Origin of the sequence: Exiguobacterium artemiae, assembly GCF_033342815.1 — a bacterium.
GTDB lineage: Bacteria > Bacillota > Bacilli > Exiguobacteriales > Exiguobacteriaceae > Exiguobacterium_A > Exiguobacterium_A artemiae_A.
The window spans coordinates 108,201-162,363 of sequence record NZ_JAWPEN010000005.1 but is presented as its reverse complement, the minus strand read 5'-3'; the positions used below and the strand labels follow the sequence as shown (position 1 = coordinate 162,363).

The 54,163-nt window shown below is 50.0% G+C and carries 56 protein-coding genes and 1 riboswitch (1 of these 57 running past the window's edge); of the genes, 27 read left to right on the top strand and 29 right to left on the bottom strand.

Annotation, left to right across the window (positions count from 1 at the left end; genetic code table 11):
* Positions 1–126: 126 nt before the first annotated feature.
* Complete coding sequence (locus tag R7V76_RS07540) at positions 127–1,590, bottom strand: potassium/proton antiporter (protein WP_318091865.1); 1,464 nt, start codon at positions 1,588–1,590, stop codon at positions 127–129.
* 162 nt (positions 1,591–1,752) lie between these two features.
* Here R7V76_RS07540 and R7V76_RS07535 point away from each other — a divergent pair, with 162 nt between their 5' ends.
* From R7V76_RS07535 to R7V76_RS07495, 9 genes are all read left to right on the top strand, one after another.
* Positions 1,753–2,625 (top strand): SDR family NAD(P)-dependent oxidoreductase, encoded by an 873-nt coding sequence (locus R7V76_RS07535; protein ID WP_318091863.1) that lies wholly within the window; start codon positions 1,753–1,755, stop codon positions 2,623–2,625.
* Between the two features lie 233 nt (positions 2,626–2,858).
* Positions 2,859–3,344 carry a GNAT family N-acetyltransferase gene (locus R7V76_RS07530; RefSeq protein ID WP_318091861.1) on the top strand — a complete coding sequence of 162 codons (486 nt, stop codon included), beginning with the start codon at positions 2,859–2,861 and terminating at the stop codon, positions 3,342–3,344.
* A gap of 73 nt (positions 3,345–3,417) precedes the next feature.
* The gene (locus R7V76_RS07525; protein WP_318091860.1) at positions 3,418–4,467 is read left to right on the top strand and encodes an oxidoreductase; all 1,050 of its coding nucleotides are present in this window, start codon (positions 3,418–3,420) and stop codon (positions 4,465–4,467) included.
* Between the two features lie 174 nt (positions 4,468–4,641).
* Positions 4,642–5,721 (top strand): C39 family peptidase, encoded by a 1,080-nt coding sequence (locus tag R7V76_RS07520; protein WP_318091858.1) that lies wholly within the window; start codon positions 4,642–4,644, stop codon positions 5,719–5,721.
* Positions 5,722–5,866: 145 nt separating this feature from the next.
* Positions 5,867–7,531, top strand: a complete 1,665-nt coding sequence (locus tag R7V76_RS07515; protein WP_318091856.1) for a DUF2339 domain-containing protein — start codon at positions 5,867–5,869, stop codon at positions 7,529–7,531.
* Between the two features lie 130 nt (positions 7,532–7,661).
* A complete protein-coding gene (efeO, locus tag R7V76_RS07510; RefSeq protein ID WP_318091855.1) occupies positions 7,662–8,492 on the top strand; it encodes an iron uptake system protein EfeO in 831 nt (276 codons plus the stop codon).
* 4 nt (positions 8,493–8,496) lie between these two features.
* Complete coding sequence (efeB, locus tag R7V76_RS07505) at positions 8,497–9,738, top strand: iron uptake transporter deferrochelatase/peroxidase subunit (protein ID WP_318091854.1); 1,242 nt, start codon at positions 8,497–8,499, stop codon at positions 9,736–9,738.
* Positions 9,722–11,404 (top strand): FTR1 family iron permease, encoded by a 1,683-nt coding sequence (locus R7V76_RS07500; RefSeq protein WP_318091870.1) that lies wholly within the window; start codon positions 9,722–9,724, stop codon positions 11,402–11,404. The genes efeB and R7V76_RS07500 overlap by 17 nt, the downstream gene beginning before the upstream one ends.
* Positions 11,405–11,498: 94 nt before the next feature.
* Positions 11,499–11,960, top strand: a complete 462-nt coding sequence (locus R7V76_RS07495; protein ID WP_114595719.1) for a general stress protein — start codon at positions 11,499–11,501, stop codon at positions 11,958–11,960.
* A gap of 125 nt (positions 11,961–12,085) precedes the next feature.
* On the opposite strand, the gene R7V76_RS07490 is transcribed toward R7V76_RS07495, so the two are convergent.
* A complete protein-coding gene (locus tag R7V76_RS07490) occupies positions 12,086–12,415 on the bottom strand; it encodes a YolD-like family protein (RefSeq protein ID WP_318091852.1) in 330 nt (109 codons plus the stop codon).
* A 186-nt stretch (positions 12,416–12,601) separates the two neighbouring features.
* On the opposite strand from R7V76_RS07490, the gene R7V76_RS07485 reads away from it, so the two are divergent.
* Entirely contained in the window at positions 12,602–13,270 is a 669-nt protein-coding gene (locus R7V76_RS07485) for a hypothetical protein (protein WP_318091851.1), read from the top strand.
* Here R7V76_RS07485 and R7V76_RS07480 read toward each other — a convergent pair.
* Complete coding sequence (locus R7V76_RS07480) at positions 13,256–14,104, bottom strand: alpha/beta fold hydrolase (RefSeq protein WP_318091849.1); 849 nt, start codon at positions 14,102–14,104, stop codon at positions 13,256–13,258. The two genes, R7V76_RS07485 and R7V76_RS07480, sit on opposite strands and share 15 nt — an antisense overlap.
* Before the next feature lie 112 nt (positions 14,105–14,216).
* On the opposite strand from R7V76_RS07480, the gene R7V76_RS07475 reads away from it, so the two are divergent.
* Positions 14,217–15,242 carry a helix-turn-helix transcriptional regulator gene (locus tag R7V76_RS07475; protein WP_318091848.1) on the top strand — a complete coding sequence of 342 codons (1,026 nt, stop codon included), beginning with the start codon at positions 14,217–14,219 and terminating at the stop codon, positions 15,240–15,242.
* 142 nt (positions 15,243–15,384) lie between these two features.
* Positions 15,385–15,711, top strand: a complete 327-nt coding sequence (locus tag R7V76_RS07470; protein ID WP_318091847.1) for a hypothetical protein — start codon at positions 15,385–15,387, stop codon at positions 15,709–15,711.
* Between the two features lie 390 nt (positions 15,712–16,101).
* On the opposite strand, the gene R7V76_RS07465 is transcribed toward R7V76_RS07470, so the two are convergent.
* The gene (locus R7V76_RS07465; RefSeq protein ID WP_318091846.1) at positions 16,102–16,824 is read right to left on the bottom strand and encodes an SDR family oxidoreductase; all 723 of its coding nucleotides are present in this window, start codon (positions 16,822–16,824) and stop codon (positions 16,102–16,104) included.
* 111 nt (positions 16,825–16,935) lie between these two features.
* Here R7V76_RS07465 and R7V76_RS07460 point away from each other — a divergent pair, with 111 nt between their 5' ends.
* Positions 16,936–17,286: a winged helix-turn-helix transcriptional regulator gene (locus R7V76_RS07460; RefSeq protein WP_318091845.1), complete on the top strand. Its 351-nt coding sequence runs from the start codon at positions 16,936–16,938 to the stop codon at positions 17,284–17,286.
* 13 nt (positions 17,287–17,299) lie between these two features.
* Here R7V76_RS07460 and R7V76_RS07455 read toward each other — a convergent pair whose 3' ends face one another.
* The 12 genes from R7V76_RS07455 to R7V76_RS07400 all read right to left on the bottom strand — a co-directional run bounded on the left by R7V76_RS07455 (position 17,300) and on the right by R7V76_RS07400 (position 29,533).
* Entirely contained in the window at positions 17,300–18,277 is a 978-nt protein-coding gene (locus R7V76_RS07455) for a hypothetical protein (protein WP_318091844.1), read from the bottom strand.
* A complete protein-coding gene (locus tag R7V76_RS07450; RefSeq protein WP_012370474.1) occupies positions 18,274–19,320 on the bottom strand; it encodes a DUF58 domain-containing protein in 1,047 nt (348 codons plus the stop codon). Before R7V76_RS07450 ends, R7V76_RS07455 begins: the two co-directional genes overlap by 4 nt.
* A 1-nt stretch (position 19,321) precedes the next feature.
* Positions 19,322–20,230: an AAA family ATPase gene (locus tag R7V76_RS07445; protein WP_290826579.1), complete on the bottom strand. Its 909-nt coding sequence runs from the start codon at positions 20,228–20,230 to the stop codon at positions 19,322–19,324.
* A gap of 159 nt (positions 20,231–20,389) precedes the next feature.
* Entirely contained in the window at positions 20,390–20,605 is a 216-nt protein-coding gene (locus tag R7V76_RS07440; protein WP_318091842.1) for a DUF3006 domain-containing protein, read from the bottom strand.
* A gap of 15 nt (positions 20,606–20,620) precedes the next feature.
* Positions 20,621–21,493 (bottom strand): ComEC/Rec2 family competence protein, encoded by an 873-nt coding sequence (locus tag R7V76_RS07435; protein ID WP_318091841.1) that lies wholly within the window; start codon positions 21,491–21,493, stop codon positions 20,621–20,623.
* A gap of 2 nt (positions 21,494–21,495) precedes the next feature.
* On the bottom strand, positions 21,496–22,047 hold the full coding sequence (locus R7V76_RS07430) for a histidine phosphatase family protein (protein WP_318091840.1): 552 nt from the start codon (positions 22,045–22,047) through the stop codon (positions 21,496–21,498).
* Between the two features lie 75 nt (positions 22,048–22,122).
* Positions 22,123–22,917: a DUF3307 domain-containing protein gene (locus tag R7V76_RS07425; RefSeq protein WP_318091839.1), complete on the bottom strand. Its 795-nt coding sequence runs from the start codon at positions 22,915–22,917 to the stop codon at positions 22,123–22,125.
* Positions 22,914–23,561 carry a hypothetical protein gene (locus tag R7V76_RS07420; RefSeq protein WP_318091838.1) on the bottom strand — a complete coding sequence of 216 codons (648 nt, stop codon included), beginning with the start codon at positions 23,559–23,561 and terminating at the stop codon, positions 22,914–22,916. Before R7V76_RS07420 ends, R7V76_RS07425 begins: the two co-directional genes overlap by 4 nt.
* Before the next feature lie 234 nt (positions 23,562–23,795).
* Entirely contained in the window at positions 23,796–24,266 is a 471-nt protein-coding gene (locus R7V76_RS07415) for an NUDIX domain-containing protein (protein ID WP_233494529.1), read from the bottom strand.
* 330 nt (positions 24,267–24,596) lie between these two features.
* On the bottom strand, positions 24,597–27,002 hold the full coding sequence (gene parC, locus R7V76_RS07410; RefSeq protein ID WP_318091837.1) for a DNA topoisomerase IV subunit A: 2,406 nt from the start codon (positions 27,000–27,002) through the stop codon (positions 24,597–24,599).
* Position 27,003: 1 nt separating this feature from the next.
* Positions 27,004–28,965 carry a DNA topoisomerase IV subunit B gene (gene parE, locus R7V76_RS07405; RefSeq protein WP_318091835.1) on the bottom strand — a complete coding sequence of 654 codons (1,962 nt, stop codon included), beginning with the start codon at positions 28,963–28,965 and terminating at the stop codon, positions 27,004–27,006.
* A gap of 166 nt (positions 28,966–29,131) precedes the next feature.
* Complete coding sequence (locus R7V76_RS07400) at positions 29,132–29,533, bottom strand: CoA-binding protein (protein ID WP_290826600.1); 402 nt, start codon at positions 29,531–29,533, stop codon at positions 29,132–29,134.
* Positions 29,534–29,956: 423 nt separating this feature from the next.
* Here R7V76_RS07400 and R7V76_RS07395 point away from each other — a divergent pair, with 423 nt between their 5' ends.
* The 8 genes from R7V76_RS07395 to R7V76_RS07360 all read left to right on the top strand — a co-directional run bounded on the left by R7V76_RS07395 (position 29,957) and on the right by R7V76_RS07360 (position 39,917).
* Positions 29,957–30,997: a tyrosine-type recombinase/integrase gene (locus tag R7V76_RS07395; protein WP_318091834.1), complete on the top strand. Its 1,041-nt coding sequence runs from the start codon at positions 29,957–29,959 to the stop codon at positions 30,995–30,997.
* Positions 30,998–31,038: 41 nt separating this feature from the next.
* The gene (locus tag R7V76_RS07390; protein WP_318091833.1) at positions 31,039–33,675 is read left to right on the top strand and encodes a DEAD/DEAH box helicase; all 2,637 of its coding nucleotides are present in this window, start codon (positions 31,039–31,041) and stop codon (positions 33,673–33,675) included.
* Between the two features lie 344 nt (positions 33,676–34,019).
* Positions 34,020–34,697: a 50S ribosomal protein L25/general stress protein Ctc gene (locus R7V76_RS07385; protein ID WP_318091832.1), complete on the top strand. Its 678-nt coding sequence runs from the start codon at positions 34,020–34,022 to the stop codon at positions 34,695–34,697.
* A gap of 91 nt (positions 34,698–34,788) precedes the next feature.
* Positions 34,789–34,887, top strand: a riboswitch (TPP riboswitch).
* A 105-nt stretch (positions 34,888–34,992) separates the two neighbouring features.
* Entirely contained in the window at positions 34,993–35,568 is a 576-nt protein-coding gene (locus R7V76_RS07380) for an ECF transporter S component (protein WP_318091831.1), read from the top strand.
* The gene (locus R7V76_RS07375; RefSeq protein ID WP_318091829.1) at positions 35,568–37,139 is read left to right on the top strand and encodes an ABC transporter ATP-binding protein; all 1,572 of its coding nucleotides are present in this window, start codon (positions 35,568–35,570) and stop codon (positions 37,137–37,139) included. Before R7V76_RS07380 ends, R7V76_RS07375 begins: the two co-directional genes overlap by 1 nt.
* Positions 37,094–37,819, top strand: coding sequence for an energy-coupling factor transporter transmembrane component T family protein (locus R7V76_RS07370; protein ID WP_318091828.1), 726 nt, complete (start codon positions 37,094–37,096; stop codon positions 37,817–37,819). Before R7V76_RS07375 ends, R7V76_RS07370 begins: the two co-directional genes overlap by 46 nt.
* Positions 37,820–37,906: 87 nt before the next feature.
* Positions 37,907–38,938, top strand: coding sequence for an FAD-dependent oxidoreductase (locus R7V76_RS07365; RefSeq protein WP_318091869.1), 1,032 nt, complete (start codon positions 37,907–37,909; stop codon positions 38,936–38,938).
* Positions 38,939–38,975: 37 nt separating this feature from the next.
* Positions 38,976–39,917: a hypothetical protein gene (locus tag R7V76_RS07360; RefSeq protein WP_318091826.1), complete on the top strand. Its 942-nt coding sequence runs from the start codon at positions 38,976–38,978 to the stop codon at positions 39,915–39,917.
* Between the two features lie 111 nt (positions 39,918–40,028).
* Here the strand turns inward: R7V76_RS07360 and R7V76_RS07355 are convergent, their stop codons facing one another.
* Positions 40,029–40,847 carry an alpha/beta fold hydrolase gene (locus tag R7V76_RS07355; RefSeq protein WP_318091825.1) on the bottom strand — a complete coding sequence of 273 codons (819 nt, stop codon included), beginning with the start codon at positions 40,845–40,847 and terminating at the stop codon, positions 40,029–40,031.
* A 228-nt stretch (positions 40,848–41,075) separates the two neighbouring features.
* Here R7V76_RS07355 and R7V76_RS07350 point away from each other — a divergent pair, with 228 nt between their 5' ends.
* The 5 genes from R7V76_RS07350 (at position 41,076) to tnpB (ending at position 45,861) form a co-directional block, all read left to right on the top strand.
* Positions 41,076–41,549 (top strand): GNAT family N-acetyltransferase, encoded by a 474-nt coding sequence (locus R7V76_RS07350; RefSeq protein WP_318091824.1) that lies wholly within the window; start codon positions 41,076–41,078, stop codon positions 41,547–41,549.
* A gap of 288 nt (positions 41,550–41,837) precedes the next feature.
* A complete protein-coding gene (locus R7V76_RS07345) occupies positions 41,838–42,998 on the top strand; it encodes a hypothetical protein (protein ID WP_318091823.1) in 1,161 nt (386 codons plus the stop codon).
* 2 nt (positions 42,999–43,000) lie between these two features.
* Positions 43,001–44,221, top strand: coding sequence for a hypothetical protein (locus R7V76_RS07340; RefSeq protein ID WP_318091822.1), 1,221 nt, complete (start codon positions 43,001–43,003; stop codon positions 44,219–44,221).
* A gap of 144 nt (positions 44,222–44,365) precedes the next feature.
* On the top strand, positions 44,366–44,764 hold the full coding sequence (gene tnpA / locus R7V76_RS07335; RefSeq protein WP_318091821.1) for an IS200/IS605 family transposase: 399 nt from the start codon (positions 44,366–44,368) through the stop codon (positions 44,762–44,764).
* 5 nt (positions 44,765–44,769) lie between these two features.
* Positions 44,770–45,861, top strand: a complete 1,092-nt coding sequence (gene tnpB, locus R7V76_RS07330) for an IS200/IS605 family element RNA-guided endonuclease TnpB (RefSeq protein WP_318091819.1) — start codon at positions 44,770–44,772, stop codon at positions 45,859–45,861.
* A gap of 117 nt (positions 45,862–45,978) precedes the next feature.
* Here the strand turns inward: tnpB and R7V76_RS07325 are convergent, their stop codons facing one another.
* The 6 genes from R7V76_RS07325 to R7V76_RS07300 form a co-directional block, all read right to left on the bottom strand.
* Positions 45,979–46,209 carry a hypothetical protein gene (locus R7V76_RS07325; protein ID WP_318091818.1) on the bottom strand — a complete coding sequence of 77 codons (231 nt, stop codon included), beginning with the start codon at positions 46,207–46,209 and terminating at the stop codon, positions 45,979–45,981.
* A gap of 111 nt (positions 46,210–46,320) precedes the next feature.
* Positions 46,321–46,644: an antibiotic biosynthesis monooxygenase gene (locus R7V76_RS07320; protein WP_318091817.1), complete on the bottom strand. Its 324-nt coding sequence runs from the start codon at positions 46,642–46,644 to the stop codon at positions 46,321–46,323.
* Positions 46,645–46,716: 72 nt separating this feature from the next.
* The gene (locus R7V76_RS07315; protein WP_318091816.1) at positions 46,717–47,325 is read right to left on the bottom strand and encodes a hypothetical protein; all 609 of its coding nucleotides are present in this window, start codon (positions 47,323–47,325) and stop codon (positions 46,717–46,719) included.
* 66 nt (positions 47,326–47,391) lie between these two features.
* Positions 47,392–48,105, bottom strand: a complete 714-nt coding sequence (locus R7V76_RS07310) for a nucleotidyltransferase domain-containing protein (RefSeq protein ID WP_318091815.1) — start codon at positions 48,103–48,105, stop codon at positions 47,392–47,394.
* Positions 48,098–48,580 carry a hypothetical protein gene (locus R7V76_RS07305; protein WP_012370446.1) on the bottom strand — a complete coding sequence of 161 codons (483 nt, stop codon included), beginning with the start codon at positions 48,578–48,580 and terminating at the stop codon, positions 48,098–48,100. The genes R7V76_RS07310 and R7V76_RS07305 overlap by 8 nt, the downstream gene beginning before the upstream one ends.
* Positions 48,581–48,730: 150 nt before the next feature.
* On the bottom strand, positions 48,731–49,135 hold the full coding sequence (locus tag R7V76_RS07300; protein WP_012370445.1) for a hypothetical protein: 405 nt from the start codon (positions 49,133–49,135) through the stop codon (positions 48,731–48,733).
* Positions 49,136–49,278: 143 nt separating this feature from the next.
* Between R7V76_RS07300 and R7V76_RS07295 the strand changes: the two genes are divergently transcribed.
* A complete protein-coding gene (locus tag R7V76_RS07295; protein WP_282356737.1) occupies positions 49,279–49,662 on the top strand; it encodes a hypothetical protein in 384 nt (127 codons plus the stop codon).
* Here R7V76_RS07295 and R7V76_RS07290 read toward each other — a convergent pair.
* From R7V76_RS07290 to amaP, 6 genes are all read right to left on the bottom strand, one after another.
* Complete coding sequence (locus tag R7V76_RS07290; RefSeq protein ID WP_318091813.1) at positions 49,659–50,996, bottom strand: MATE family efflux transporter; 1,338 nt, start codon at positions 50,994–50,996, stop codon at positions 49,659–49,661. The genes R7V76_RS07295 and R7V76_RS07290 overlap by 4 nt on opposite strands.
* Positions 50,997–51,155: 159 nt before the next feature.
* Positions 51,156–52,064 (bottom strand): methyl-accepting chemotaxis protein, encoded by a 909-nt coding sequence (locus R7V76_RS07285; protein ID WP_318091812.1) that lies wholly within the window; start codon positions 52,062–52,064, stop codon positions 51,156–51,158.
* Between the two features lie 176 nt (positions 52,065–52,240).
* Positions 52,241–52,999: an SDR family oxidoreductase gene (locus R7V76_RS07280; RefSeq protein WP_318091811.1), complete on the bottom strand. Its 759-nt coding sequence runs from the start codon at positions 52,997–52,999 to the stop codon at positions 52,241–52,243.
* 158 nt (positions 53,000–53,157) lie between these two features.
* Positions 53,158–53,601 carry an Asp23/Gls24 family envelope stress response protein gene (locus tag R7V76_RS07275; RefSeq protein WP_318091810.1) on the bottom strand — a complete coding sequence of 148 codons (444 nt, stop codon included), beginning with the start codon at positions 53,599–53,601 and terminating at the stop codon, positions 53,158–53,160.
* Positions 53,602–53,648: 47 nt separating this feature from the next.
* Positions 53,649–53,855 (bottom strand): DUF2273 domain-containing protein, encoded by a 207-nt coding sequence (locus R7V76_RS07270; protein WP_114595755.1) that lies wholly within the window; start codon positions 53,853–53,855, stop codon positions 53,649–53,651.
* Between the two features lie 15 nt (positions 53,856–53,870).
* Positions 53,871–54,163, bottom strand: the 3' portion of a protein-coding gene (gene amaP / locus R7V76_RS07265; protein WP_012370438.1) for an alkaline shock response membrane anchor protein AmaP. 250 nt of this gene lie beyond the right edge of the window; the window shows 293 of its 543 coding nt (coding positions 251–543); its start codon lies off the right edge, out of view; it ends in the stop codon at positions 53,871–53,873.

Genomic DNA, 54,163 nt, shown 5'->3' with positions numbered 1-54,163 from the left:
CCAAAGTATTGCCCGAGGGGCAATTTGATAAGAGGTGACGAAAAAATAAGGGATTGCGCATCGTGACGATGGCAATCCCTTATTTTCTTTACAAGTCAGCTAGTTATGTCCCAGCCTCTTTTTATTTTAGATTCCAAGCGACGCAATCAATTTCCGAATCCGTTCTTCCGATTGTTTCGGCGTCAGGATCAACAGTTGATCGCCTCCGATTAACCGGGTTTGTCCCCTCGGTGTGATGATGGCATTCTGCCGGATGACGGCGACGACCAGCAAATCCTGCGGCATCTCAATCTCTTGGAGCGTTTTCCCATCGATGCGGCAATAGGACGGGACGCTGACTTCGACGATTTCGGCATTCGGATTCGCGACCGTCATGAACTGGATCAACGGTTCGATGTCGATGGCCGGTTTCGCATCGAGCTTCATCAGCTTGACGACCCACGGCAAGGCGGTCCCCTGCAGGAGCGCCGATGTCATGACGGCGAAAAAAACGATGTTAAATAACGGATAAGCGTCCGGTAAGCCACTCGACAAAGGGTAGGTCGCAAGGATGATCGGGACGGCGCCGCGTAAGCCGGCGGCCGTGATGACACTCTGTTCGCGGAAATTATAACGAAAAGGCAACAGGGATAAATAGACGGCGAGCGGACGGGCAACGAGAATCAACGTCAAGACGATGACGCCGGAGACAAACAGCGTATGCGGGTCGAACAGTTGCCTCGGAAAAACGAGCAGTCCGAGCATGATGAACATACCGACTTCCGCCAAGTGAGACAGGCTGCCGCTGAACCGGACGAGAATATCCCGGTAAATCAAATCATGATTGCTGAGCCATATTCCGGTCACGTAAACGGCTAAAAAGCCACTCGCATGAAGGCTTGTCGCGACGCCGTAGGAAAGGAGTGCACCGCTGATCAAAAGTGTCGGGTAGAGGGCCGACGACTGCAACTGGATCCGGTTCATCAAGACCGTCAACAACCAGCCGACGAACAGACCGATCACGAGACCAAGGCCCATCTCGTAAAATAACAGCAGGATACCGTGTAAGGCGGAAAAGGCTGCCGGATCCAAAGCGAATTCCGTGAACAGGATTGTCAGGAAGACGGCCATCGGGTCATTTGTTCCGGACTCCGCTTCGAGCGTATGCTTCACTTTTTGATCGATCGGACGACCGTTCAGCAGGGAAAAGACGGCGGCTGCATCGGTCGAACCGATCAAGGCCCCGATCAGTAAGGCAATCGGCCAACTGAAATCAAGCAGGTAATGGGCGACGCCGGCAATCAGTCCGGTCGTGACGAGGACACCGACGGTTGCGAGGGATAACGCTGCCGGCAGTACAGTTTTGAAATCCCGCCATTTCGTATTCAAGCCGCCGTCAAACAAGATGATGACGAGTGCGATCGTACCGAACAGACGGGCTTGTTCGAAGTCAGCAAAATCAATCAAGCCGGAGACATCCGTTCCGGCGAGGATACCGACAAACACAAATAAAATCAGGGTCGGGACGTTCAGACGGACAGAAAATTTCGTCGTGACGATGGCAAGCAACAAGAGAACACCGGCCAGCAACAGGACGGTTCCTTCGTTCATAGGCGATCCCTTCCTTCAGTGAAAGACGTCTTTTCTTTAGTATACGTCATTCATTGCGGTTGCTTCCGAAAATAGTTTGCCGGAAGATGTGTATAAATCCGTAAAAAAAGGAAAACACGTATCATAATGGATGATTGATTGAAGAAAGAGGAGGCATCTTATATGAACATCTGTGTAGTCACAGGAGCAAACTCCGGTATGGGGATGGTAACGATTCAAGAATTGCTGGAACGCGGAGACCGTGTCATCGCAACCGTCCGTTCGCAAAAAAAAGCGACACTGCTGATTCAACTTTTACGGGAACATGCCGTTTCCGATGCGAATCTGGAAGTGGAAATCGTTCAACTCGATCAGCTTGATTCCGTACGGCGTTTTGCAGATGTGCTGTTTGACCGGGTCGGTCGAATCGATCGCCTGATTTTAAATGCCGGTATCATGGTTCCGCCGTATCATGTGACGAAAGATGGATTTGAATCCCAGTTCCAAGTCAATTACCTCAGTCACTTTTATTTGATTGAACGGTTGCTGCCGTTAATCGAGCAGGGACATGATCCCCGCGTCATCTCGATTTCCTCCTTGGCGGGAGAAGGCGGGATGATCCGGACCGATCTCGAGCTCGAGGCGATTGCACATGTCCAAAAAGAGCAGTATAACCCGATGAAGTCATATCGGGAATCAAAGCTTCTGCAAATGGTTCATATGCGGGAATTAGCGGAACAATACGGCTCGCGGGCGACGTTTGTCAGTGTTCACCCGGGAATCGTCAACACAGACCTGTTTTACCGGGGGAAATACGGAAAAGTGCTGAAAACTGTTCTGAAGCCGATTGCCCAGGTCGGCTATTGGACCGGAAAGCTGTATACCCCGGAATACGGGGCGAAAACCGCCCTGTATCTGGCGACGACCGACGATCTGATTGACAACGGCGGGTATTACGCGGATTCAGCGCCGCGACTCAGTAATCCCGTCGTAGAAGATGAGGGATACCGTCAACAAGCCCGCGCATTGTCCAAACGTTGGGTCGGATTGGTCTAAACGGCTTTAAAAAAGGTCTACCGACTCGTGGGAAGTCGGTAGACCTGTGTTGTGCAGACTGGGGGTCTGATCACTCCCTGACTATACAGTATCGAGATATAGAATCTGAAACTATGAAAAAAATTACAAATTCATGCGTTTTTGTGATTTTTGCAGGACTTTGTGCAAAACAGTTTTCTTCTGGGTTCACTTTCGTTAGGATGAAGGAGAATTTTTTTTACAGGAGGAACACTATGATACGACTAGCTACTGAACAGGACGTCAAACAGATTGCGACCTTGTTGCGCGAAAAAGCCGAATTGTTTCAAGCACGCGGGAGCCGGCAGTGGTCCGCTTATCTGAAGGAAGATTTACAGCAACTGGTCGCAAACGATCTGGCGGCCGGGCGGCTGTATGTCTTTGAACAGGGGGCGGAACTGCTCGGTTCGATTGCGCTGTTGCCGTCGCTCGCCTGGGATCAGACGTTGTGGCCGGATACGGAAGGGCTCTACATCCACCGGATTGTCGTCAGCGAGACGGCAAAAGGACTTGGTGTCGGCAAACAACTGTTACGGCATGTCATTGCGGTCACGACGGCAGAGCAGGAACGGTTGCGTCTCGACTGTCTCGCGACAAATGACTTCTTGAACCGTTATTATGCGTCCTTTGGTTTTGAGCCTCAAGGTATTCGTGACGGTTTTGCGACATATGAGTATAAGGAAACACCGGTTCTGAAATAACGGGGCATTTAGATAGGACAAGTTCCGCCTGCTTTGGTATGGTTAGAAAAAGAATGTTTCGAGGAGTGATCGGATGCGACTTCAGATTGGTTTTATCGGCTTTGGAAAAAGTACGACCCGGTATCATCTGCCCTACGTCATGATTGAGGACCATTTTGATATCACCTGGATTTATAATCGAAAAGCAAAACCGGAATTAGAGGCAAGCTATGCGTCCCAATTGCCGCATGTCCGCTTTACAACGGATTTGGATACGATGCTGAACGATCCGGAGCTTCAGGTCGTTGTCATCAACACCCCGCCGGCAACGCATTTCGCCTACGCCCTGCAAGCCTTGCAGCATGGAAAACATGTGTTGGTCGAAAAACCGTTTACTGTGACGGAAAACGAGACGCACCGGTTGTTCGAGGAAGCAAATCGGCAAGGCGTCAAGCTGCTGGCGTATCAAAACCGGCGTTTTGACAGTGATTTTCAAGTCGTCGAACAAGTCATCCGTTCGGGCAAGCTCGGACGACTCGTCGAAGTGGTCTCACACTTCGACCTTTACCGGCCTGACGCAGCTCCGGCCATTCCGCGTCCGGAAAATGGCGCCTTATATGGTCTCGGTGTCCACACGATTGATCAAATCGTCGCCCTGTTCGGGAAACCGGACCGGGTCGGCTACGATATCCGGACGGTCCGCTTAGCCGGCAATCCGGATGACACATTTGCCCTCGATTTCTATTATCCGGACTTAAAAGTCAGTGTCCGGACCAGTCATATCGCGTTAGCGGGTGCTCCGCGCTGGATGCTTCACGGCACAAACGGAACGTTCATCAAACAGCATATCGACCGGCAGGAACTCGATCTCAAAGCAAACTACTTCCCGGGAGAGGAAGGCTTCGGTGAAGACTCCGAAGATGATTTCGGCCGGTTGTTGTACCATGACGATCACGGTCATCTTCAGGATGTCCGGATTCCAAGCCCGGTCGGAGACTACGGCAAATTATACCGTGCCTTTTATGAAAGTATCGTTCACGGGACACCGTTGCCGGTTTTGGAAGAAGACACAAAACTGGTCGCTCACCTGATGGAGCAAGGTTTCTCGAAGCCGTCCCCCTTCATTTTAGACCTCCGAAATTAAAATTTTTTAGATATCAATATAATTACATCTCAGCAATCTGCCTATGCAGCGCTGAGATTTTTTGTTATAAAGGAAAAGATATCACAATTTTTCAGAATTTTCTTATGGAATATTGATTAAAATTTCAAAAAGATGGGAAAAATTGTGTATACTACAAACACAAGGGGGTTTATCATGAAAAAAATCATTACGTCCATCATTCTGGCAGGTGTTTTGTTCGGTGTGTTCAGTCCATCGCTCATTGCAGAAGCAGCCACGAAGCTGACGGTCACGACAGATGTGTTACGCGTTCGTGAAAAACCATCGACAACAAGTAAGATCTTAGGGAACATCACTAAAGGAGCCGTCTATACTTCAAACGGGACGTCCGGCAGTTGGTATAAAATCACGTACAAATCAAAACCGGGCTACATACACAAAGATTATGTCCGCACCTCTACGACATCGAAGTATACGTCGACCGGTGCGCGTTATACGACGGTCGGGACATTAAACGTCAGAACCGCGCCAAGTACGACGGCGAAAACCGTCACACAACTGAACAAAGGCGTAAAGGTCGCGTCTTACGGAACATCCGGCAGCTGGACACGTATTTTATACAACGGCAGCTACCGTTACGTGTCGACGCAGTATTTGACGAAAACGGCACCAAGCAGTTCGTCGAAACAATTGAGCGTGCCGTATTACAACCAGTATACGCTCGGTTATCCGTCAGGCTGTGAATTCGTCTCCTTGAAAATGGCACTCGAATACAAGAAAAAAGCGGTTTCCGCGTCTTCTTTATATAACCAGATGCCAAAAAGTATGACAAATGCGACCTACAAAAACGGTAAGTATTACTGGGCCGATCCGGAAAAAATGTTTACCGGAAATCCGGCAGGAACACTTGATTATTATAAAAACTGGGGTATTTATCCGAAAGGCATCCTGCCGCTCGCGAAAAAATACCGCAGCGGTGCGGCTGATATCTCGAAACAAGGGGTCAGCAAAATTGAAAGTGAAATCCGTAAAGGAAACCCGGTCATCGTCTGGGCGACCGTTGATTTCAAAAATCCGTACGGCTACTTCTCTTGGATCAAGCCGGACGGTAAAACGTTTACCGGTTACCGCAACTACCACGTCATGCTCGTGACAGGTGTCTCAAGCAGTGCGTTTACGGTATCCGATCCCTACCGTGGAAAATATACGGTCAGCCGTTCACAATTTACGTCTGTTTACAACACGACAGGACAGTACGCGTTATCTGTCCGTTAATCGATTGACCGGTGAAGCGGTTGGCTTCACCGGTTTTTTTATGCGGTCGACCAATGATGCTTTTTAAAGAAATGGGAATCGATTTAAAAATCGTGTAAAATAATGACAACCTCTGTAAGTTCTTCTTGAAAGGAGTGGTGAAGAAATGGATGACAAACGACTGGAACAGCTGGAACAGGAAATCGTCCGCTTAAAGGCTCGTGTCGATCAATTGGAAGACCAATCGGCAAAAGAATTGCCGCCGGAACCGGTCTCTTCCGTGACGCGCCCAGCCGTCCGACCGGCGTTCGTCAAAAAAACCCGGACACCCGTCGTGAAAAAAGCCCGAACGCGGGAGGAATGGGAAAACGTCCTGGCGACGGTCTGGTTACCGCGGATCGGAGCAATTTTTGCAGCAATCGGTGCGATTTTTCTGTTTTCCTATGCGTCACTTGCCGGACTGATCAGCCCGGCGGTCCGAATCGGAAGTGGTGTCGTCATCGGTCTGCTCGTCATGGCGCTCGGAGAGTTTCAGTATGAGAAGAAACGACGTGAGCTTGGCGTCGGGCTTGTCGCGACCGGAACGATCGTCTCCTTGTCGGCGTTATTTGCCGGTATGGCCTTATATCAATTTTATCCCCCGCTGTTGGCCTTTTTCTTAGAGATCGTCGTACTCGCGATCGCATATGGATTAATGTTGTGGATGCGTTCGACGGCATTGCTGGTGCTGGTTTCGATTACCGGCTTTTTATTGCCGTTTCTCCAGTTATCCGATGAGCCGAACGTCTTCCTCTTTTTACTGTACGAAGTGTTGTTATTTACTGCCTTGTTATTTGCTGTCCTTCGTCTGAAAGCAGTCAAGGCGTACCCGGTTGCTGCTGGCGTCTTTTTCCTGGCGCTTGTTTTCGGCAGTCTCACTGTCAATTTCGAGACACGTCCTCTGATTGATGAAGTGACGTTACTCGTTGCCTCTGTCATGGCTTATCTCGGTCTCGCCTATATCGGGACGAGACTGCCGCTCACGTATAACTATCCGAGCTGGATAGCGGGCGGGTTGGTCCTGTTCAGTCTGTCCGTGATCGATTGGCCGTTTGGTTACGGACTCGCGGTTCTGTTTGCACTACTCGCTTACGTCGTCGCGAATCAAACGAAGGACGCGTGGCAAAATGGGGTCGGTCATGTCGCCGTCCTGTTTGCGATCTCGCAGATACCGGTCGATCCGCTGAGCTTTGGTGATCAGTTCCGTTCAATTCTCTACGCTTTCGTAATTGCTGGTCTATGGTTCGTCAAACGTCAGCAAGTACCGCACCAACGGTTTTTCGGGATTGTCGTGTATGTGATGTTCGTGTTGTATACGATCGGAACATATGAAACGTACCGCTTCAACGATCAGTCGTATGCCGTCTCCGTGTTCGGTCTGACACTTGCAACGACAGCGTTCATCGTTCTGCTCGTTCGGACGCATGGGGAAGCAGTGTGGCGGAAATATTGGCAGCTTGTGCTGTTTTTCGCTGCTGCTGGTGTGTTTGTCACCTATACGCTGATCGTAATGGAACTGCCGTTTTACGCGGCGCTTGATCAAACAGATCGCAGTACGACGTTATCTGTTGCCTACATCCTGTTATCGTTTGTCCTCGTGGCAATCGGCCGGATTCGCGGGACAGCGGCCTGGCGCCTGTCCGGTCTGCTGTTGTTGTCGGTCAGTGCCGTCAAACTGTTGCTGTTTGACTTGTCATTCCTATCGTTGATTCAAAAAGCGTTTGTCTTTATCGGCTTCGGCATCGTGGCCTTTATCATTTCGCGGACGTATTTCAAGAAACGTGAATCCTGAATCAGACATCCTCTCTCCAGACAATGCCGTCTGCAAGGGAGGATTTTTTTTATTGAAATATATTGATAACGATTATCATTATCGACTATACTGATTGATGAACTTACTTAACGATCAGGGGGAACCATCCATGCGACATACAAAAACATTGGCTATCGGACTTTTATCGATGACGGCTTTACTGGCAGCCTGTAATGAACAAACCGCGACGACGAAACCGGCGACACCCAAGCCGGACCCGTTCAAACAGGTCGTGGCCGATTACCGGACCTATGCGATTGCAGAACTGGAGCAGTTTACGAAACAGACGGAAGCGTTCACGACAGCGGTCAAAGAGGGTGACTTGGCAGAGGCGAAAGCGCTCTACGCACCAACGCGGATGCATTATGAGCGGGCGGAACCGATTGCCGAAGTATTCGGGGATCTCGATCCCAAAATCGACGCCCGTGAAGGGGATGTCAAGGAATCGGAATGGGGTGGCTATCACCGGATCGAACAAGGACTGTTTGAAAAAGGGACAACCAAAGGATACGAAGGATACGCCGATCAATTGATGCAGGATGTTCATCTGCTCCGGGCAAAAGTCGAAACCGTCGACGTGACCCCGGAACTGCTTGTCACCGGGGCGACTGATTTATTGAACGAAGTTTCAACGTCGAAAGTCACAGGGGAAGAAGACCGTTATTCCCATACGGACTTGTATGACTTTGCAGCCAATGTTCAAGGGGCAGAAAAAATTTATCAACTGTTGAACCCGGCGCTTCAAAAACAGGATGCCGCTTTGTCGAAAGAGATTGCCGCCCGCTTTGCTGATGTCAACGGATTATTGGAAGCCAAAAAGAAAGAGGACGGATATGTGCTCTATACTGCGTTATCCAAAGCGGACGTCAAACAATTGAGTCAAGCCATCAACGAGCTGGCCGAGCCGCTCTCGAAGATGGGAATCGTACTGGAGGGCTGAATCGATGACACGGACTACTTTAGAAGCGGGCGTCACACGGCGTGACGTCCTGAAAGTTGCCGGACTGACCGGACTCGGAGCTGCTCTTTACGCGAGCGGGCTCGAACGGTGGTTACCGCGTGCTTTGACCGCCGAAGCGACGGATCAGGTTCCGTTTTACGGCAAGTATCAGGCGGGGATCCTGACACCGCCCCAAAATCATGTCCAGGTCGTCGCCTTTGATGTTCAGACGACACGACGCGATGAATTGATTGACCTGTTAAAACGCTGGACACGGGCATGCGCCCGGTTGACGGCTGGCTTGCCGCTCGGTGACTCGGACAGTCTGTACGTCCCGCCGGAAGATACTGGGGAGGCGGAAGGGCTGTCAGCGAGCCATCTGACGTTTACGTTTGGTTGCGGACACGGTCTGTTTGTGGACGACCGGTTCGGAATCGGTCATAAGCGTCCGGATCTGCTCCGTGAGTTGCCAGCTTTTGATCTTGATCAGCTCGACCCGAAATGGGCGGGCGGGGATCTTGTCGTCCAGATTTGTGCCGACGATCAACAGGTCGTGTTTCATGCGTTGCGGAACTTGACCCGGATTGGTCGGGGCGTCGTCAAAATCCGCTGGACTCAGACCGGTTTCCAACGGTCAAAAGCAGCGGATGCCACAGGAGGGACACCACGGAATCTGTTTGGATTCAAGGACGGAACCGGAAATCCGGATGTATCGCAGCCGTCTATTCGGAATAAACACCTTTTTTATCAGTGGCAGGACGGCTCACCATGGATGACAAATGGCAGTTTTCTTATCGTCCGCCGAATTCAGATGCATCTTGAAGTCTGGGACCGGACGATTTTGAAAGAACAGGAGCGCACCTTCGGCCGGGACCGGGCATCCGGTGCACCACTCGGTTCAAAAGACGAATTTGCATCCGTGACGCCAAGTAAACGCACGGCACGCGGAGAAGCATCACTTCCGAAAGATTCGCATACGGCAGTCGCACACGGATCAGGTAAAGAACAGTTGTTACGCGGCTCCTACTCCTATCAGGCGGGCATCAATGAAACGACCGGGGCACTCGATGCCGGCTTGTTGTTTTTATCATACCAGCGGTCACCGAAACAGTTCATCACGATTCAGCGGCGTTTAGCGGCGTCCGACCGTTTAAATGAATACATTACCCATCGCGGCAGTGCTGTTTTCGCCTGTTTTGGCGGGATTCAAAAAGGAGGCTACATCGGTGATGCGCTCTTTGCTTAACGTGTTCCTGGCATTGTTCCTCTTCACGGCAATAGGCAGTCCGGTTGCCCATGCGGATTCCGAGACAGATGCGCTGTACGTCTCGATTGGTCAAGCGTTGTCAGCAGTCAATAATAACGATCGGAGTACGCTCGAGACGACTTTGACCGCACTTGAAAAACAGATTGACCGCCTGCCGGCTTCTGCCGAACAAAAGGTCATTCAACAACGGTTGACAGAAGTTCAGAAACAAACCACCCTCCCGGAGGTCAGACAACGTTTGACGGAACTGTCGACGGCCGTCCGGACGCTGGAGGAAACAGGTCAGCCGAAAACAGATCCTGTGGCCAAAAAACGGTTAACAGAGTTGTTCGGCTGGACGAAACAGCTCCGGCAGGCTACGACGATGTCTGAACGTCAGCAGTTGCAATCTGACTTACTGCAGGCGTGGACGGACCGCGAAACCGTCGTCCGGGAGACAAGCATCGGCCATTACGGTCAAGTCGAGATGGGACTGTCCGCCATCCGGATCGCTTTGGCGCGGGAAACGATTGATCGGTCGGAGCTGAATGCAGCACTCGATCAGTTTGACGCAAGCATCCGATCTTTCCTGCAAGGTGATACCGTTCAAGCGGCGGAACAGACGGGATTGTCCGAACTGACAGCCTTGCTGAAACAAGCCGATCAGCAACTCGCTGCCGGCAATGTCCCGGCGGCGCAGAAGACGCTGACGACGTTCATTGAACGTTGGCCGAGCGGGGAAGGGGAGGTCCGGACCCGAAGCAGTTCTTTATATACGACGATTGAATCGGAAGTGCCGGTGCTGTTGTCGCGTTTAGACGAGTCGACGGTTGACTCCACCCGGACCGATTTGGCACCGATCATCACGTCACTTCAGGTCTTGGCACAGAAAACGACATATTCTTTTGTTGATGCGATGCTCGTCATGTTACGGGAAGGGCTCGAAGCATTGCTGATCATCAGTGCGCTGGTCGCTTTCACCCGAAAAGCCAAGATGACCGGAGAACGAATGATTTGGAGCGGCGCACTGTTCGGATTACTCGCGAGCGGAGCGCTGGCGCTCGTGATTCAACAGTTCTTTTCGACGGCACTCGCTGCTGTCGGTCGGGAGCAGATTGAAGGATGGACCGGACTGGTCGCGGTATTGATGATGCTGCTCGTCGGTTCCTGGTTACATTCGAAAACGGCGGTTGCTTCACGGCAAACCGGTCTGGCAATGAATCTTGCGGGACGGTCATTGTTTGCGGTCAGCTTTTTGACGATTTTCCGGGAAGGGGCTGAGACACTGCTGTTTTATGTCGGGATGGCTCCGGCGATGACGACGACTGCTTTGGCCGGGGGAATTATTTTAGCGATCGGACTGATCGGTATCTGTTCACTCGCGGTCATTTATTTCGGAGTGCGTCTGCCGATCAGCCGGCTCTTTTTAGCGGCGACCGGATTGATTTATCTTATGGCCTTTAAAATCTTAGGCGCCAGCCTGCATGCGTTACAGCTGACGGGCATCGTGCCGATGCATGCCGTCTCCTACCTGCCAAGCGTTTCCTGGATCGGTTTTTATCCGACGTACGAAACGATGCTACCGCAAATCTTGTTAGGTCTGGTGGTCGGGCTGACGTTAGTATTAAAACGGCGCCCGGCGGTGCGGTTGCGAAAAGCCGGTTGATACGTTTTGGCGATTCATGTTTTATTCATTATGTTTCGGGAATAACTTTATATCGAGAGTAGAAAGTCGGCTCGCATGAAGGAGAGGAAACAAGATGATTGAAACTAGAATCGTACGGAACATGACAGCCGTCGACGCAGAAGTGACGAGCTTGAAGTCAAGCGGTTATTCGAATAAACAAATTTACATCTTTGCGAAGGATGAAGAGTTGGCAGAACGAATTGCCAACGACACGCAGACGTTAGCGTATCGTGTAACCAAAAAATCATTTTTTGAGACATTGATGTCGACCGTCCGCAGCAACCGGAAAGACCGGATTGCCCAGTTGTCGGAGCTCGGCATGACGAAGGATGTAGCTGAAGATTTGGAAGAGGAAGTCCGTCACGGCCGAATCGTCATCGTGGGTTCAAAATCCGATCTGCTGAATCCGGCGTTTGCCGCCTCTTATGTCGAAGACGAGACAACAGAGTACGGAGCAGGTGTACCGAAGCTCGAAGAGGAAGAAACAACGACAACCTTACCGGCTGACCAAAACGTCAAGCTGGATAAAAAATAAAGGCTGTCCATGAATACAGGAACTGACAATCCGGTCAGTTTTTCAATAAACAAGGGGAACGGATTTGAATCCGTTCCCCTTGTTGGCATGTACATGTATAGGAAGATTTTCGGATGACTAGACTTTTATGTGATGGATTCACGAACATCCATTACCGCTTCATAAGGAAGATGACGCCGTAAGCCGGTCGAGGTCTTGATTTCAATGAGAGCGCGGGCATGAAAAAGAGCCGTAACCGATCCGGTCAACTCGGCTTCGTTTCCCTGATCCAGGTAACGGACCGTCACCGGACGCCCGTTTCGGATAGCGTCTTCCAACAGTTGAGGAAAAACCGTTTTGATTTGTGGCGTCGTTCGGGCAGGATGTGCTTTGTACAAGTGTTCCAATTGCAGGATATGATTACGTGTCGTGCGTTGTCTCCACTTTCGCTGCGTGCGCTTTTTGGACTGTAACACGTTGTTCCACCTCCGATTGAATCGTTTAAACCACTGCATCAAAATATTCCCGATTTATTTGGGAGATAAACCCGCTTCAGGAAGAACAAGTCATCCGGTACCGGCAGACAAACAGCGGTTGGTTTTGAATGTCTGATTTGCGGAAAAAGACTAGAAGTATGCCACGAACAGAGGAGGAACTGTCTGATGGAACGAAGTACATTGATTGCTCTTGAAAAACACTTATATGCCGTTCAGCTCGAACTGGACGGACTTGCCCGTCTCATCACGAAACAGTTGATGCAACTCAGTCAAGTCGCCGGATCTGTCGAACACTTCCGGCGGATGAGTTTTGATTTATATCAAAAACGGGAGACGCTTGACCGTATCCCACCCCAGGTCCTATATGAAACAGCGTTGGATTACGAAGACTTTCTCGATGAAGAGTTTGACGACATTCCGGCATCCTGGGCATTACGTCATGATGAAGCGGAAGCGCTCGATCAGTTATGGTGGTTTGAATTTTTCCGGATTCAGGCGGACGTGGAAGACTGGTTGAGTCTCTACCTCATCCGGCGCATCCGGGAGGATATCCGGTACGTCCCGCCGGTCATCGAAAAAAATGCATATGCGCTGTCGGATGATGCGCGGCAAGTTTTTTGGCGTCTGTTGCAACGTTCCGTCGCCAAACCGTCGTCGAAGATCAAGGCGAACCAACTGTCCTGCCGAATGGGCATAGCGGAGATTGCCCGGTATGCGCGCTTTAATCTGGAACGGACCCGCTTGGCGATCGAAGAACTGACGGCGCGGGGAATCATCTCCATTGAGGAAGAAAACGAAAAGCTGAACCTCCGTGTCCGTCTACAAGTGATTTAAGGCAATAAAGCGTTCAATCATTCGCTCGTCACGACGTGCAGACGGACCGATCCAAATCAGATGTCCGGGGCTCGCCGACTCGATGAACTGGGCATGCGCAATGGCACGCCGGGCGTAAAGTGCATGTTCGAATGGGACAGCCCGGTCCGCTTTGGAATGAACAATCAGTACCGGACAGCAGATGGTCTGCAGGAGCGGACGATCGATCTGCTGCGTCAAGTCAAACAACACCCCCCGGCCCGGTCCGTTCTGCAGTCCGACTTGATACAACAATTGCTGGTCAGCTCCATTTAATTGACGGCGGATTTCGTCCCGCTGCAACAGACTCGTCATTTCAACCATCCGAACGGACGCTTCCTGTGGAAACTTAACCAATTTATCTTTCACGTAATGCCACAATAACCATTGCACGAGTTGCAACGGACGCTGAAGGAGCGGTTGGATAAGCCAGTCCTGATAAGGAAGCGAAATCTGGTGTGTCATCGCACAGGCCAGTACGAGCGAACTGACAGCCGGATTACCGCTCGCCAAAGCAATCGCGGTCGGTCCGCCGGCAGAAATGCCGTATACGGTGTACTGTTCGATGTGACGAGAAGCCAGCCATCTCCGGTAAAAAGCCGCCAACTCGCCGGGTGACGAGGCGACATGCAACGGTGTTTTTCCATATCCAGGACGAGATGGGACGATGACCCTGTATCCGGCTTCAATTAATCGTTCGACGTGATAGACTTCCCGGTAATCGGATTGTGTCCCGTGAATCAGTAAAATGACAGGACCGGTTCCGCTGTCCCGGTAATCAAATCGGTAATCTTCCCAATCGGCAATGTGTTGCATCCAAATTCTCCTATCTCTTAAATATTTCCATATTATTGTTATTCTTCATTTCTTTTTGAGGTATAATCCAAGTATAATCAAACATCTTATGGATAGGAAATGAGGATGCCCCGTGCCAAATGAAAAATTATCCAATCGGGATCGGTTATTAGCCGTTCGAGACATTTTTGAGCAGTATTCAGATGAAGAACAGACGTTAACATTAGAAGAATTGAGTACCGAACTGTCGAAAAGAGGACTGATTGAAAAGCTGTCCCGCAAGTCCTTAAAAGAGGACATTGCTGCTTTGGCTAAATCAGGATTCGACATTCATGCGGAAGAAACCAAAAACGGTCTTGCGATTCCGTATCATCTGGTCAGCCGTCCGTTCGAATACCATCATTTACGATTACTCGTGGATGCGATTGCCAGCGCCAAGTTCATCTCTGAAAGTGAAACGGAGGTTCTGGTCCGTAATATTCATACTTTAACGAGTAAACGTCTGGCAAAAACGTTGACGCCGGTCATACATACCGTCAAGAAACCGAAAGGCGTCATCCCGTTTTCGATTGATACCATCCAAAAAGCGATCATTGAACAGGACATCATCAGTTTTCAATATCAGGGCAAATTTAACGAACGGACCCGAAAGTTCGAGTTACGTCGCGACGGGGATTATTATCTCGTCACGCCGGCTCATTTAATCGTCGATAACGGGAACTACTACTTGATCGGACGAGATGAACGGGTCGAAGAGATCCGGACTTACCGCGTGGATCGAATCGTTAATTGCAGTGTCTTTGAGCCGGCGCAGACACCGGTCGAGGTCGAAGCAACTTATTTGAGCAGTATGTTCAATATGTACGGTGGCGAACAGGAACAGTTGACGTTAAAGTTCCATGAAAGCGTCATGCCGACCGTCGTCGACCGGTTCGGGACGGACATTCGTTGCCGGCGTCTCGAAGGGGACTGGTTTGAGGTCAAGGTCGGAGCGCTGTTTTCCCAAGGCTTCATGATGTGGCTGATTCAGTTTGCGGAGCAAGCGGAGATTTTGGAGCCAGCTTTTTGCCGGGAGGCCTTTAAGAATAAAGTGTTGGAGCTTGCCAAGGTGTATCAAGCAGGTATTCCGGTCAGTCCACAGATGAATGAAAGTGTCTAAAACGGACAGAGAAGATCTTTTGCTGAAGCGAGCAGAAGATCTTTTTTTGTCGTTTTTTGTCGTATATTCATATTTGAATATTTTTAAGGACTTTTTCCGATTACCATTAAGGATATCTTATTTTTGTTACAGGAGGGGCATCATGCAACATATGGAAAAACCACGGATGGGAAGCGTTATTGCGGGCGTGTCATACCTCTTTTTCATCTGTTTATCCTACACGTCTTGGTATTTATTATCGATTTTCGCCTTTAATCTACTCTTCAGCACAGAGCTTTTAATGTCCATGGATCTTGTGGTCTTCGGCTTTAGTCCTTTATTTGCGTTAGGAATCACGATGTTTTCACTGAAAGTGCTGAAGCGGCATGCTCAGCCGAAATTCGCACCCTACATATTGTTAGTCTATACTGTCTCGACCAGTGTCTTGATCTATTATTCCGTCATCTACTCGATGTTGCCGCGGATCTGACGAAGCTTGCATGGTCCCGTCTTTTGGAATATGCTACGTGTAGAGTACCAGCATGTCTTGGAGGAGGGGATACGATGAATACACAGTATATCCTGGACTGGATGCCACTCGTGCTTCCGGTTGCTGCCATCGTCTTTATTGTCATCATCGCGCGTAAAGCATCGAAGATCGATGCAGATAAATAAACAATTCTTCTTCAGAGTTGTTTCAGGCAGAAGAAAAGGTGCATCCTCTCTTACCCGAGAAGGAGGGCACTTTTTTATTTGCTTCAACGCCTCTTACCGGGTCAGTAGCGCATCGCTACAGGAGTTTTCTTGATTCCTGGCACGTCATACACAAGACCCGAACATCTGAAAAGAGGTCATCTTCTCAGACGTTCGGGTCTTGTGTTTAATCGAGTTGTTTCGTCGGGGCCAGGACGATTTCTCGGATGTTGACATGCTGTGGTTGCTCAAAAGCGAACAGGACCGTATCGGCGACGACTTGCGGATCCAAACCGCCGTCGATCGACTCTTTCCAGTCGTTGTATCCATCTTTGATCGTTTCATTCGTTGTGTGTCCAAGCAATTCCGTCTCGACGACACCAGGAGCGATCGTCATGACACGGACACCATGCGATGCAACTTCGCCACGCACGTTTTCACTCATAGCATGAACGGCAAACTTCGTTCCGACATACGCTGCGTGATTCGCAAACGTCTTTTTACCGGCAATCGAGCTGATATTGATGATGGTTCCGGTCTTTCGTTCGATCATCGAGGGGAGTACCGCCTGCATGCCATGTAAGACACCGAGTGCATTGACGTCAAACATCTCTTCCCATTCCGTTGGTCCTTGCATCTCGATTTGACCGAGTAACATCCGACCGGCATTGTTGATGATTGCTTCGACCGGTCCGAAGCGTTCGGTAGCATCGTGTAAGGCGGCGTCCAGTGCTTGGCGGTCCGTTGCTGCGACTTGTCGGATCAAGACATCGTCCGAAGCGAGATTCGCAAGACGGTCGATCCGTCGTCCGAGCAACAAAACGCGGTATCCTTTTTGGATGAAGGTTTGGGCAATCGCATGCCCGATTCCTGATGTGGCACCAGTGATGGCAATGAATCCTGTTTTCATAATATCGTCTCCTTATTTGATATGATAGATAAAAGGTAACAGAGGAGGCCCATTCCGAAAAGTACGCACTTTTTGGTCAGTGAGTTACCTTTTGGTAAGGGAGGGGACCGTATGACGTATTTAAATGAGTTCGATGCGACGATGCGTCAGATTCAAGGGAAGTGGAAAGTGATGATCTTATATGAATTGCATGAAGAAGGTATGGTTCGCTTCAATAAGCTCGAACGATACATCCAAGATGTATCGCCGAAGACGCTGACACAGCAATTGAAGCAACTCGAGCAGGACGGTTTGATCACACGGACCGTTTATCCGGAAGTCCCGCCACGCGTCGAATATGCTCTAAGTGATAAAGGAATATCACTGATTCCAATCCTCGATGCGATTTGTGACTGGGGTCTTTCGACAACGCCGCGCAATCAATTGATGCGTACTCTATGCGACGAAGCCCCTGCTCCATGAGCAAGGGCTTTTGTCAGCGTTCGATTTGTTCGCGGACATATTTCCGGAACAGTTGAAGATCGTACGCCGGCTCGCTACGGCTGAATTCAATGCCGTCGAGAAGCCGTGCGTGGGTAGCAGCTTCCGGAAATTCAATCCGTGTCAGCCATTCGACGGTCGTCTCGTCATGGCGTCGCGGAAAAGCCTGTTCGAGTTGCGAGGCGATTTTCAGAAGCGGATGCTGGCTGTGTTTTTTGACAGGCACTGCCTGCTTCGGCACCGTCATCCGGACGACCGGTTCAGCTTCCGTTACGACGACCCGGCGTTTACGAATCAGGTAGAACGTGAGGCCGACGGCGAGAAGCGCCAGCACCACTCCTGTCAGGTTCAGATAAAACAGTGTGTCGGAACTCAGGGTAGCCGCTTTTAGACTTTCTTGCGGGGCGATGTCTGATAAACCGGATGTACTGTCAGCTTTTGTTTTTTGATCGATCTGTTCCGCGAGCGGTAATGTCCAGGTGAAGAGGGAGCCGAACGCTTCAAGAGCCGGACGTGTCAGGTTCGCAACAGAACCGAACAGCGCTTCTTTCAGCAGTCGGATCAAGGTGACGAGGACCAGACTGGCTCCTAGAAATAATGAAACACCTGCGACAATCCGACGCCATTCAATCAGATGCTGTCTGAGGAACGGGATTCCCCAGACGAGACCGAGCAGAAGATACGCACCGAGCGGCGGATTGAATCCGGGTAACAGTAAACACAGTCCGGTCAGAACCGTCGCACTGACGGCAAATTTATACGGGTGATCCACGGTCTCGAGCCATGCGCTGAGGGCAATCGCAAGCAACAGCAGGATACTGATCAGCGGAGAAATCAACAGAAAAGCAACAGCTGCCGCCAGTTGAACGCCGATCCGGATTTGGCGCGCCGGAATGACGGCGAGCACCGGGAAAATCAGAATGATGAGCGGGGCTTGCAACAAGCTGATGACGAGAATCCACCAGGTGATCATGCGCTCACCCCCTTATGGCGGTGTCCGAGATGAATTTCGGCTGTCGTCGACGGGACGGTCCGTTGAAGCCGTTTCGTGAAGTAACGGCGTTCGAGCGGTAAATCATATTCGGAAATTCGGGCGAGACATTCCATCGTCCGCAAGAATTGTTCCTTCCCTTTCCCGGAAGGTACGTGATACCACTGTCCGTCCCGATTGACCATTGAAATCCAGAGGCTGTATGAGGCGCCTTGTTTTTCCAGTTCGCGGATAATCGTTGCCGCCCGGGAGAGTAGTTTTTCAAAATCGCCGCGTAAAGCCAAACCGTCCGCCGACAGTCCGTCAATGATGACGGCATAGTCATGATTACGCATCCGGTCATACTGATAGGAATACAGTTCCCCCGTCTTGGCATAAGCAGACCAGTAGATCGTTTTCGCATCGCCCGCGTAAGGGACGACCGAATGAAAGCTCGAGCGGTCAGTAAACGGACTCGACCGGTCAATCGTCTCACCGGGAATTTGGCGTTCGTTCCATTCGACGGAGGCCGGTGCGAAATCAGGGAAGACATGACCAAGCTGTTGAATCGGTAACGTCAAGTACAGCGTCATCAGATGAAACGGATCGGAAATCATGATATCAAACGACTGGATCCGAATCGTTCCCCGTTTGGCTGCCGTGACATCGATTTGAAACGGCACATGGGCCTGACGCGGCACATAGACATGTTGCCGCCAAAACTGACTGCTGGCGTCCTCAATCCGGACCTGTTCCCCGAGAAGACCGGACACGGTCACCTTTCCAAGGGCAAACCGTGTCGGATTATGAATTTCAAACGGGATGGCGAGTGGATCGTCCCGGAACGCCCGGACCGTTTCGACGAGCCGGACGCTCAGACGTTCTCCGAGGTATTCGAGGTACTTCGGCAAGAGATACCCGTACAACGTGTACGCGACGAGCAGTGTCGCAATCAGGATCGAGCCATATAATGTACAAATACCGGCTGCAACGGCAATCCAAAATAAAATCATCGGATGAAAGGACTTCGGTGTAATCAATTGCATATTACACCTCGGTCGGAACAGTCAACGACTCCAAAATCTGCTGGACCAAGCGACCATTCGTCATCTTTAATGTCGCTTCAAGTGTCAGAACAAGCCGGTGGGCAAGCAACGGATTTGCCAGCTGCTTGATATCTTCCGGTGTCACGTATGTCCGGTCATGCATCCAGGCCCGTGCTCTTGCCGCCTGTAGGAGCGCCAAGGTAGCGCGGGGGCTTGGACCGATCTCAACGTCCCGGTGCGCCCGTAACGCATCACAGACGTCGAGCAGGTAATCTTCGACGGCATCTTCAATCGTGACCGCCTGGACTTCCTGTTTCCAGGTATTCAGTTGCTCAAGCGGTACCTGGAATGGACTCGGTTGTAAGTGAGCTCCCTGTAACAAGGCTTTTTCGACCTGTCGATCGAGCGGAGCAAACGACAGTTTGAACAAAAAGCGGTCGAGTTGCGCATGGGGGAGAGGGAACGTTCCCTGACCGTCAAACGGATTTTGGGTCGCGATGACTAGAAAATGTTGCGGTAACGTATAAGAGGTATCTCCGATCGTCACCTGGGCTTCGCCCATCGCTTCGAGCAGGGCTGACTGTGTCCGCGGCGTCGTCCGGTTGATTTCGTCGACAAGAACGATGTTGGCGAACAGCGGACCAAACCGTTGTTCGAATGAACCGGTCAACGGATTAAACAATTCCATCCCAAGCAGATCGGTCGGTAAGGTATCCGCGGTGCATTGAACGCGGGAAAACTTGGCATCCAGTGTATTGGCCAGTGATTTGGCCAGTGTCGTCTTACCGGTACCCGGCCGGTCTTCAAGCAGAACGTGACCTTCCGACAACAGGCCGATCAGAAGATGATCTATGACATGTTCTTGTCCAAGGACCGCTTGCTTTAAGTTTGTTCGTAATTGTTGGAACATGGATAAATCCCCCTTTTTGTTTCGTATTCCTAAAGTTTACGAAAATTCAGAAAAAACTGCTAGTGATTTAAGTCGATTTTTTAGATTTGCTGTTTATTATTGGAAAATCGACTGCGAATACAAAAACCCTTGACCACTGACAGGCCAAGGAACGGAGTTTTAGTCTTCAAACAGTTCATTCATCAAATCATCAATTTCCTGCCGACGGTTCTGTGTTTCCTCCCGGAGAATCCGGATCGAACGACCGCGCCATTCGAGCCAGTCACCGATCGTTGCGGTATGGGGCAGACGCGAGCGGGGGACTTGCACCGTTTCACGGTTTTCCGTCTCACAAATCGCCTGGTCTCCGTCAAATTCCGTGACGGTCATTTTCATCGTGTATCCTCTCCTTTACTCGGGACGTAAGTCGGTCCGGCTTTTGACCTGAATCGTCTGACCGTCTGACGTGTACTGAACGGTGCCCATCCGGTCCGTCCGGTCGACCTGGATGCTTTCCGCCGCAAGCGCATTCATGACGGTCGGCCGCGGATGACCGTACGCATTACCTTCGCCGGCTGAAATCAAGGCACGGGAAGGGTGGACTGCTTGTAAAAAAGGAATCGAGGACGAGGTATCCGCACCGTGATGCCCGACTTTTAACACATCAGCCTTTAAATCCACTCCGGATTCGAGCAAGTCCTGTTCCGTCCGAATCGGAGCATCTCCCATGAAGAGAAAGGTATGATCGCCATGAACGAGTTGCAGGACCGTACTCCAGCTGTTTAAATCACGGGTGCCGTCGCGAAGTGGGGCGAGTAAGTTCAGTTTCACTTCGTCACTCGGAATCGAAACACCGGCTTTGGCGGTTTTAATGGTGATTCCTTGCCGTTTGACGGCGAGCAGGAAGTCCCGGTAGGTTTCTGTCGTGTGGTTGACGCGTGGCGCGTAGACTTGATCGACAGGCAGGGCATCGAGAATCGTATCGAGCCCACCGATATGGTCTGCGTCCGGATGTGTTGCGATGACGGCTGTCAGGCGGGTGATCCCCAGTTCCTTCAGGTAGCGGACGACATCGTCTCCTTTGCCGTTATTCCCGCCGTCGATCAAAATCGTTTCGTTTTTCGTCTGAATCAAGGTACTGTCGCCTTGACCGACGTCAAAGCCGTAGACGTGAATGACGGTAGACGATTCCGGACGATCACCAGGTAACAGTTCGTCGTCTCGTGTCATAAAAAAGATGACAATCAGACAGAGCGCAAGCAGCAGAACGGAACCCCATTTCATACCTAGCCCTCCCGTTTCTCAAACAGGTACAACATGCCGTTGCGCGGATGACCGAAGCGGGGACCGACATAACCGCGCTTTTTTAAGGCGGACCGCATCAGAATCATCATCCCGCCGTGTCCGACGAGCAAAACCCGTTCGTGTTCTTGTTGTTCAAACGTCAATTGGTTCAAGAGAACCGTAATCCGCTCGTTGGCATCTTTGATTTCCGCTTGAATTCGTTTGCTGAATGGCGCGACAAGCCTTCCAATCAGTGCCCAGGCGAGGAACGGGAGACGGATCCGCGAGCGGATCGTCGGGAACGGGACTTCCCGTAACAGGTCCGTCACGATGATGTCTTTCCCGTAGACGCTTTCCGCCGTCTGGACGGCTCGTGGCATACTGCTGGCATAACAAATCGTCCAGTCGATGTTGCCGAGTTCAACCGGTTGGACATCGATGGTTGAGACGTCATACCGTTCAATCCAGGCTTCGATGTCGGCTGCACTGATCCAGCCTTTGGTCGGGTAACCTTCCGTTACCCGGTGGTGTCTGACTAATCCAATCTGTTTCATATTTTCGCGACGGTCGCTTGTATCAAGAAACCGTCCACCTCTCTTTCTATCTCTCAATCTATCGTCTTGTTGTCGTTAAAGGGCAAGACGGATCGCCATCCCGCACAGCAAGGCAGCAAGAATGCTCAGTAAACTGCCGATGATATAGTATTCCGCAAATCGGCGGTCATCAAACTGTTTAAACCGGGCCAACGCTTTTAAGGCGATGATGAATCCGATGGCTCCTGTTGCGTTTACCGCTACGAGGCAAACAATAATGGCGCGTTCGACGAGTCCGATGTAGCGGCCGACACCGTTGATTTCCGTTGTATAACTCCGGGCGGAATCTTCGACTTCATGCGTGACGGACCGCTTCAGTCCGTCCAGTTGTTCTTTCCGCGTCACTTTCCGCTCAAAATGCGATTCAATCAGGCGGGGAGCAAAGGGTGCAAGTAGCGGGGCAATCCCGCGTCCGATTAATTCCGTCGCAATCAAACCCCAGACGCTGACCCATAAGATTTGGTCCAGCAGCGGAAACGTTGTCGGCCAGTCGACTAGTGTCAAATAGACGACAATCCCTGTCAGAATCGTAAGATGGAGTAGTTGATCAATCCAAAATGCGAGTGCCGGATGTAAAAGACGTTTGAAGGGCGAGCCGTCCAGTAAGGCATGTGTCCCAATGATGACACCGCCGATGATCCAGGCAGTCGCGCCACTCAAATCACCCCACTTATAAAAGATGCCGAGGACAACAGCTGTCCCGATGCTATGTACCGTCATATGCTCGAGTAATACTCGGAGTTGCCGCTGTTTTAATTTCGCCATCCGTTGGCTTTGGAACGGAAAATCCGCCAACAGATGGACGAGGAGCAGACTTAAGAGTAAAGTCATCCGATCGCCTCCCAGACCTGCAACTGGTTTAAAGCGTCGACGAATGCTTTTTCCAAGCGTTTACGTTGTTTACGTTGGGAGCGGGCAACAAGTTTCGCAACATTCATGCGCGCATCTTTTTCATGAAATCCCATCTGTAAGCCTATTTCTTCGTACGTGGCCTCCGGATGCTGATCCATCAGCCGGTGTAATTCAATTTGGCGGTCCGTTTTGCCGAAGTACGCCGGGTATAACATCTCGATATAACCGTTCAGCAGGGCGGTCGGCAAATAGGGCGGCCCGGCAAAAGCAATCCGGTTGGCCGTCTGTTTGGCGGCGTCCTGGGCTTCAAAAGCGAAAATAACGGCACTGCCGTTGGCTTCATCGGCATGCGTCGTCGATAACGTCTCATATTGGCCGAATCCGATGCCGATATAACCGTCTAACGGTTGGTTCAGCAACATCAGCATGAGCGGATAACTGACGGCATACTCGTTAAATACACCAAGCAGACTGTCACCGGACTTGATTTGAAAAGGTACGAGCGCTGCTGGAAATGCCTCGTTCAACTGATCCGCCAATTGGTGCAGATCGGTTAACAATCGTTCTTTACTCGAATAGCTCCGAGAATTTTGAATATCAAAGGAAACCGCAACAGCTTGCATAAAAAATCCTCCTTGTTACCGAATATACGGTTACTTATCACTTGTTACCGGTTAAAAGGTAACATTAGACGTGTTACTGTATTTAGAGTAACAGGGAAGTGGAGAAAAACAAAGACCAACCAAATAATTTTTATTTTTTTAAGTTAACATAACATATATTATCAATAGTTAATAAATAGCGTCTCATAATTAAGGTAAACTCAAGATAGTGAGACAAAACAAAAAAACACGGTGTTAACCGTGTTTCCGACAATCGTAATGATGTGTGCGTTCCAAACGACTCATCAAGCGGTCGAGGAAAATATGATGCCGGCGTTCAAGTTGCGTGATTCGTTCAAGCGGTAACCAAGCGAAATGGAAAAAATCACCGCAATCCTGACCGTCACCAGCAACACAATGCGTCCATCGGTTTTCCTGACATTCGATATGCGCATGGTAGAAATACGTGTAATGCACCCGCATGCGTTCCGGATAACGCATTTCTTCTTCACCTACGTACTGAACGGTCGCCAGTGATAAACCGCTTTCCTCGAGCGTTTCGCGAACCGCTGCTTCTTTGGCGATTTCAGCATCTTCGATCGTCCCTGCAGGAATTTGCCAATCACTGTCTGGAGCTGATTGCGGATGAAAAACAAGCAGTTCCCATCCCTCTGGTTGTTCCCGTGTGATATAGATAGCTACTTTTTCGCGTCTTCTGAATTTCATCGTCATCACCTCTCCAGTTGGCAGATGGCACAAAAGCAGCCGAGGAACATGTCCGTAGCTGCTTGATGAAACGAATCCTATAAGCTAAAGCTCCGAACTGCCCGCTCCACAACTTTCGTGGTAATCTTGCCTGACCATTTTCTTTTATTGTAGCGGTTATTGCCGGTCGTTTCAATTTGTAAACGGATGATTTGGCGATAATTCGAAGAAAAGTCTGAAAAAGCGTTCAAAACAAGCGTCCTAAAGCTAGAAACGAACAGGAAGGAGCGACGAAACACCATCTAACCTAAAAAAAGACACCCCTCTATCAAAATGAGGGGCATCTGACCATCAAACGGTATACCAATCAAGAAGCGGACCAAATTTTTCTTCGTCATAAGCAAACGAACCGTTCGATAATCGATCGAGGAAGGACAACGATGGGACTTGAATCGTCTTTTCCTGCTCTTTTCCGATCAAAATGAGTTCTTTTGCTTGGGTGACGTCAATTAAAGCAGCCACTTGATGCGGTTTTGATTTTAAATCACGTAACAGTTGCGTACCGCGTAAGGCACGATTCGAGACTTGGAACTGATCCGCAAGGCGCATCTTCTTCAAGGCACCGCGTTGTGTCAACAGGACGATATTTGGTGCTTGTTTAAAGCCGATTGTTCCTGCGACTACATCCTGATCACGCAGATTGATCGCTTTGACGCCCGCTGCCCGGACACCGACGACCGGCACGTCGTCTTCCGTAAACCACAGCCCAAAACCGTGCTGGGTCGTCAAGAACAATTGCTCTTGTCCGGTCGAAACCTTGGCATACAAGACTTCATCATCCGCCCGTAAACGGACGCCTTGAAGTGGTTTTGACTTCCGCTGGGCATTGTAGTCGCTCAATTTCGATCGTTTAACCATCCCTTGGCGAGTCACGAACAGACAGTGCGACGTCTCGTCAAACGTCCGGACGAGATCGACCGATAAAATCCGGTCGCCCGGCTCGAGCGGGACGAGATTGGCGACGTGTTGTCCGCCGTCTTTCCATTTCGTATCCGGTAACTGGTGGACCGGAATCAAAAGATAGTTCCCCTGGACGGTCCAAACGATCAGATGATCCGTCGTCATCGCCTGTCCTTGATACAACAGACGATCCTGCTCCTTCATTTCCGGTAAATCGTTGGTTGCGCCGAACGAACGCATCGAAGAACGTTTGATATAGCCGTTTTTCGAGACGAAGACCATTGTTTCTTCGACGGCAATCATCACTTCCGTCTTCAGTTTCAACTCTTCGACTTCCGCTTCGACCGTCGAACGCCGCTTGTCCGCGACTTGCTCTTTCAGAACGGTTAATTCTTTGATGATCAACCGGTTCCGTGTTTTTTCGTCATTCAGGATTTTTTTGAGACGGGCAATTTCTTTTTCAAGTTTTGCCGCTTCGTCCTGTAACTCGACAATATCGGTATTCGTCAACCGGTACAGCTGAAGCATGACGACGGCTTCCGCTTGGCGGTCTGTGAAACTGAATCGTTCAACCAGCTTGTCTTTCGCTTCCGATTTGTTGGAGGCCGACCGGATTAACGCAAGTGTCTCATCCAAGACCGAAATCGCCGTCATCAAGGCCGAAACGACCTCTTGGCGACGTTTCGCCTGCTCGAGATCAAACGACGTCCGGCGGATGACAACATCCTTGACGTGGCTGAGGTATGCATCAAGCAAGGCAAGAACGCCCATCTGACGCGGTGTCCGCTCGTGAATCGCGACCATGTTGTAGTTATAAGCGACTTGCAGATCGGTTTGCTTCAGGTAAAAGTGAAGTACCCCTTCCGCATCCGCTTCTTTTTTCAGCTCGATGACGACACGAAGACCATCGCGGTCCGTCTCGTCGCGGACTTCCGCTACCCCTTCGACTTTGCGGTCCAGACGGAGTTCTTCCATCCGTTTGACGAGGTTGGCCTTATTGACTTCATACGGGAGTTCCGTAATCAGAATCTGTTGGCGTCCTCCGCGTAACGTTTCAATCGTTGCCCGCGAACGGATGATGACTTTCCCGCGTCCGGTTTCAAACGCTTTTTTGATGCCGTCGAGACCTTGGACGACACCGCCGGTCGGGAAATCGGGACCTTGCATATGCGTCAGTAAATCGTCGACGTTATGAACCGTTCCTGAGATTCGGCCAATCGCGGCATCCAGCACTTCACCGGCATGATGTGGCGGGATTTCCGTTGCATAACCGGCAGAAATTCCCGTTGAACCGTTCATCAGCAGGTTTGGTAAGAGAGACGGCAAGACAAGCGGCTCTTCCGTCGTATCATCAAAGTTCAATGTGTAATCAACAGTCTGTTTATTAATGCCTTCGAGAATCAGGCTCGACACTTTCGATAAACGGGCTTCCGTATACCGCATCGCAGCCGCACTGTCGCCGTCAATCGAACCATTGTTTCCTTGCATGTCGACTAACGGATACCGGAGTTTCCATTCCTGGCTGAGACGGACCATTGCTTCATAAACCGACGAGTCGCCGTGTGGGTGATAGTTACCGATGACGACGCCGACGGTCTTGGCCGACTTCCGGTAAGCGCGGTCAAACAAGTTGCCTTCCGTATGCATCGCATACAAAATACGGCGTTGAACGGGCTTTAAGCCGTCGCGTGCGTCCGGTAAGGCCCGGTCCTGGATGATATATTTCGAATAACGACCGAACCGGTCCCCGACGACTTGCTCAAGGGACAGGTTCAAAATGTTTTGCAGGTTAGACATATCAGTTCACACTCTCTTTCGTCACGTGTTCATTTTCAATGATCGAGAGGTCTTCTGTCAGTCCAAACGCAACATTGTCTTCGATCCAGCTCCGGCGGTGGCCGACGTTATCGCCCATCAGCACGGAAACTCGTTTCTCAGCGACAGCGGCATCATCGATCGTGACACGGATCAACGTCCGGGTATCAGGGTCCATCGTTGTTTCCCATAATTGCGGAGCGTTCATCTCCCCAAGTCCTTTATACCGCTGGATCATATAGCCTTTACCGAACTTTTTCGTTGTTTTCGCCAGGGTTTCTTCGTCCCAGACGTATTCAAATTTCTCTGACTTGCCCTTCCCTTTCGAGACGCGATAGAGCGGCGGCAAGGCGACAAAGACTTTCCCGGCATCAATCAACGGGCGCATGTAGCGGAAGAAGAACGTCAACAGCAAGACCTGGATATGCGCGCCATCAGTATCGGCATCGGTCATGATGATGACCTTGTCGAAGTTGCAGTCGGACAGGTCAAAGTCTGCTCCGACGCCACTGCCGATCGCGTGGATGATCATATTGATCTCTTCGTTTTTCATGATGTCGGCGAGTTTTGCTTTTTCCGTGTTCAGGACTTTCCCGCGTAACGGTAAAATCGCCTGGAACGTCCGGTTACGGCCTTGTTTGGCTGATCCGCCGGCTGAATCTCCCTCGACGAGGAATAATTCATTTTTCTCGGCGTTTTTCGATGCGGCCGGTGTCAGTTTACCGTTCAGGATACTCGACCGTTTCTTTTTCTTGCCGTTGCGGGCTTCTTCGCGGGCTTTACGGGCCGCTTCCCGTGCCTGGGCAGCACGAATCGCTTTTTTGATCAGAAGGGTCGCCGTTTGCGGGTTCTCCTCAAGATACGTCGACAGGCGGCGTGTAATGACCGCGTCACAGCTCGTCCGGGCTTCCGGAGAACCGAGTTTTGATTTCGTTTGTCCTTCAAATTGCAGGAATTCTTCCGGAATCCGGATCGAGACGATCATCGTCAACCCTTCGCGGATGTCGTTGCCGTCCAAATTCTTGTCTTTTTCTTTGAGTAACGTATTTTTGCGGGCATATTCATTCATCACACGTGTCATTGCGGTTTTCGCGCCGACTTCGTGTGTTCCGCCGTCCCGTGTCCGGACGTTATTAACGAATGACAGGACGTTTTCCGAATAGGCATCCGTGAACTGGAAGGCGATATCCACCTCGATGTCGTTTTCCGTTCCTTCGAAGGCAACCGTCGGGTGTAATGTATCTTTATCGTCGTTCAAATAACCGACGAATTCACTGACGCCGTCTTCATATTGGAAGACATCCGCTTTTTCCGACCGTTCATCGGTCAGGGTGATTTTCAGTCCTTTCAACAGGAAGGCCGATTCACGCAGGCGTTCCGCCAACGTATCGTAGTTGTATGTCAAGGTGCTGAAGATTTTTCCGTCCGGCTTGAAATAGACGCTTGTTCCTTTTTGGCGCGTCGTTCCCGTTTCAAGCAACGTCGTTTTCGGAATTCCCCCGTCTTCAAACGTTTGTTCAAATTGTTTGCCATCCCGGTAAATCGTGACTTTCAGCTGTGTCGAGAGCGCGTTAACGACGGATGCTCCGACGCCATGCAGTCCACCGGAGGTCTTGTAACCGCCTTGACCAAATTTCCCGCCGGCATGAAGGACTGTGAAGATGACTTCGGCCGTTGGTTTTCCGGAAGCGTGCATCCCGGTCGGCATCCCGCGCCCATGGTCACGGACGGTAATCGCATTATCTTTATGGATGATGACATCGATCTGTTCCCCGAATCCGGCAAGTGCCTCATCAATCGCGTTATCAACGATCTCGTACACCAAATGGTGGAGTCCGCGATGATCGGTCGAGCCGATATACATACCCGGGCGCTTCCGGACTGCTTCGAGTCCTTCAAGCACCTGTATGGCATCATCATTATAATTGTTTAAATCTGTCGCCATGTTTTTCACCTCAAATAGAAAAACGTCGAATATTCCAAACGTTCGTTCGTTTTTCTAGTAGTCTGTATCTAATTGTAGGCATCTTCTTGCTATCTGACAAGGATAATCTAGAAAACAAGAAAAAAAGACACCGGCGTTCAACGCGTGGTGTCTAGTCAAAACTTACTCATAGATACTGATGTTCAATCTTGATGCAACGATTTTCGATGTACGGAATTCCGGCGCCGAGGGCTAAACTTTCCGCTTCAACACTCGATAATCCGAGCTGATTCCAAATCATACCGACGTCACCGTGCGCGACAGCATCCTTGGCAACGTCCGCTAAAAACTCCGACCGACGGAACACGTCGACGATATCGATGTGCCCCGGGATACTGGCGACACTTGGATAGACTTTCTGCCCGTTCCATTCATTTAACGTCGGATTGACCGGAATAACTTCGTAACCATGTTGGACGAGGTAATCGGCAATCCAGTTCGCAGTTTTTCCGGAATCGCTTGATACTCCGACAACAGCGATTCGTTTTGCGTCTTTTAACAACTGGCGTGCTTGTTGATCTGAAATCATGTATACGTCCCCCTTGTGTAAAATGCAAGATAGTCTTAATCTATATACCCCATTCGATTTGGATTAAGCATTTTAACCGGTGGAAGAACCGATTGGGCGGTTGAACTCAAAAACGGTCTGTACGAAAACGAGACGACCAACTACCCATCGGAACGATTTTCGATGCAACTGAGAGCGAAATGATTTTCTGCGAAAAATAATCGTTTTAAAAGTTTACATAATACTATTATCGTACTTTATCATAGTTATAACGATGAAAAGCTGATTTGCAACGAGTCGAATGGTTACCTATCTTCGTTGTTTTCGATGCAACTGAGCGCTCCCTGTCTGACAATTTAACGTTGCGTGAAATAGTTATTTCACGCAAACTAGTGTACCAACTACCAACGTTTGGTATACTCATGACAGAGAGGGGATAGAATGATGAGTTTATTTAAAAACCTGGGAAAAACCGTGAAAACGGCCCCCCTTCCCGCCCATACGATCGATCTTCCGGGATATGTCCGGATGCCGGATTTTATCCGGTCTTACATCGATCATCTGGCGTCGAAAAATTTCTCGAAGGCGACGATGCGGCGGTATGTGTATGATTTTGATTCATTTTTCCAGTTTGTCGCGGAAGCGTCGGGGGAAGCGATTGAAGCGCGCGATATCACGCAGGAAGCGTTTCTTGAAATTGATGGGTCCGGGATTGCCGCTTATGCGGAATACTTAGCCTTAACAAAGCAAAATGCCCCGAGTGTCATCAACCGGAAACTGTCGGCACTGCAGTCGTTATTCCGGCATTTGATCGATATCGGGGTCCTGTCGGAAAATCCGGTCGCAAAAATCAATCGTCCGAAACAGGCGAAACGGGATCCGATTTACTTAACGAAACGGGAATGGGATGAGTTGATGCAACTGTTGCCGTCAAATATCGAGATGAACGCCCGGGAAGCGGCCCATTATGAACGGGATCGTGTCCGGGATATCACGTTGTTCCAGGTGCTCGGTTACAGTGGCATGCGGCTCAGCGAAATGACGCAATTGACCTGGAGTGCCATTGATTTCCATGAAGGGACGATTCGTGTCATCGGAAAAGGCAACAAGGAACGGGTCATCCCGCTCGCGAAGCCGGTCCGGGTCGCCCTGCGAAAATTTGCGGCGCATTACAGTTTGACGATGCGGGGACCGGAACCGATTTTTCAAAAGCAAGGCAAAGCGCTCAGTCCCCGGGCTGTTCAACATATCTTAAAACGCCACGTTGACCGGTTGCGCCCCGTGCTGCCGTTTTTGGAACGGAAACAGATCACACCCCATAAATTACGGCACACGTTTGCGACGCGCCTCGCGACAGGTGGGGTCGATGTTCTGACGATTCAACAATTACTCGGTCACGAATCGGTCGCGACGACCCAGGTTTATGCCCACATTGGTGATCAGGAGAAAAAACGGGCAATTGAATTATTTGATAGTGAACGATAATTGTATTATGTCACCTAAGTAACACGGAAAGGAGAATTTGGATGAATTATGGATTAAGTGAACGGAAAATCAAACAAATGTCGGATACTTATGCCTTTCGTCGCGGGAAACGTTACGTCGCTGCCAAAAAAGTGACATTACGGAACTACCAATCCGGTGATTTGCTCGTCGAAGCCGCTGTTCACGGTGAATCGGTCTTTACGGTCACCGTCCGCGTAAAGGAACACGGTGTTGATGCCGGTTGCAATTGTCCGTCACTGGCAATGGATCAGTCGTTTTGCGGACATATCGTTGCCGTTTTACTGGCGATGCATCATGTCCAGGTCTACGGGACACCTAGCGGTAATCAACCGACAATCCGTCCGTTTACGACGACACGGCAGACGGAAGACATGGCTGCTCAACATTATTTGAATCAAATAAGCCGTGAGTCACGGGCGACTCTCCGCTTTGATGTCGCAGGTCCGAATATTGTGATGGAAAGCATTACGGCACAACAGCGGTTCGTCATCAGTTCCGCTTATTTTGACCGGCTGTTGCAGACGCGTGACCAGTTACGCCGCCGGGCCGACGTTTGGCTCAGTCCCCCGCTCAAACAACGTCTTGTCAACGGTCCACCTCGAGTCGAACTGGCGCTTGACCGCGAGCAAGGCGGACTGGAGCTACTCGTAACCTTTATCTATCAAGGGATTCGGATTAATCCGTTAGAGGAGACGGACTGGCTTGGGCGCGACGTTTCAACGGAAACGGCAGTGCTCCGTTATATAACCAACAGTGGTTTTGAAGTCTGGAACAGTCGGTACCGTTTGTCGGAAGAAGCAGCGGAGTACCGGTTCTTGAGAGGACTGCTTGATCCGCAGGTCGCTTACGGCGAACTTATCGTACAAGTGACGGAAAGCATCCGGCAATCCTTGCCGAGCGGACCATTCCATCCGCGAATCGATGTCGAGACGACCGACCGGCTCGACTGGTTGACGTTCCGCTTTTCGATGGACGGGATTCCGGAAACGGAACTGAAACGGGTTCTCGCGTCACTTGTGACACGGAAAACGTACCACCGCTTAACGAATGGTCAGTTCGTTTCCTTTGAGACACGGGCCTTTCAGCAGTTGCAACGCCTGTTCCGGCAACTTGAAGCCGCGGAACAGGATCAACTTGACGCGGTGCTCCGGATGCCGGCCCTGCCGAACCTCAAGCATCTGGTCGGTGCTTCCTTCTTACATGTTCATAAACAATTGACGGAACGATGGTTGGAACTGAAAAATGGAACCGGTGTCTATCTGGATTTCCCGGAAACACTGAATCAATCCTTGTATCCGTACCAACGGGCAGGCATTCAATTCATGGCCAATCTCGCCGGGCATGACGGACACGGGATTTTAGCCGATGAGATGGGACTCGGGAAGACGATCCAGGCCATCGGCTATCTTGAGACACTTCCGGCAGGACGGATGCTGATTGTCGCTCCGGCCTCCCTTCTCCATAACTGGCAGGCGGAGCTGAAGAAGTTTGCCCCGACGAGAACGGTCCATCTGCTGACCGGTGCACGGAAGCAACGGTTGAAGCAACTCGAAACATTACCGGCGAACGGAGTTTTTCTGATCTCTTACCCCGCGTTACGGGCAGATATTGAAGCCCATCAAGCGATTGAGTATGATGTCGCGGTGTTTGACGAGGCCCAACAGATGAAGAATCCGACGTCCGAAACGGCTGTCCGCCTGCGTAAAGTTCGGGCGAAACGCCGCTTTGCATTAACAGGTACCCCGCTTGAGAACCGGACGGATGATTTGTGGTCGATTTTTCGGATCATCTTCCCGTCCCTGTTGCCGGACTTGCCGACGTTTCAGACGTGGTCGCACGACGAAATCAAACGGTTTATCCGTCCGTTCATGATGCGGCGGACAAAAGCGGAAGTCCTGCAGGATTTACCGAAAAAGCAGATTGTCCATCACTATACGGAACTTGGTCCGACGCAAAAGAAACTGTATGCCTCGTACCTTGCAAAACTGCAACTGGAAACGTTGCAGCATCTCGACGAGACAAAACGCGAGGACCGGATCAAGCTACTCGCCGGTTTAACGCGTCTGCGGCAGATTTGCTGTGATCCGGCCTTATTTGTTGACGGTTATACCGGTGAATCGACGAAACTTGAGCGGTTACTCGCATTAATTGAAGAAAAATTAGCCGACGGACACCGCCTGTTGATTTTTTCCCAGTATACGAAGATGCTCAGTCGGATTCAGGAACGGTTGGCCGAGCGGCAACATAACCACTTTTTATTGACCGGTGAGACGCCGATTGAAGAACGGGTCGCAATGTGTGACCGCTTTAATGCCGGTGAAGCGGATCTGTTTTTAATTTCCTTGAAAGCCGGCGGGACCGGTCTGAACTTGGCGACCGCGGATACCGTCATTTTATACGACAGTTGGTGGAATCCGGCCGTCGAACAGCAGGCAGCGGACCGGGCCCATCGGTTAGGGCAGCAGTCACCCGTTGAAGTGATCAAGTTACTGATGACCGGAACGATTGAAGAAAAGATGGCTGAATTACAGGATCGCAAGGCGTCGATGATTGACGCCGTCTTGTCGGATCAACAGACCGATGTGTTGACGATTCGTGAGCTCGTCCGTCTGCTCGATTTCCCTGTTTCAAACCATTCTTCGGTCGATAAATCGTAAAAAAAGAAGAAAATCTCAAAAAAATCAAAGACCTTTCATCCGTTGTCCCACAACAGGTTGGAAGGTCTTTCGACAATTAAATATATCCAAAAAGGTTTTAACTTTTAAAAATCGGGGGTATATCTACATTAGCACCGTACAACACGGTCGCTTTTCAATTATTGTTTCTCAATATCAGCGTAATGACCTGGGAGAGAAATGCTACTTACTCACTTCGTTTTTCATTTCTGATGAAATCCAATGAAACTAGCATTTAGCGCACGATTTTCTATATGGGACCTGCTGTCCCACTCCTACATTCATTACCTTTTGAGGGCTATACCAAATTCAAGGGGGAAATGAACATGTCAGTAACATTAAAAGTAGAAGAACGCGAAGTACGCCCACGCTCACTTAGAAAGCAATTACGTCATGAAGGAAAAGCTCTTGGTGTCGTGTATGGCTACAAAGTGGAAAGCACACCGATTTCATTCGATGAAAAAGCATTGGTCAAAGTCATCCGTGATCATGGTGAAAACGTCTTGGTCGCTCTTCAAATCGGCGGCAAGAAAGTCAACACATTGATCAACAAGCTCGATATGGATATCTTTACACCAACGATTAAACACGTTGAATTCATCGCAGTTAAAATGGATGAAGAGACAGAAGTGGAAACGGACATCGTCCTCGTCGGCGAAGCAGCCGGTGCAAAACTTGGCGGATTCCTTTCACAAACACTCTTTAAAGTAACAGTTGCTGCAACACCAGATAAATTACCGGAACGCATCGAAGTGGATGTAACGGATCTCGCAATCGGTGATTCGATCACAGTAGCGGATCTTCCGGAAGAGAAAGATTTCCGTGTCGTCACAGAAGGTGACATTCAAGTCGCAGCAGTCGTTGAATCGACACTTGAGGCTGAACTTGAAGAAATCGAAGAAGCAGAAGCTGAAGCACAAGCAGCGGATGCAGATGCATCAACAGATGATTCAGAAGAAACATCTGAAGAGCAAGCTGAAGAAAACAAAGAAGACAAAGAATAATCTTTTCTCCCCTCCCCTCGCGGAGGGGTTTTTTAATGGGGATTGACAAGTCGGAGCGTCAGACGTACAGTGAAAGCTGTACACCACATTACACATCCACTAGGGGAGCCATTTGGCTGAGACGATTCACTTCGGACCCTTTGAACCTGATCTAGTTCATACTAGCGTAGGAAAGTGGAGCGGACCCATTCGTGCCCTTTTTCTGTCCCCGGACAGTTGACGCGACCGCTCTCTTTTCTAGAGGGCGGTCTTTTTGTGCTTTCCTTGCGGATGTACATCTAAAGGAGAACTGATTATGAACAGTTGGAAAATGAAAGAAATTATCGTCATGATGATGCTCGCGGTTGCATGCGGCGTTCTCTACTTAGGCTGGTCGACGTTATGGTTGCCGATCTCTGCCATCTTCGGACCGGTCGGCTCAAACTGGATGTTCGGCATCTGGGTCATTGCCAGTCCCCTCGTCGCCTGCATCGTTCAAAAACCGGGTGCGGCTTTGATTGCTGAAGTCGTCGCAGCCGCGGTCGAACTGTTTACCGGTAGTCACTTCGGATTATCGGCTCTATTGATCGGCCTTGCGCAAGGCATCGGTGCTGAGATTGCTTTTCTGTTATTCGGCTACCGGACATTCAATACCTTTACCTTGATGCTGTCGGGCGTTTTTGCCGCAGTCGGCAGCATGATTTACAGTCTGATCGTCAATGGATTCGCCTACTATACGATGACCACTCTTCTGCTGACGTTTTCCTTGCAGCTGGTCAGCGGTGCCCTGCTCGGCGGGTTACTCGCGAAAATCATTGTCGACGCACTCGTCAAGACGGGAACGCTGAACGGCTACGCCGTCGGACGACAGAAGAAACGGCGGGCTGCCTGATGTGGTGCCGGAATCTGACCGTCCGCTATCCGGATCAAGATCACGCTGTCTTAAACAACCTGACCGTGTCGCTCCGGCAAAGAGAGACGACCTTATTGATTGGTCCCAGCGGTAGCGGAAAAACAACCTTCTTGCATGTCCTCGCCGGACTGATGCCGGAAACGATTGAGGCGGAAGTCAGCGGCGAATGGCACGCGGATGGAACCGTCGGCATGCTGTTTCAACAGCCGGACGATCAGTTTTGCATGCAGACGGTCGGAGCGGAAATCGCCTTCAGTCTTGAAAACCGGAGCATCCCCCGCGACGAAATGGAGGGACGGATCAGAACGGTTTTGAAACGGGTCGGACTCGATCTCGCCTTGACGGCACCGATTGCCGAGCTATCCGGCGGGATGAAACAACGTCTCGCCTTGGCCTGTGTACTGGCACTCGAACCGGACATCCTGTTACTCGACGAACCGACAGCACAACTCGATCCGCACGGTTGCCAAGTGATGATGGAGTTGATTGAAGAATTGCACCATGACCCGGAGGTAACACTCGTTTTGATCGAACATCAACTGGAAGAATGTGTGACGTTTGCTGACCGCGTGTTGGTCTTTTGGGAAGGACAGGTGAGGATTGACGGTTCCCCGTTTGATATCTTCGAGGAGAAACGGGAGGAACTGACCCGGCACGGCATCATGTCGCCATTGCTCTATCCTTATACACTCGAGACGATTCCGCCGGAGGTCGCAACAGCACGGTTTCTGGATGGCTCGCCCGTCGCAAGGCGTCCGCTTGCACACGAAACGACGTTTGACTTGACCGATGTGACGATTACGCATGGCAAACGGGTGATTCTCGACCGGATTTCGCTGACCGCGTCCGCTGGAGAATGGATCATGCTTGTCGGGCGCAACGGTGCCGGTAAAAGCACCCTGCTTGAGACGCTGGCAAAACTGTTGCCGGCGCAAAGCGGGATGATCAAACTGTTTCAGACACCTTTGAAAAAATGGCGGGACCGGACGTTTTACCGGCAGGTCGGTTTCGTCTTTCAGCAACCGGAGTTTCAGTTTCTGAAACAGACGGTCACGGATGAACTGGTCATCAGCTCTCCGTCACCGGTGCAAAGTCACGTGGCTGACGCTTTGCAACACTACCGTTTGGCGGACGTCGCAACGCAATCCCCGCTTGCACTTAGTCTCGGACAAAAAAGACGCTTAAGTGTTGCGACGATGCTGCTGGAACGAAAAGCTGTCCTGTTACTCGATGAACCGACCTTCGGACAAGATGCTGAGACGACGGCCCAGATTCTCGATGTGTTGCACCAAGCCCGGGAAACGGGAACCACGCTGATCATGGTGACGCACGATATGGAACTGGTCCACCGTTACGCCGACCGTGTTGTCGTCATCGGCGAGAAGCACATTCAGTTTGACGGGACACCGGATGAATTGTTCCGGAACGAATCATTGCTTGAGCATAACCAGTTGATCCGTCCGGTATCGGTACGCTATCAGCAACTCAGAGGAGGTGCATCACCATGCAGGAAAACGACTCGCTGCTCGCACGCATTAATCCGGCCGTGAAGCTCGGAACACTGGTGTACGTCATGCTGGTGCTGATTACGACGTCACGTCTGCCGGTGACATTCGCCCTGCTTCTGTTTGCAGCCGTCGGTGTAGTCTGTTCCGGATGGAAGCTGTCCTCGCTGTTCTTCCGCCTTGCGCCGTATGCGCTATTATTTTTACTGACGTTTTGGATGATGGCGGCGTTCGGAAAAGGGGAAACGGAACTGTGGACGTTTGGCTGGTTCCGGATCACGGAAGAGAGTCTCGCTCACGCCTGGCTGGTCGCAACGCGGATGTTGGCTTTTGTCCTGCTGAGCATAACGTTCGTCGCAACGACTGATCCGACCCGGTTCGTCATGAGCCTGATTCATCAATGCCGTCTGCCGGTCCGTCTGGCTTATGGATTTTTAGCCGGACTTCGCTTTATTCCAATTTTCCGTCAGGCGATCCGGACGATCCGCCAGGCACGCCGGATCCGGCAACAAAAATCCATTTGGCCGTGGCAGACGTTTTTCGCGATCAGTCTGCCGCTGTTTACGACGAGTATCATCCGCTCGGAACGGATTGCGATTGCGATGGAAGCCCGTCAGTTCCAACCGGACCGGACCTATTATGTCCGACCGGTCGTCACCCGCGTTGATGGGTTGTTTTTTGGTCTCGTCTGCAGCATCGCAACGTCGCTTCGCCTTTTTGTCTGACAAGCAGAAGATTACGTCCGCTCGGTTGAGGGAATCATATTCTCAGATGCAGAGAATTTAAAAAAGCAGGTGAATGTCGTGAAGCAAATGGTCTTAGTCGGCGCAGGTCATGCGCATTTAGAATGCATCAAACAAGGGAGTCATCCGGAAATCGACTGGATTGTCGTCACCCCCTCCCGTTACCAGTATTATTCCGGGATGTTCTCCGGACTCGCGGATGGCACCTATACACTTGACGAAACCCGCATTGATGTCAAAGCATTATGCGAGCGGCATGGCAAGACATGGATCGAAGACCGAGTCATGCAGATTGATGCTGCGAGTAAACAGGTGATTTGTCAGTCCGGACGGGTCGTCCCGTATGATATCGTGTCCTGCAATATCGGTTCGAACGACTGGGAAGCAAGCACTCCGATCCATGTCACGATCAAACCGAACTATCGGGTGGAAGACGCGTTCCAGACGTTCCGGAGTGCCGACTCCCCTGTCATCGTCGGCAGTGGTGCAGCGGCGGTCGAGATGGCCGCATCCTTTCAGGCAAACGGTACACCGGTCACGCTGATTCATGAAGAACCGTTGCTTAGCAGTCATCCGGCAGGTCCGGAACTGGCCGCGCGACTTGATCAGCTCGGCGTCACCCGAATCGTGGACCGGTTCGAAACGCTGGACGGTCAAACGGCGCGCTTGCGGTCCGGACGCTCCCTTGAGACGGATGCCGTCTTATTTTTAGGCGGTGCCAGTGCTACCGAACTGTTCCGGGCATCCGACTTATACTGTGATGCACGCGGATTTTTACTGGTGCACGAGACACTGCAGTCGCTCGAGGATCCGTCGATCTTTGCCGTCGGGGACTGCGCAACTCTTACTGCTTATCCGCAAACACCGAAGAACGGGGTGACGGCGGTGCGCCAGGCGCCGCTGTTGCTTCAGAATCTGATCCGGTTCGCGAACGACGAACCGTTACGGACATTTCGACCGCAACGGTATTATTTGACGCTGCTTGCGCTTGGTCATCGCCGGGCTACCCTGCTGTACGGCCGATTTTACTGGACGAACCGGCTCAACTGGTACTTCAAACAATGGATCGACCGGCAATTCATTAAGAAATATACGGTCTGAATCAACCGAAGTCGTGTATTTGGTACAGGACAATCAGATGTACCTGTCATGCCGCTCGCAGAAGACACAGGAGTTGCGTGTCTATCCGGTGAAAGCATCGGATCATCCGTGGATCCGCTTGACGAAGGCATCCGATCATGTCGGCCTGCAAGCACCCGTCTCGATTCCGTTGACAGAAGAACAATTGGATCGGCATGTATCCGCCAATCAGGAAATGAGTGCTGACAATGAATTTGCCAAGGAGTTAAAGCCGTTCCATGCGTTTCAATTGCCGATGGCAGGGCAACTGTTGTTTATCGTGACAGAGTCCGGTCAGGAGCACATCATTCGAAACATTCCGCTGTCGTCCCTTCACCAGCAAGGCGAGTTTTATCTCGTGAGCCGCCGTCATATCGACGGATCAACGTCCCGGTCGTTGACTTTTTCACGTGACGGTTGGGATATGAACGATCGACAAATCATGACAGCCGACAAATCGACCCGGATCAAAACGAAGCAACTTTCCTTGCCGAAAACATTACCGGTCAATCAAACCGTGCCCTTTGTAACCCTGCAAGTCGTAAAAAAAGAACGGGTAGTGGAAGAAAAGACGCTGTCTGTTCGTTATCGGCCGCTTTACCGTCCGGTCAAGGAATACCAACTTGAAGAGGAGCCGCAAGGAATCACGGCTTACTTCCATCCGACGATCAAATCGTTTGAAAAGGCGAAACTCAGCGAAATGGTCATCCTGCCGGAACGGCTTTCCCGGGCGATGACGGAAGAATTAAAGGCTGTAACGTCGGAAGAGCCGCAAGGTACGCGGACACCCTTTTCGTATATGACATTGCTTGAATACGGCAACACGCAAACGTTTAACGTGTATCTGAAAAAACGCGCGAATAAGACGGATCTCTATCTGCAAGATCAACGAATAAAAAAAAGCGCCAGATTGTCAGGTGAGTTGGCACGGCAAGTCAGCGAAGAATTAGAAGCACCTTAATTCGGAACGGATCGTTCCATTCAAAAAGAGATCAGGGGAACAGATTCTAAATCTGTTCCCCTGATCTTCGTAAAAGCGGACTTTTATGCCCGCCTTCTTTTTATCGAACAATCAGACCGTTTGACCTGATTTTAAATACGCGACCAGCGTTTCCGTGAACTTCTCGCGTTCGTCGAGGAACATCCCATGTCCGCTCTCTTCAAAAACTTCAAGACGTGAACCGTTGATGTTTTCATGCATGACTTCGGCAAACTCAAACGGACAGACTTGGTCTTTTTTACCATGCATGATGAGCGTATCGACCGAAATCTTCGGCAGATCGTCCCGTAAGTCTTCGTCCCGTAAGGCAATCGCCGACTGGATCGTACCGTGGGATGAAGCGTCGACACTCAAGTTATGGAACCATTGCTGAAGCGGTTCCGGATGCTCTTTCGCAAAAAAGATTTCCCCGAATCCTTTCAGCATCGATGGACGATCTTGTTTCGTGTCCTCAATCAAGGCATCGACTTCCTCTTTCTTCATGCCGTACGGATAACCGTCGCGTTGCGTGAAGACCGGAGCGGCTGCGCCTGCTAAGATCAGTTTTGAGACGTTTGACTCTCCATGATTTAAGAGGTATTTTAAAGCGATGCCGCCGCCCATCGAGAAACCGAGTAAGGTGACGTTCGTTAATTTCAGTTGCTGAATCACTTCGTTGATATCTGACGCCATCGTCGTATAATCATATCCAGTCGCCGGCGCATCCGATTTTCCGTAGCCGCGGTAATCGACGCCGATGTAACGGTACCCTTCTTCGAGCAGACGGTTTTTCTGATATTCGAACATGTTATTGTTGGCCGGCCATCCGTGGAGCATGACGACCGGTTGTCCTGAACCGATATCTTCTACGTAAATCTTCGTTCCGTCAACTGCTTGAATAAATGTACCCATCTGTGAAAACCCCCGTAATTTTAGTTGATCCAACTTTCGCATACAACTAGAAGATACCCGATTGTAACAGTAAACTAACATCTTAACTTTAAACTGTTTTCGCAAAGTCTGTCGTTTTTGAAAGGGTTATTGATTTATCTCTAAAATAACACATAATGGAAATAGTTGTTATTCAACGAACAGGTCAGGATTGATGAATGGAAATAGGCAGAAAAGGCGGTAGGTTCTATGGAGATAAAGACGGAACGATGTACGGTACGTCGGTTTGAAAAAGAAAATCTTGATGATTTTATGAAATATAGAAATGATGAAAACTGGATGCAATTTCAAGGATTCAAAGGATTGACCAAGCAAATGTATGCTAAAGAATTACTTGGCGAACCCTCTCTTTTAAAAGGTGTACAACTTGCTATCATCAACAATACAACGAATCGATTGATTGGTGATATTTATTTAAAAAAGGATCACTGCACTTTTTGGGTTGGATACACGATAAGTCCTCTTCACGCTAAGCAAGGCTATGCCTATGAAGTACTTGCTGCAATTGTAGCCTGGGTCAAACAAAAAGGTGGTGTGAGAATAAAAGCGAGTGTGTCACCTGAAAATCTTCCTTCAATCAACTTACTTAAAAAGCTTAAATTTACTTTTCTATCTTCAGATGGAGGAGAGCATCTCTATATATTGGATTTACAAAAGATGTGAAGTGATTCACTTAAACTATCGCGGGCTTTAAGTAAAAAAGGACCATCAATAGATGATTCTTTTTACTATCCTTAAGAACTCTACTGTGGTTTTATTCAATTTCCTCTTTTCTTGTATTTTATAGCACGTTTTTTTGGTTTCAGATTTGAATTTTTATGGAATTAAAAGGGTATTATCATGGTAAAATATTGTTAAAAGAATGAAGGAGCGATTACCATTAAGAAATCTGTACTCGCAATCAGTCTCATCGGCAGTTTATTCCTGACCGGATGCGGAACGGAGCGGCTGTTGGAGTTAAAACGATCCTCCACGTATTGGGAAGCCATTAACTATACAGATGAAGCGTATGAACCGGTTCCGAAAAAACAGTCCGCCCGCCTGTTGCAGACATGTGAAGATAAAAAGACGATCGTCACGATGCCGAAGCGTTACCGGACGCTCGATACATATGGTCTTTACTTTAACTTACAACAACTCGGGAACTATACCGCGCCGATTGAGCTGCAGTATATTGCGACAGGCGATGACTATTACCTGACGTGCCGTTCGCCGAAGACATCTCGTCTGACAACGCATTCGATTCAGCTGAACGACCATCCGTGGCTGAAGCAGAAAAAAGGGCAAGAGTTCTCGTCGGTCGCGGAACCGCTTTTGACAACCCGGACCGATGAAAAAGTGATGAAACGGAAACATGAGGTCGTTGACGAGACCGGACAGGTCCGGCGGGTTTTCGTCCAATTTCCCGTAACAGGTCAAGTCATTTTTTTGGAAGAGGAAGATGGTCAACAGCAACCGCTGTTTGGATTACCGGCTTCGTTTGTCTATCAAAAGCTTGAACTATCCGTTGAAAAGACGACAGATGGTCTACCATCTACAACCTACACGTTGTTACTGAAAGACGATTTGTATCAAAACCAGCAGGATCTGTTGACACATCACGGGAAACAATCCGCCCGATTGACCTATCACCCGCTCCCTGATGTCTTACCGGCAAACAAAACGATTCCATACTTGACGCTCCAATCCAAGGATCCGGAAGAGCCGATGAATAAAACGATTTCCCTGCGTTACGAGACGACCGTCAAAGACTTACCTGTCCGCGGATTTAACGGCATCGGCACCGACAACAAAGAAATTCACGGGTTCCTTCATCCGAACGAGGCAGCATTACGTGACGGCAACTTCCGGCAACTGTCGTTAATATCCGACAAGTTAGCGAAGCAGATTGCAGATGAATTAAAAGATGTCACACTGGAAAAACCGCAAGGCAGCCGGGCCGATTTCCGTTATCTGACCTTGATTCAAGACGGAAAAGTCCAGACGTTTGATTTGTATCTCAAAACACGGGCAAACAAAACAGATTTTTATGTAACAGACATCCGAACCAAAAAAACGGCTAAACTGTCCGGTAAACTGGCGACCGCTTTAGCTGCTGAACTGGAGGACTAAAGATGCGAAAAATCGTACTGTTAGGTGGAGCGGCGATCCTGTTGAGCGGATGCAGTCCGGATGCCAAACCGATTGCGTACACCTACTTACCCGAAGTGTACGATACGGTGAACCTGACTGATCTCAAGAAAGATGATCCGAAGCTGGGTGCCCTCATCAAACAGGTGTGTGCGACAAAACGGGTGGCTGCCCCGAAGGATTATGCAGTCGGCACACAATATTTCGTTAATCTCGTCAGCCAGTTTCCGGAATCGATGGGCGAGCAGGCGGTCTACCTGAAAACAAAACAGGATCGTTTTTTGTATTGCCATGATTATATTTCAAAACCCGGTTATCACAAGTTGACTCCAAAACAGGACCGCTTTTCATCCAAAAATCTGGTCACGCCTCACGATCAGGTCGAGTTTCAGAAGTTATCTTCTAACTTCGAGGAAAGTGTCCGCCTCTCCGGCAGATCCTTGATGACATCCGCACGACAGCTGACGGTCCCGACGACCGGTTATCTCGTCGTCCGGGCAACAAATGATCAAACGAAACAGACGGTCGTCACGAATGTCATGGAGCTGACACCGTTTATCGGATCCGTCCCGCTTGTTCTCGAATCGAACATTCAAATTCAAGAACCGTACGAAGTCCAGTTGAATCTGATGGGACAAGCACGCTATCGTGCGCCCATTCATTCTTCGAAGGAGCGAAGTACGATTCAGTTCAAGGAGGCACCACATGAAGACGGCACTTACGGTACGGTCACGGTCAAAGAAAAAACGGGAAAGACCACCCGCTACCAGCTGACCGTCAAGCATGAACAACAACTTCCGCCTAATCTTGACGTGCCGCCGGATGAACTGTACGACGCGGACTATTCGTTACCGCGTTTCGCCCTGTTTCATGACCGGCCGCTCGGAAAGCTGAAATTTGTGAACGGCGATTTAGACATGGCGGAGCCGCTCTCACCCGAGGCCTACATCGAGACGTCACTCGAAGAATCCAAACAGTTGGTTCGTTTGATTAGCGCAAGCGAAGAGAGCGAGCGGAAAGGACGACTCGCCGAGCGGCCGTACTTGACGTTGATGAAGAACGGGAAAGCGCAACAATTCAAGATTTATCTCGACCGGCGGATCAAAAAAACCGATATCTATCTGGAAGATGTCCACCGGAAAATCAGCTTTAAGTTACCTGCAGAAGGGCGCGATTTGCTGCTTGATACCTATCAGGTCAAATGATTTAACTAAATTTAGCGAGAATTCTCCCACCTCTAAGCGTACCGGGACGAAACCAAGCGTAGGTGGGAGATGAATCGCCCGTCTTGGCAAGACTGCAATCGTTTGATAAAATCAGTGTGACTAACCAAAAGGACTGATATATCAATGAAAATGGACACAAATAAGCATTCAGTCTTCCTTCTGAATTATCACCTTGTCCTCGTCGTGAAATACAGACGCAAAGTGATCGATGACGCCATCTCGGAGTTCGCGAGACAGACGTTCGAACGAATCGGCGCCTCGTATCACATCACGCTGAACGAGTGGAATCATGACGGCGATCATATCCATGTGCTGTTCAAAGCACATCCGAACACGGAGATGTCAAAATTTCTGAACGCTTACAAGAGTGCAAGCAGTCGACTGATAAAACGAGACTTTCCGCATGTCAAGAAACAACTATGGAAAGAAATGTTTTGGTCTCGAAGTTACTGTCTGGTGACGACCGGAGGTGCGACAATCGACGTCATCAGACAATATATCGAAAAACAAGGGAAGGAGTGATCACTTTGCTGAAGGCGTATAAGTTTCGACTTTATCCGACGAAACCACAACAAGAATATTTCGTGAAGACGTTCGGTTGTGTCCGTTTCGTCTACAATAAGATGCTCGAAGAGCGGATTCAACTGTATGAAGACTCGAAGCTCAACCCTGGCGCAAAGCAAAAGCTCCCAACCCCAGCGAAGTACAAGCCTGAATTCCCTTTCCTCAAAGAAGTCGACAGCCTTTCCCTTGCGAACGCTCAGATGGACTTGAACCAGGCGTATCAAAACTTTTTTCGAGATCAGTCTGTCGGGTTTCCGAAATTCAAATCGAAGCACAACGACCGAGCCTCTTACACAACAAACAATCTGAAGGGAAGCATCCGCATCGAAGATCGTAAGGTGAAACTTCCTAAAATCGGTTTTGTGAAGTTGAAACAACATCGTCCGTTTGATGGTGTGATCAAGTCCGCGACGGTCTCGATGACGAAGACGCGGAAATTCTTCATCTCCATCCTTGTCGATCAAGCCGAAGCGCAATGGGTTCCAGCCCAAAATAAAGTAGGAATCGACCTTGGTTTGGAGCACTTCGCCATCATGACAAATGATGAACGCGTTTCTGAGAAAGTTGACAATCCTCGTTTTCTTCGAAAGTCCGAAGAGAAGATAAAGAAGGCGCAACGCGCCTTGTCCCGCAAGAAGATCGGGAGTAAGAACCGAGAGAAGGCGAGGATCATCCTCGCCAAGAAACATGAAAAGATTGCACATCAACGTCAAGATTTTCTTCATAAGCTGTCGAAACGGATGGTTGACGATAACCAAGTCATCGTCGTCGAGACACTTAAATCGAAGAACATGATGAAGAACCATAAGATCGCCAAATCGATTGGAGATGTCAGTTGGTATGGGTTCGTCAGACAGTTAGAATACAAATGCGCATTCTACGGACGAACACTTATCAAGGCGGACCAATGGTACGCCTCAACCCAAATCTGTTCTTCTTGTGGAGTAAAAGGTGAGAAGAAAACAATCGATGTACGCGAGTGGACATGTACTTGCGGTGCGCATCATGATCGAGATATCAATGCAAGTATCAACTTGTTGCTGTTAGCAGACTGAAAACCCTTCAGGGTGGGAACCACCCGATGAGCTTGGTAAATAACCGTAGCTAGTAAAAGTACGATCTTCCCAAGAAGCTCCCCCTTCAATTTGCGAAACAAATAAGTGGTGAGTAGTTCACAAAATCAGGTGTTCGACAAGGAAAATGGCCGCACAAAACAAGATAAAGGCGATTCCTTCCTGCAGCCACTCGCCGCGCGTCAGCCGTTCCCGTAAAAAGGAGGCGCAGGCAATCAGCAAGGCAAAAAAGTACAGGTAGACAAAACCGCCGGACAACAAAAAACCGATGATGAACATCATGCCGAACAAGACCGTCAAACCGGAAACGATGCCTTTACGTGTCGCCATCTTCCGTCACCTCTCTGGGATTTCAGTTTTAATTCTTTTACCCGCTTTCCGGATCATCCATTCCACACAAAAAAGCCGTCTCTTCCCATTCACGGGAAAAGACGGTTTTGCTTAAGCGTGGGTATGATCGGCGACGACGGCATATTCCGTGACGGCATTTGACAGGACAAGCGGTTTGACTTCCGAAGTCCCTTCGTCCCGTTTCTTATGGACGCCTTTATAGGCCTGGCTCGATTGCCAGGCATGGAAGTGTTCCTGTTTTTCCCATGTCGTCATGATGGTGACGATATCATGTTCGTCCTGACTGAGATCCACCAAGACCTGCATCCGGACAAATCCATCCATCTGCTCAATTCCTTTTGTCGTTTGAAAACGTGCCGCGACTTGCTCGGCTTTCCCGTTTTGTACACGCAGTTGATTCATGACAATCCACATACTCTGTCCCCCCTCTGTCTTAACTATCCCCAGTATACCGAACGCAAGACGGGTCTTCCCAGTCCGAAGACTTCAGTCGAGCGTATTCGACAACCGGCGCAACTGTTCGTTGCCCTGTGCATCGACAGCATGAATATCAAAAAAGAGCGACCGGGGAAAGGCTTCCGGCAAGGCTTGAATCGTATGGAAACTGTCCTTTTTCCGGACATCCAGCGTCCGTTTGATATCTTTCAGCGGTACGTTCCGTTCCTGTTTCCCGTCGTAAGTCGCTTTATACGGATCAAACGTCAGCTGGTTCAGGTTTTGGGAGCGGTTTTCCCCGTAGACGACCAAATAACGTTTTTGCTCGACTTCCAGTAATCGTCCTTCAAACCAGTCGTTTGGTTGCGGCGCTTGACGGATCAGGCGGACGATCCGATAGGCCGAGTCCGTTTGTTGCAACACGAGTAACAGATGCGCTTTTTCCGTTTTAACGAATGCAATCGTATGGCTGTCACCGAGCGGTTCGATCCAGTACACCTGTTTCGTCGAAAATCGTACGTCCGGCTGATGCTGACGGACGGTCTCGACAATCAGTTGCGGGGTCACATCTTGAGGAGCCGCCTCGTTCGTTTGAAAATAAAACAAGCTTCCTCCGAGAGCGAGCAGAAAAAATACACATAAGAATAGCCGGTGTTTCATGACAGACCCGCATCACGAACCCGAGGACAGTCTACCATCCCTCGTTTCATGATGCTCGCCCTCCTTTCATTTTCCAAGCGAAAAACCGTCAAAATAACGGCCCCCGTGTTCGATAAGCCACTGTTCCACTAAATCAATGACCGGTTGTTTTTCATCGAATCGGAAAAAAGCTTCGAAAGCGTCCACCAGTCGTTTGGCTTCGACCGGATCGACGATTGCCAGACTACGGATCAGCCATTTTCCTTGTCCCGTCCAGTGACCGGACGCCCGCAACCGGAAGTCCGTTGCTAGTTCGAGCAACCGGGCGGCGATTCCGAGGCCTTCCGTCCGGTCAGTCACGCCGATGAAATCATCAAGCAGATCGGTTAGAAAGTACCGGGCCCGGTCCATTTCAGTAAATGAAAGAACCGGCGGACCGGTGAGTAACTCCGTTTCGGCTTGTGTTTTCAGCGGAACAAGCAACGGATGATCCCGTACGACGAGGCCTTCCGCGACCATCCGTTGCATGGAAGGGCGCCCCCGCTTGCGATCCTGTTGGAAGAAGGCAAGAATCGTCGAACTCGAATGGATGAACGCCTCGACCGGATATCGATCGAAGGTGAAGGATTCCCGGTAAGAAGCTGCAACGGATTCATAAAACACAACGAGATCCAAATCGGATGTCGCCGTCGCCTGCCCCCGGACAAAACTTCCGGCAAGTAAAGCCGCGTCACAATCCGGATAACGGCTCTCGATCAGCAAGCGGGCAAGCTGCAGGACGTGCGACAGCTGATCACTCATGTGTCTGATTATGCAAAAGTGTATTGTCGGAAGCGAAAACGGCCAGTTCATCCCCCGGTACGGCGACGATTGAAACCAGTCCTTTATCCGGCAGTGTCATGTCGATGGCCCAGGATTCGTAATACGTATCCGATCCGTTGATCACAAGCGTTTTTCCCGAACTGAAGGTGATGAACAGATGAGGAGCGGCTTTTCCGATCCGGACGGCAATGATTCGTTCTGTATGTAACGTCACAATCAAGTGAAGCATTTCTTCTTTCGGCATATGACGGACGACCCAGTCTTTCGAAGATTCGACATCCCCGTAATACAAGCGGTCGGTTTCAATCCGGATTGAGATATCTGGAATCGTGGCATCATAAAGATTAATCAGTTCGATGCTGATAAAGCCTGTCAGGTGAATCGTCGAGATTTGAGTCCCTGTTAAATACGTAGACACGAGCTTGCGGGCAATTTGATGATCTTCTTTGTTCATAATTCCACCTCTTCACGAAATAGTTGACGGTGATGTCGATCTGGTTATCATTTTTCTATCCTCTAAATTTACCACATATTTGCAGAGGACGGGAACAGCGACAATAAAAAACAGATGACCGTCCAGTGAACGTCATCTGTCTGTAAAAGGTCAATTCGCTTTTTTCAGGATATTCAGCAACCACTTCTGCAAGTCTTTGCCGCCTTCATAAAACGAACAGTCGCGGAGCTCGATCGTATGTCCGCCTGCTTGAATCAATTCGTTGAACGTATCTCCAAGATCACGGTTTTCCCACTTCCGTTCATCATTGAGGTACTTGAAACCGAAGTTGCATTCCACGTTAAAAATGATATGGAACGGCTCTTTAAAGGACTGGACGGCGCGGATCATCTCGAGGAGAATCATCCGTTTCGGCGTTGATTTTTTAAACGTATCGATGACGGTCGTCCGGCGTCCGTGAAATTCGACGACACGGACGGCACGTCCTTCATCGGCTTTGAAATCGTAACTCGTCCGGATGGAAACGATGATTTCGCGTTGATCTGTCTGTTGCATGTTTTACCACTGCCTTTCTCTCGCTTGAGTATACCATCACCCGCGGCTTGTCTTGAAGAGTTATTTCAGAATCCGTCCCAAGAACGATTGAACCCTCCCATTATTTGTCTTATAATGAAAAATATGCTGAAAGGAGCCTGATTGTGAAACCGTTATTTTCCATTATCCTCACTGTTTGCTTACTTTTCACCGGGTGTTACTGTACGCTCGACGAGCAGACGGACGGCCCCCACTTCAAGTCTCGTGCGCGGACGATTTCGAAGTATCATACGTTTGATATCGAATTCTCGAAAGGGCTGCGTCCGGAACAGGTTTCGGACCGAACCGTTACGATCACGGACTCGACCGGTGAACGCATGCAGACGGAGCTTGAAGTCATTGACGGCAAGGAACTTCGGATTAAACCACCCCGCTCGGGTTATCAAAAGGGACGTCGTTACATCATACATATCCGGGATTCGATTGATGCACGAAAACAAATTAAAAGTAATACGATAAAAGAACGGACCTTCACTGTTGATCGTTAAACAGGAAGATCCGTTTTTTTGTCCGGTCGTTCAAATGTCAGGTTCAGCCGGCGCTCCGCCAGATGAAGTGACAGCGATCGTGCCAGACCGAAACCGATGAATGCGAGCCAGACTCCATGATTGCCGATCCAGTAAATCGACAGCAACAACAATCCGAACACGACAAAAGCCTGGATCATCGAGTTCCGGACCGGTTTTGCCCGAGCCAGTCCCGAAAAAACACCTTCGTACAGCATCGCAAATCCACCGGTCAACGGAAAGACGAGAATCCATCCGAAATACAGAGCGGAGACGTCGAGCAGGAGCGGATCGGTTGAAAAAAGTCGCAGGAAGGCATCCTGGAAAACGGCTAACAGTCCGATGATCAATACGATGGAAGCAATCCCGAATTGTCGTGTCAACGAAAGACTTTTCCGGTAACCGACTTCATCACGCCGCCCCCGTGCCCGTCCGACGAGAATCGTCGAAGCACTGCCGAGTCCTCCGAACCAGTAGGCAATCACATACTGGATTTGCAACAAGATGGCGTTGGCCGCCAGCACATCCGGTCCGAATTGCGCACCGGTCCGGGTAAACCAGCCGGTCACGAGCAAGAGAAAAATAGTCCGGACGAATAAATCGGCATTGACGGTAAAAAACTGCCGATACGCCTGGACATGAAATAAGAGACCGCGATAGGCCGGTTTCCAGGCGAGCTGCCGGAACATAATCAGGAATCCGGCAGCGACGATACTGATTTCAGCGACGAGCGTCGCAATCGCGACACCGGCAACACCGTATCCGAGGCCGAGGACAAAAACGACATCGAGGACGATATTGATGAGGTTGCTGAACACTTGAATCAACAGAGCACGTTTCACCTGCCCCTGTCCGATCAGCCAGCCGAGGACCGCGTATCCGACCAAGACGAACGGTGCTCCGTAAATCCGGTAATCGATGTATGTCGTGACATCCGGCAACAAGGTTTCAGGTGCTGCCAGTAAGTAAAGCCCTCCTGCCGTCAACGGAACTCGTAAAAGAATCAGTACGAGTCCGATCATGAAACCGAGTAAGACAGGGCGGTATAAAGCGAAGTGCAACGCCGTTTCATCCTGATGGACACTCGCTTGGGCACTGAAGCCGGTCGTGCTGACTTTTAAAAATCCGAACAGCCAATAAATCGTGTTAAAGAACACAGCGCCGATCGCTATCGCACCGATGGCGACCGCATCTCCGGTTTGTCCAATCGTAATCGTATCGGTGACGCCAAGCAGCGGTGTCAAAATACTCGACAGGATCAGCGGATAAGCCAGCAGTCCGTACTGGCGTGCCGTAACAGTCGTCGGGACTGACATGACCAGCCCTCCTTTTTTGAGTAGCCAGGCTACTTTCGATTTCATCAAACATCTGCTTATTATAATGTATTTTTGACGTAAAAAGACCTTCTTCCGTAATGACCCTTGTCAGAATCACACGAAAGAAGGCAGGAATGAGCAATTAAAACCATGCAGACGTCATAACACCCGCACAAATTCTTTTGCCTGTTGCTCCAATTGCTTGGCAGAATCCGCCAAGAGATCAAATTCGCGGACCGTCTGTTCGAGCTGTCCGCTGCTTGTTTTAACTTTTAACGAGATGTGTTCAATGCTCGTTGAGACTTCCTCAATCCGTTTAACGATCCCTTCGATATTCTCTTTGATTTCACCGATCGATTGGGAGACTTTATTCGAAAGATTGCGGACTTCTGTCGCGACGACGTTGAACCCGCGCCCGTGTTCGCCGGCGCGTGCCGCTTCGATTGCTGCATTCAGGGCCAACAGATTGGTTTGGGCGGCAATGTCACGAATCGTCTTGACGATATCCGTGATTGAATCGGTCTGCGCCTGGAGTTGGACGAGATTCGCAAGGTTTGCCGTCGATTCCGCTTCGACCTGTTGAACGGTTGCCAACACATGAAGTCCGTCCTGACGTCCGCTTTCTGATTTTACCGTCAAAAAAGCCGATGTGGCATTCAATTCGTCCGCCATCCGCAAAACATCCTGTTGTCGAACGGTGATGTCGGTTGCAATTTTTGACACGCCTACGACACGCCGGCCGTCTTCCGAGAAAATCGGCATATACGTCGCTTCGAGCCACTTTTGTTGTCCGTCCGCCGCCCGCCGTTCGATTTTGTCCTGATACGTGATGCCCTGCATCAGCTTGCGCCAAAACAGTTCATAAGCCGGACTGTCCGCAAATCCGGAAAAACAAAGATCCCGATGGTACCGCCCGATCAACTCCTCGACCTCATAGCCCATCGTCCGGGCAAACAACTCATTGACGTAAGCAACCTTACGTCGGTCATCAAATCGGATAATCGCCAGATTCTGTTCAATTGCCCGGATGACCTGGGTATCCGTCACACGTGTCGTCTGTTCTTGCATCGATCAACCCGCCCTTTCCCGTCTGCTGAATCATCAATTTGGTACACTATCTTATTATCTTTACTATCGACTAATTCCTTCCAGGCTGAATACTATTTCGTAAACTAATTATTGTGCTAAGTAATCATTTAATCTAAAAAAGGTCCCCTTCGATCCGGGACCCTTAAGAACTCTCTTTAATAAGCACTCCAGCCGCCGTCCGCGACGACGATTGCGCCGTTTACGAAACTGCTGTCTTCGGAGACAAGGAACAACGCCAATCGGGCAATTTCTTCCGGACTCGCTGACCGGGGATTCAGACCCATTCCGAGCATCGTCCGGCCCATCCCGAATTCATTGATGTTCGTCATCGACTGTCCGATGTTCGTCTCGACTGCACCGGGAGCAATTCCGTTGCAACGGATTCCTTCCTTGGCATAGAGATAGGCTGTGTTTTTCGTCAAGCCGACGACGGCGTGTTTCGAGGCGGTATAGGCAGCCCCGGCCCGCGCACCGTTCAACCCGCCAATCGAAATGTTATTGAGGATGACACCGTGCCCCTGTTTCTGGAATAACGGAACGGCAAGCCGCATCGCACGCATGACGGCTGTCGTGTTAATGGAAAATACGCGTTCCCAGCGTTCATCCGAGATATCGGCGACACCTTCCATCCCGTCCATGATGCCGGCGTTGTTGACAAGGACATCCAGCTTGCCGTACGTCGTAATGGTTTGATCCATCAACTGCTGAACGGCGGTTTCCTCTGCCACATTCGTTTCCACCGCGAGTGCCGTTCCACCGTTGTCGGTGATTGTCTGCACGACTTGTCTCGCCGCGTCCCCGTGAATATCCGAAACAACGACATATGCCCCCTCCGCTGCAAATACCTCTGCCATCGCCTTACCCATTCCGGAAGCGGCTCCGGTAACGATAATGACTTTTCCGTCTAAACGCATGATGATCTCATCCTTTCCGATTGGATTGAAGTCTTCCTTTGTCTTTTCCCGTTTTCGATCCTTACAGTCACGCGGATTGATGGCAATTTGGTAAACGTTTTTTTGGAAAACACGAAAAAACCGGGAACTCTCACAGCGAGAATTCCCGGTCGATTGGATTATTTTAATTCGCGGCTTGTTTTTTCTTCCGCCGCGTCATTGCTTTTGCTTTTCGCATCGAATTCGGCCCGTGTCATGACGTCTTCGACATGCATGTTGACTTCGACGACTTCAAGTCCTGTCATATCACCGATTGCTTTTTTGATTTTAGCGACCGTTTCCTGGAAGATCGACGGGATGTTTTTGCCGTATTCGACGATGACGCGAAGATCGAGCGCGACCTGTCGTTCACCGACTTCTGCGCCGACACCTTTTGTGATGTCTTCCGTGCTACGGAGGCGATCCGTCAAACCGCTCATGAATCCACCACTCATTGATAAAATGCCTTGTACTTCATTTGAAGCAATCCCAGCGATCTTTTTGATGACCTGATCTTCGAATGTTAATTTATTCGTACGTACCTCTTCATTTTGTCCAGTTGTGTTTAATGATTCGTTTGCCATTTGAAATCTCTCCTTTTGAATATAGTATGAAATGATTTATATATGAATCAGTCCCGGTTAAAGAACTGAATCCATCCTTCAATATCGAGTGCCCCGTCCCGCCATTTCCCAATCAAAAAGCCAATCGCGGTGAAGACGAGCAGTAACATCGTTGGTCCGAAACCGATTGTCAGGAACAGAACCGCGATCACGAGTCCAACGAGACCGCCGATTAACCGGAACCGGTACGGATACAACTGTTCTTTCGTACTCATGTTCAATTCCTCCCTTTACACGACTCGTTCCGACGTTTTTGTTTTTGTATCACTGATTTTGACTTTCGTGCTCGTTACCGGTAACTCCAGCAACGACTCGACGGCATGTTTCGCCCGTTCCTGAATATCCTTGCCGATCGTCGGCAACCCTTCCTGTCCGAAAACCGAACAGTCAACGGTCAAAGCGACTGTTTCTTTCTTCGAATGGATATCCGCATGGACACTTGGTGTCCGGACACCATTGATCCCACGAATCGACTCAAGTGCCGTCCGTTCGATGGTTTCTTTCGAAATCGTGATGTTGCCGT

What these genes read in the sequence shown, in the direction of transcription:
- R7V76_RS07440 (WP_318091842.1), bottom strand. Translation starts at nt 20,605, where the DNA reads ATGAAAATGACCGTCACGGAATTTGACGGAGACCAGGCGATTTGTGAG.
- R7V76_RS07395 (WP_318091834.1), top strand. Translation starts at nt 29,957, where the DNA reads ATGAGTTTATTTAAAAACCTGGGAAAAACCGTGAAAACGGCCCCCCTT.
- R7V76_RS07425 (WP_318091839.1), bottom strand. Translation starts at nt 22,917, where the DNA reads ATGACTTTACTCTTAAGTCTGCTCCTCGTCCATCTGTTGGCGGATTTT.
- R7V76_RS07515 (WP_318091856.1), top strand. Translation starts at nt 5,867, where the DNA reads ATGGATGACAAACGACTGGAACAGCTGGAACAGGAAATCGTCCGCTTA.
- parE (WP_318091835.1), bottom strand. Translation starts at nt 28,965, where the DNA reads ATGGCGACAGATTTAAACAATTATAATGATGATGCCATACAGGTGCTT.
- R7V76_RS07325 (WP_318091818.1), bottom strand. Translation starts at nt 46,209, where the DNA reads ATGGCGACACGTAAAGGCATCGTTTCCGGTTTGACGGTCTTGTTCGGC.
- R7V76_RS07500 (WP_318091870.1), top strand. Translation starts at nt 9,722, where the DNA reads ATGCGCTCTTTGCTTAACGTGTTCCTGGCATTGTTCCTCTTCACGGCA.
- R7V76_RS07430 (WP_318091840.1), bottom strand. Translation starts at nt 22,047, where the DNA reads ATGAAACAGATTGGATTAGTCAGACACCACCGGGTAACGGAAGGTTAC.
- R7V76_RS07350 (WP_318091824.1), top strand. Translation starts at nt 41,076, where the DNA reads ATGGAGATAAAGACGGAACGATGTACGGTACGTCGGTTTGAAAAAGAA.
- R7V76_RS07310 (WP_318091815.1), bottom strand. Translation starts at nt 48,105, where the DNA reads ATGAGTGATCAGCTGTCGCACGTCCTGCAGCTTGCCCGCTTGCTGATC.
- R7V76_RS07415 (WP_233494529.1), bottom strand. Translation starts at nt 24,266, where the DNA reads ATGAAATTCAGAAGACGCGAAAAAGTAGCTATCTATATCACACGGGAA.
- R7V76_RS07390 (WP_318091833.1), top strand. Translation starts at nt 31,039, where the DNA reads ATGAATTATGGATTAAGTGAACGGAAAATCAAACAAATGTCGGATACT.
- R7V76_RS07375 (WP_318091829.1), top strand. Translation starts at nt 35,568, where the DNA reads ATGTGGTGCCGGAATCTGACCGTCCGCTATCCGGATCAAGATCACGCT.
- R7V76_RS07480 (WP_318091849.1), bottom strand. Translation starts at nt 14,104, where the DNA reads ATGCAACACATTGCCGATTGGGAAGATTACCGATTTGATTACCGGGAC.
- R7V76_RS07320 (WP_318091817.1), bottom strand. Translation starts at nt 46,644, where the DNA reads ATGTGGATTGTCATGAATCAACTGCGTGTACAAAACGGGAAAGCCGAG.
- R7V76_RS07280 (WP_318091811.1), bottom strand. Translation starts at nt 52,999, where the DNA reads ATGCGTTTAGACGGAAAAGTCATTATCGTTACCGGAGCCGCTTCCGGA.
- R7V76_RS07285 (WP_318091812.1), bottom strand. Translation starts at nt 52,064, where the DNA reads ATGCAAGAACAGACGACACGTGTGACGGATACCCAGGTCATCCGGGCA.
- efeB (WP_318091854.1), top strand. Translation starts at nt 8,497, where the DNA reads ATGACACGGACTACTTTAGAAGCGGGCGTCACACGGCGTGACGTCCTG.
- R7V76_RS07455 (WP_318091844.1), bottom strand. Translation starts at nt 18,277, where the DNA reads ATGATCACCTGGTGGATTCTCGTCATCAGCTTGTTGCAAGCCCCGCTC.
- R7V76_RS07470 (WP_318091847.1), top strand. Translation starts at nt 15,385, where the DNA reads ATGCAACATATGGAAAAACCACGGATGGGAAGCGTTATTGCGGGCGTG.
- R7V76_RS07340 (WP_318091822.1), top strand. Translation starts at nt 43,001, where the DNA reads ATGCGAAAAATCGTACTGTTAGGTGGAGCGGCGATCCTGTTGAGCGGA.
- R7V76_RS07495 (WP_114595719.1), top strand. Translation starts at nt 11,499, where the DNA reads ATGATTGAAACTAGAATCGTACGGAACATGACAGCCGTCGACGCAGAA.
- R7V76_RS07520 (WP_318091858.1), top strand. Translation starts at nt 4,642, where the DNA reads ATGAAAAAAATCATTACGTCCATCATTCTGGCAGGTGTTTTGTTCGGT.
- R7V76_RS07400 (WP_290826600.1), bottom strand. Translation starts at nt 29,533, where the DNA reads ATGATTTCAGATCAACAAGCACGCCAGTTGTTAAAAGACGCAAAACGA.
- R7V76_RS07535 (WP_318091863.1), top strand. Translation starts at nt 1,753, where the DNA reads ATGAACATCTGTGTAGTCACAGGAGCAAACTCCGGTATGGGGATGGTA.
- R7V76_RS07525 (WP_318091860.1), top strand. Translation starts at nt 3,418, where the DNA reads ATGCGACTTCAGATTGGTTTTATCGGCTTTGGAAAAAGTACGACCCGG.
- R7V76_RS07370 (WP_318091828.1), top strand. Translation starts at nt 37,094, where the DNA reads ATGCAGGAAAACGACTCGCTGCTCGCACGCATTAATCCGGCCGTGAAG.
- R7V76_RS07365 (WP_318091869.1), top strand. Translation starts at nt 37,907, where the DNA reads ATGGTCTTAGTCGGCGCAGGTCATGCGCATTTAGAATGCATCAAACAA.
- R7V76_RS07385 (WP_318091832.1), top strand. Translation starts at nt 34,020, where the DNA reads ATGTCAGTAACATTAAAAGTAGAAGAACGCGAAGTACGCCCACGCTCA.
- R7V76_RS07300 (WP_012370445.1), bottom strand. Translation starts at nt 49,135, where the DNA reads ATGCAACAGACAGATCAACGCGAAATCATCGTTTCCATCCGGACGAGT.
- efeO (WP_318091855.1), top strand. Translation starts at nt 7,662, where the DNA reads ATGCGACATACAAAAACATTGGCTATCGGACTTTTATCGATGACGGCT.
- R7V76_RS07315 (WP_318091816.1), bottom strand. Translation starts at nt 47,325, where the DNA reads ATGAAACACCGGCTATTCTTATGTGTATTTTTTCTGCTCGCTCTCGGA.
- R7V76_RS07420 (WP_318091838.1), bottom strand. Translation starts at nt 23,561, where the DNA reads ATGCAAGCTGTTGCGGTTTCCTTTGATATTCAAAATTCTCGGAGCTAT.
- parC (WP_318091837.1), bottom strand. Translation starts at nt 27,002, where the DNA reads ATGTCTAACCTGCAAAACATTTTGAACCTGTCCCTTGAGCAAGTCGTC.
- R7V76_RS07290 (WP_318091813.1), bottom strand. Translation starts at nt 50,996, where the DNA reads ATGTCAGTCCCGACGACTGTTACGGCACGCCAGTACGGACTGCTGGCT.
- R7V76_RS07270 (WP_114595755.1), bottom strand. Translation starts at nt 53,855, where the DNA reads ATGAGTACGAAAGAACAGTTGTATCCGTACCGGTTCCGGTTAATCGGC.
- R7V76_RS07445 (WP_290826579.1), bottom strand. Translation starts at nt 20,230, where the DNA reads ATGTTCCAACAATTACGAACAAACTTAAAGCAAGCGGTCCTTGGACAA.
- R7V76_RS07540 (WP_318091865.1), bottom strand. Translation starts at nt 1,590, where the DNA reads ATGAACGAAGGAACCGTCCTGTTGCTGGCCGGTGTTCTCTTGTTGCTT.
- R7V76_RS07360 (WP_318091826.1), top strand. Translation starts at nt 38,976, where the DNA reads ATGTACCTGTCATGCCGCTCGCAGAAGACACAGGAGTTGCGTGTCTAT.
- R7V76_RS07380 (WP_318091831.1), top strand. Translation starts at nt 34,993, where the DNA reads ATGAACAGTTGGAAAATGAAAGAAATTATCGTCATGATGATGCTCGCG.
- R7V76_RS07530 (WP_318091861.1), top strand. Translation starts at nt 2,859, where the DNA reads ATGATACGACTAGCTACTGAACAGGACGTCAAACAGATTGCGACCTTG.
- tnpA (WP_318091821.1), top strand. Translation starts at nt 44,366, where the DNA reads ATGAAAATGGACACAAATAAGCATTCAGTCTTCCTTCTGAATTATCAC.
- R7V76_RS07460 (WP_318091845.1), top strand. Translation starts at nt 16,936, where the DNA reads ATGACGTATTTAAATGAGTTCGATGCGACGATGCGTCAGATTCAAGGG.
- R7V76_RS07485 (WP_318091851.1), top strand. Translation starts at nt 12,602, where the DNA reads ATGGAACGAAGTACATTGATTGCTCTTGAAAAACACTTATATGCCGTT.
- R7V76_RS07435 (WP_318091841.1), bottom strand. Translation starts at nt 21,493, where the DNA reads ATGAAATGGGGTTCCGTTCTGCTGCTTGCGCTCTGTCTGATTGTCATC.
- R7V76_RS07305 (WP_012370446.1), bottom strand. Translation starts at nt 48,580, where the DNA reads ATGAACAAAGAAGATCATCAAATTGCCCGCAAGCTCGTGTCTACGTAT.
- R7V76_RS07275 (WP_318091810.1), bottom strand. Translation starts at nt 53,601, where the DNA reads ATGGCAAACGAATCATTAAACACAACTGGACAAAATGAAGAGGTACGT.
- R7V76_RS07465 (WP_318091846.1), bottom strand. Translation starts at nt 16,824, where the DNA reads ATGAAAACAGGATTCATTGCCATCACTGGTGCCACATCAGGAATCGGG.
- R7V76_RS07355 (WP_318091825.1), bottom strand. Translation starts at nt 40,847, where the DNA reads ATGGGTACATTTATTCAAGCAGTTGACGGAACGAAGATTTACGTAGAA.
- R7V76_RS07450 (WP_012370474.1), bottom strand. Translation starts at nt 19,320, where the DNA reads ATGCAATTGATTACACCGAAGTCCTTTCATCCGATGATTTTATTTTGG.